Here is a 57,671-nt window from a genome sequence, read left to right on the forward strand (position 1 = left end):
CCCCCCGGGACCGACCCGGTCCCCGCGCCGGCCGACCCGGCACCCGTCGTCGAGGCGGGACGGCCCAGCGGGCGGCTGGGCCTGTTCCGGCGCAACAAGTCCCGGGCCGACGGGGACGGCGCGGGCACCCCGGCGGAGGGCGAGCCGCTGCCGAGGCAGGACGCGGAGTTCGTCGACTGGGTGACCCGGCTGGGCAATCCGGTGGCGGACAACGAGCCGGATCAGGAAGGCGGTCGCCGGTCACTCCGCTCCATCGGCAGCCGCCACAGCGACCGTTAGGAGTTCTTAATACTCCAGCCGCACCCGGTGGAGTTGGAGTATTCGCTCAGACGGCCCCGTGGGACAGACAACGTCTGATCAGTAGACCTGCCGTGGGTGGGACCTGTCCGCCGCTTGATTCACCCCCGGTCGGCTCCCACTACGGATGGGTTCGCGCGCGGACGTCTTCGTGGAGTGGGCATGCGGTGGGCGCCTGGACCACCTCGGCAGTAGCCCTCGCTGACGAGGACGGCACTCAAGTCCGCACCTGCGTGCCCTGCTGAGTAGGGCAGAGGCTGTGCCGCGGACGGCCGGGCCGGCGAACCGGTACCCGGCCATCCGCGTTCTGACCACTGGCGACACTACCGGTCCAGCGGCTCGATCCAGATGTTGCCGTACTGGACCGGATTGCCGTGGTCCTGCAGTCGGATGGCACCCGTCGCCGGGCCCTCGGGCCGGCTGCCGCCAGTCGGGCCGAGGATCTCGACGTCGTCGTGCACCTTGACGCCGTTCCACATTACGGTGACGCGAGGGTTGGCGACCTTCTGCCCGGATGCGTCGTAGCGGGCCTGCCGATAGACGATGTCGTAGGTCTGCCAGGTCTGCGGCGGCAGCGCCGCGTTCACGTCGGGGGCCTTCTGGGTGTAGATGGCCGCGGCGTCGTTCTTCTGCGGCAGGTCGATGCCGAAGGAGTCCAGCACCTGGATCTCGTAGCGGTCCTGCAGGTACACCCCACTGTTGGCGCGCGCCTGGCCGGTTACGTCCGGCGGATACAGCGGCAGGTTGAACTCCACGTGCAGCCGGAAGTCACCGAAGGCCTCCACCGTGCGCAGGTCCCCGTTACGCACCGTCATGGCGCCGTCGGCGACGGACCACGAGGGTTCGCGCCCGTCGGTGTGCTGCCACTCGGTGAGCTCGCCGCCGTTGAACAGCGTGATGCGTTTGCCGTGTGGCCGGACGGCGAGCACGTCCAGGTTCAGGTGCCCGGAGTCCGCTGCCTCCTTGCGGTACTCGACCACGTTGCGACCCTTGTTCAAGCGCGCGGTGGTGGTGACGGTGCCCCACTCTTCCCAGGTCACGGTGGAGGGGAAGACCGTCTGCTCGACCCGTTCACCGTTGACGTAGAGGCTCAGCTGCTTCTCGCCGGAGTACGGGTTCGGGCCGTTGCTGTAGCGCATCGCCAGGTCGTATGTCCCGGCCTCGCGGACATCGACAGAGATCCTGGTCGAGGAGCCGTCCTGGGCGAACCCGGCGGCGAAGCCGGCACCGGAGTAGGCGGCGTGGTCGGTCGCCATGCCGACGCCGGCCGTACGGCCCTCCTCGGCCTCGAAGAAGGTCTGCGGCTGCACCACCCGGCCCGGAATCTCGTTGAGCGTGTACCAGGCCTCAGTGTTCCACAGCTCCTCGCCGTCGGCGGACGAGAATGGACGCGGGGAGCGCACGTGCACCACGCGGTTCTCCTTCAGGCCCGGGATCTTGAGCTTGACGGTGCGGCCGTCGATCGACAGCTCGGCCTTGGCCACCTTGAGCGTCTCCAGCTCGAGCTTCGGACCGCCGTACTGGCTCGTCGCGCCGTAGCGCCACTGCGTCACCTGGTACGCGTCGGCGAGTTCCTGCGCGGTGTCGGCCGACAGCGGCTCGGTGTACTCCAGCTCGAACCCGACACGCGACGCGCGCATCTGTTTGACCTCGAAGACCGAGGTGCCGTTGGGCGTGAGCTTCTGCAGGCCGTAGGAGAGCTTGCCCTCCTGGCCCCAGTTGCCGCCGGCGCCCAGGCCACCGGTGTAGAGCGCGCCGTCGGGGCCGAGGGTGACCTCGTTGACGCCGGCCTCCAGGCCCTGCGTGTGCCGGAACACCGCGCCCTGGTACTGCCCCTCGATCTTCTCGAGGAACACGCGCTGCAGGCCGCCGTAGGTCACGTCGCCGACGACCAGTTGTCCCGCGTACGGCCCCTGCTTCAGCAGCACCGGAGTCGACGGCGAGTTGCCGATCTCGTTCTGCGGGATCCAGACGATGGGACGCGTCACGGCCTTGTCGTCGAACGGACCCGCGGGCGTCGTGTAGTGGTTGTAGAACGCCCCCTGCTGGATCTGGACCAGCTTGGACGCGGGCAGCCAGCCGCCCTGGTTGTCGGTGACGAGGACCTCCCCGCGGGGGCCCCACCCGATTCCGTTGGGAGTGCGCAGCCCTCCTGCGACATAGGTGATCTCGCCGGTCTTGGCGTCCACCTTGATCGAGGTTCCGCGGTTGGGCGCCGGCTGGGGCACGGTGGTGGCGCCGCCCAGGTCGATGGCGACCGAGAGGTTGAGGTAGAAGAACCCGTCCCGGTAGAGCAGGCCGAACGCGAACTCATGGAAGTTGCCGCCCCATGGCCAGGTGGCGACCGTGCGGCGGTCGTCTGCGAGGCCGTCGCCGTCGGTGTCGCGCAGGGCGGTCAGCTCGTGCTTCTGGCTGACGTAGACGGTGCCGTCGACGACCGCGACGCCCTGGGGCTCGCGCAGCCCTTCCGCGAACTTACGGTAGGTCACCTGCTCGGGGCTGGTCTGTCCGGTGACGCCCTCGACAACGTAGATCTCGCCGGTCGCGTTGTCGGTGCCGCCCCAGGTGGACATCATCAGGTCGCCGTCGGGCCGGAACGCCATACCGGTGACCTGCGGCTGGAGCCCTTCGGGGCGCAGGTCGGTGAGGGTGTAGCCCGGGTGCACCCGGTCGAGCGGCAGGCCGTCGCCGGCCGAGTCGGTGGCCCCCTCGCAGTACTTCCATCCCGGGGCGGTGACGCGTACGACGTCGGCGTCGGTGCTCAACGCGGAGTTCGGTACCAGCTCGAAGCTGGTCGCACCCGGGCGGCGCCATTCGAGCCGCAGGACCTGGCCGCCGCCGTTATCGAAGAACTCGATGCGCAATGGGTGCAGGCCGGCGCTGAGGGTGGTCGACCCTTCCTTGGAGGTTTCGCCGTGCAGCCCGTCGTGGTCGACGACACGCTGATCGCCGATCGTCAGCCGTGATCCGTCGTCGCTGGTGAGCCGGAAGGTGTACTCGCCGTCGACGGGCGCGGCGAGGTTGGCGATGACGTGGCTGATGAACCGGTCGGAGAGGCCGAACTCGTCGGTGGTGGTCCAGCTGACCTGCGGCATGAGCTTGTCGACGTTCGGTGTCTGTGCCGGCTTGAGGTCGCACAGCGCCGACAACGGAGCTCCCATGTCGTACGAGCGCAGGGTGACGCCGGGTTCCTGCGGCGGAACATCGGCGGTGATGGGTGCGGCCCCGGCTGGGGTGATGGGGACCGCAGCGAGCAGGGCCGCGGCAGCGGCACCTGCGGCCACGAGACTGACGCGACGGCGACGGCGCCATCGGTTCGGTGCGGGCATGGTTCCTCCCGGTGGGTGGGTCCTGGCCGAGGTAGGAGGCGCTTTCTCCTCCCTGGACGGGCCAGTACGGTCTCGGAACACAAAAGATCGATCGCAGACGCTATCACTTTGGATTGATCAAGCGGAACTTTTAGATTTTTGGATAAAAGTGACCCCTGTTGGCCCATGACCTTGGTGGCATCTGGGCAGCGCGAGCGGGGCATGTGGCGGCGTCGGGGAGCGGAGGCAAGGGCAGCGCGAGCCCGACGAAACGCCGCTACCACGGTGGCGCGGTGACTACCGACCGGCGCGGGGCGCCGACGAAGGACGCCTCACCGGCTGACGGTCGGCACCTTGTCGTAGGTATCCCTCAGGGCCCGGCGACGGAGATCGGAGTGCCGAGTCGGCCCTCGTTCCCGCTGCGATCCAGCCCGGAAACGCAATAGGAGAGGGGACGGTCGGTCGGGGCGGTGCGATCGATCCAGCCGGTTCCTCGGGCGGTGCCGACGAGCCGGGCCTCGTCGCCGTCCACCCGGTAGACGGCGTAGCTGGTGGCGCCGTCGCCGCGCCAGGTCAGCGCCACCCCGCCGGCGTCCGCACGCCGGGCGTCGGTGAGCGTGGGTGCGGCGGGCGGCGCCGCCGGGAGCTGCGCCATCGTGGGCACCAGCGCCGGGCCGCCGTAGTGCGCGCGGCTGTAGCGGCTGACCGCCCCGAGCTTGTCGGCGCGGACCTGCTTGGCACTGAAGTGCACGCTTCCGTGCACGCCGTTTCGGCGGTTGAGGGCCAACTGCCGGTCCAGTTCGGCCGGGTCGCGCCAGGCGCCGCGCTCACCCACCCGGTAGTCGGCCTGACCGATGTAGAGCTGCACCCTGGTGCCCCGCACGGTGTCGACCCACCACGGCAGCAGCTTGGCGTAGTCGGCCTTGGCGAACCCGACGTGCCAGTAGAGCTGCGGCACGACGTAGTCCAGCCACTGTTTCCGCACCCACAGCCGCGTGTCGGCGTAGATGTCGTCGTAGCTCTGCAGGCCGGCGGTCGCGGAGCCGGCGGGATCGGTGCGCTCGTTGCGCCAGATGCCGAACGGGCTGATGCCGAACTTCACCCACGGTTTGATCGCCTTGATCCGCTCGCTCATCTCCCGGACCAGCGTGTTCACGTTGTCCCGGCGCCAGGCGTGCTTGTCCGCGAAGCGCCGGCCGTACCGGGCGAACGTCGCGTCGTCCGGGAAGTCCTGCCCGGCCTCCGGGTAGGGGTAGAAGAAGTCGTCGAAGTGCACCCCGTCGACGTCGTACCGCTGGACCGCCTCCAGCATCGAGTCCTCGACGAACGTGCGCGCCTCCGGGATGCCCGGGTTGAAGTAGAGGCGGCTGCCGGGCCGGTCGGCGCTGGGGTAGGTCACCACCCAGTCGCGGTGGTGCCGTAACGGGTGGGCCGGCGCGAGCTGGTCCAGCCTCGGTCCGGGGCCGCCCACCGTGGCCGGTTGGCCGCCCCGGTAGGGGTTGAACCAGGCGTGGAACTCCAGGTTGCGGGCGTGCGCCTCGGCGACCATGAACTCCATCGGGTCCCAACCCGGGTCGCGGCCGTCGCGGTGCCCGGTCAGCCACTCCGACCACGGTGCGTAGCTGGACGGCCAGAGCGCGTCCCCACTGGGCCGTACGTGCACGACGACCGCGTTGTGGTTGTGCCGCACGGCCAGGTCCAGCCAGCCCCGGAACTCCGCCCGCACTGTCTCGGCCGGCAGCCCGCGCCGGCTCGGCCAGTCGATGTTGTTCACCGTCGTGATCCACATGCCGCGCAGCTCGCGGGGTGCCCGGGCTGGCCGACCGGCGCAGCTGGGCGGACCGCCCGCCGGGCCGGCGTCGGGGGCCGCGCCGAACGCGGCGACGTCCCCGGTCTTTGGTGCGCCGCCGTCGCCGACAACCCGGTGCCGCAGCGACCATCCGCCCACCCCGAGCGCCACAGCGAGCGCGATGACCACAGCGACGAGAGCCTGGGTACGACGACGGTGGGTGGTGGGAGCGGACGGCTCGGCGGCGGGCATTGTCACAGTCTGCCGAGTGTGGCTCACCGGGTGAACCAGGCGGCCCGTTACTTAACGGTCAGCTAAGGCCGGCGCGACGCCAGCTCGCTCCCCCGTTTCGCCCGTCCGGGCACTGTCACGCGGGAACCAGATTCAGCGGCTGGTGGAAAAGCGGTCGCCGAGGGTGATGGTGACGGCGTTCCACGCATCTCGGTGAGCAGGCCGCGCCCTGGCCATCGCCGGCACCCACCCCCTGCCGGACCGCCAACGTCGACGCTGGCAGGAATCCCGAGATGCCATCGCCGCCGAGGTCCGGACGCGCGGCTTCGACCCGACGGCGGCCAGTTACGTCCGCAGCTACGGTTCCCGGGACCTCGACGCGGCCCTGCTCGTCCTGCCGCTGCTCGATACGGACAGCATCGAGTCGCCCCGTGTACGTGGCACCATCGACGCCATTCGCGACAGGCTCTCCGCCGGCGGTGCGCTCCTCTACCGCTACCCGCCGGGACGTGACGGCCTCCCCGGCACCGAGGGCGCGTTCCTGCCCTGCCCATTCTGGCTCGTTCAAGCCCTCGCCCGCACCGGACGCCGCCGCGAGGCGACCGAGCTGTTCCAGACCATGCTCGACTACGCCAGCCCGCTCGGCCTCTACGCCGAAGCGCTGGACCCCGCGACCGGCGCTCACCTCGGCACCTACCCCCAGACCCTGACCCACACCGCGCTCATCCAGGCCACACTCGCCATTCGAGACGCCCCCACCGGTGATCCCGGAGCCTGATCCCGGGCCAGCCCTGGTCGAACCGCTGCGCAGCCGACGGCCGCGGCGCCGGAGAGCGCCGCGGCCGTCGACCGTACCGATCGCTGATCAGCCCGTCGGTAGGACGGCCTGACCCTTGCGGTAGTTCCTGCCGCCGCCGTCGGCGGTGTAGTTGTTCTCGACGTTGCCCGCCGAGTCCACCGAGAACCAGTGGACCTCCGTACCCACCGGGAGGGTCAGGGTCTCCCCGCCCTCGCGGATGCCCGCCGAGCCGTAGAGCACCGAGGAGTACGTGGGTGCGCTGCCGTCGACGGTGTAGAAGACCGCGGCCGGCTCGGTGACGCCGAAGGTCACGTTCACCATCCCCGCCGCCGCGCTCGGGGTGACGGACATGCTGCTCTCCGGCCGGGTGTTGTCCTGGTCGAAGCTCCGCGCCACCCGCATGAGTTCCACCAGGCCGTTGGCGAACTCCATCGTCTCGTCGTGCGCCTCGTCCCACTCCGGTTGGAACTCGGTGCCGACCTCGAAGTTCCAGGCGTAGATGCCGTACTTGTACCAGAGCATGTCGCCGGAGTTGCCCGCCGCCGAGTAGAGCACGTCGGAGATCGGACCGGTGCGCGCCGGGGTGACCGCCAGGTTCCGGTGCTGCTTGATCGAGGTCAGGATCCGCGCCGAGGCGCCCCAGAACGCCGATTCCTGGGCGAGCGTCGGGCGCGGCGCCGAGATCCGGTCGGGCACGGCGTACGCGCCGGGTGACCACATGAAGTAGTTGCCCGACGAGTGCAGGTTCATCGAGAACTTGATGTTCGGTCGGGCGGCCAGCCAGTCGAGGTTCCTGTTCTCCGGTTCGGACAGCTCGCTCGGCCCGGCATACGTGCCGCTGGTGCAGCTCGTGGACGCGCCGGAGTAGCCGTCGAAGAGGCTGTACTCGGTGTAGTTGCGGTTGTTGTCCACGCCCCACGAGTTACGGCCGAGGTAGTCGGCGGCTCCGGTGAGCGGGCAGTGGTTGGTCATGTTCTTGCGCTGGGAGTTGAAGTCGTAGAAGGAGTAGTGGCCACCGTCGGGGTTGACCGACGGCGCGATCCAGATGTCGAGGTTGTTGAGCAGCTGCTTGGTCTGCCCGTCGTGCGCGTAGTTACGCAGCAGCCGCTCGGCGGTCTCGATGGTGACCAGCGGCGGCACCCATTCCCGGGCGTGTTCCTGCGCGTAGGCGAGCACACCCAGCTTCGAGCCGTCGCGGTGTTTGCCGATCCGGATGGCGTACACCGGCTGCGGGTCGCGGGAGACGCTGGCCGGCGCGCTGAGGCCGTCGCTGAGCGACGTCCGCGCTGCCGGCGCGACCACGCCGGTGCCCGCGCTCCCCCGATAGGTGTACGCCCGGACCAGCGGCCCGGCCCCGGCGTTGAGGGCCGCGACGACCTGAGCTGCCGTGCTGGTCACCGCGCCGGCGGCGTCGGTGGCGAGGTTCACCCGGATGGCCTTGCCGGTCACGTTCACCGACAACGCGGCGTTGGCGGCGCCGGGGTTGGCCAGCTCGACGGAGATGTCGTTGCCGCCCTGGTGCCCCCATGCGAGGGAGTCGACGGCGATGCGACTGTCGTTGGCGGTACCGAGCACCGCCTGCGCGTGGCGCCGGTAGCCGTTGGTCCGGTACGGCAGTTCGACGATCTCGGCCAGGTCCGGGAACGCGGCGGCGAGCTGGTGGATCCGTCCGTACAGCTCGGTGGGTGTCAGGTAGCTGGTGACGAAGTCCTTCTGGTACCCGGGGCCTTCCGGGCTGGTGTCCGGAGTGGGTAGCCACTCCCGCACCTTGGCCACGGCGACATCACCGGTGGGGCTGGTGATCCGGACGTAGTCCGGGCGGCTCGTCATCAGCGAGGCGCCGCGATGGTAGAGGTAGACGCCGGCGTCGACGAAGCGGGAGATGGTCTGTGTCCCGCCGGAGCCGATCTCGGTGCCCGGGCCGCTGTCCCGGGCGACGGTGAGGGTGTTGGTGGCCGTCTGGCCCTGCGCCCACTTCGCCTCCACGGAAAGGACCTGGCTGGTCCCCGAGGTGTAATAGTCGGCGCGGATGATCTTGATGTCGGAGACGTCCGCCACCGTTGCCGCCGTGGAGAACTCCCGGTTCTCCGCGACGTGCTCCGCGATGGTCGCCTCCCGTTCGGCGACGCGGGCCCGCGCGTCGCCCGGGCGATGCACGGCGTTGCCCAGGGTGAACCCGGCGGCCGTCAGTGCCGCGGCCTCATTGGGCGTGATCACGGCGTGTGCGACCACGCCGCTGTCCGTCCGTGTGACGTCGTGGTCGAGGTCGACGCCGGTGGCGACGAGTGCGTCGAGCTGCGCGGTGTCGGCGAGCAGCACCTCGACGACGCTTGCCTCCTCGTCAGCGACGCGACCGAGGTCGGCAGGTGGTGGGGCCACCTGCGGCACGATCGCCGCGGCCGGACTGACCAGCAGCACGACGGCTGCCGCAGCGGCTAGCACGGCCGGGACGGGAAGGCGGCGGCGCCACCGTGGACGTAGGGGATCATGCATTGTCATGTCCGCCCTTCTCGGGGTCTTCTCGGCATGGATGACCGAATGACGTGCCGAGGGTCCCGCCCGGGGTACGCGGTTCCGCTCTGGTGGTCGCGTGTGGTCGCTGCCCGGTCAGCAGCGCCCACGACGCGGAGAGAGAAGGTGGTGTCCGGTTGCGGCGGACCGAGACCGCCCGCATCGCCGACCTGCGGGCAGCTAGCGCCGATCTGTGAACGAGAGGCTGTGCCGGTGACGGTCGGTGGACTGATCCAATCCTCAGCGTGCGGAAAGTGATCTGTCAATACCTGGCGGGCCGCCGTTGGTCGAAGCGGCAGGACAGCGACCGTCGGGGCGAGGCTTTCTTCGGACTGGCGCGACCACGAGCCGGAACGCCCTTGGCGCCGAGGCTGCGCTGCTGAGCGCACTCGCACCTGCTCCGGTCGGGCGTCGCTGCCAGCGCCACCGGCGGTTCACGCAAGCCGTCGCCAGTCGGGGCCGGCGGGCCGGTCCGTCGACGTCAGCGCGGCGAGCATGACGTCCTCAACCTGCTGCGGCGTCAACTGCTCACTGTCGTCCGCGCCCGGTAGGTAGGCGCCCCACGAGCGCCCCTCGTTGTCGGTCATCACCACACCCACCGGCTCGCGGCGATCGCTGACCGCGGCGATGGCACCCCACGGACGGCGGATGTGCACCTGCTGCTGAAGATCCGGGTCGAGCTCGCGCAGCCACCGTCGGACCGTCTCCCGATCGTCGAGCGACACCGTCTCGGAGGTGACCCGGAACAGGCGGGGAGTGCTCAACAGCTCCGCGACGTCCTGCTGCGCCGACTCCGCCCGACCGGTCAGCCTCTGTAGCCAGCCCATCTCGTCTCCCGGGGTGTGATCCTGACGGGGCCCGGACGGGCAGCACCGCGAATCCAGGGTGCCCCGCCGCGAGACCTCGCCAAACCCGCCAACCTGCTCAGCCGCCAACGTCCAACCTGTGGTGCCCGTGTCTCATGGCCAGCATCTTTGATCATCGCGGCCGCCGCGCACGTCCGCATCGGCATGATCGAACGTCGTCCGACTGACGACCGGGAGCACCTCGTCAGGGAGCGTGGGGCCCCGTCAGCGGCATGAGCGTGCACCCGATCATGAAGTCCAGTTAGGGGTGGGGCCGGCGGCGCTCCAGACCGTCTGGGAGGGGTGCTCGCTGGTGAGCGCTGAGCGGGTCGCGTGCAACGATGCCAGGAGCCGCAGCCGGTCCGCGTCGGCGCTGCCCGGCTCGGCGGTGAAGACGAGCATGACGGAGCCGGGGTTTCCCGGTAGCGGGTAGGTGTCCCAGTCCAGGACGGTGTCGCCTACTCCGGGAATCCGGAAGGTCTTGGTACCGCTGACCGACTCACGTACGTCGTGCTGGGCCCACAGCCGCCGAAACGGGGCGCTGCGGATGCTCAGCTCACCAACGATCGCGGCGGCGCGTGGGTGGGTGGGGTCGGTGGCGACGGCGGCGCGCATCATGCCGATGTAGTCCAGGGCCTGCCGCTCCCAGTCCGGGCAGCTACGCTCGCCGGTCAGCGTGTCGTCGAACAGCAACAGGAGCATGTTGAGCCGGTCGGCAGGGTAGGCGTCCGGGTCGCCGAGCAGCGCCTGCGCCATCGGGTTCCAGTCGAGCAGGTCGAGATGCCGGCCGAGTATGACCGCAGGAGTGTCCATCACCCGCAGCAGGCGCCGTGTGCCCTCCGGCACCCGCTCCGGATCGCGGTTCACCCGGGCGGGCATCGACCGGCGGGCGGCGTGGGCCAGGGTGAACAGGTGCCGACGTTCCTTGTGGTCGAGGCCGAGCGCGCCGGCAAGCGCGTCCAGGACGTCGTCGGACGGGCGTACCTCCCGGCCCTGTTCGATCCGCTGGTAGTAGTCAGTGCTCAGCCCGGCCAGCAGGGCCAGTTCCTCGCGCCGTAGCCCGGTGACCTTGCGCCGGCCGCCCGGCTCCAGGCCGACGTCGTGCGGACGCAGCCGACTACGCCGAGCGCGTAGGAAGTCGCCGAGCTCACGAGCGTACGGATGAAGGCTGTTCATGCCGCAAGTGTGCAGCGGCCCGGACCGCCGAAGGTAGGTCCCTCAGACCTAGGCAACCGAGAACGACTGAACCCATCGGGATCGCTCCTAACGTCGATGGGCCAGCGCACCGACACCTCCAGGAGCAGCAGATGACCGAATGGACCACCGACCACATCCCCGACCAGCACGGTCGGGTTGCCGTCGTAACCGGCGCGAACTCGGGCCTCGGCCTGGTCACCGCCACCGAACTGGCCAGCCACGGCGCCCACGTCGTGCTCGCCGTTCGCCACACTCCCGCCGGCGAGGAGGCCGCCCGCCGCATCGGTGGCGACCTCGAGGTACGCGAGCTGGACCTGGCCTCCCTCGCCTCCGTGCGAACCTTCGCGGCGAAGCTGGCTGGCGACCACCCGGAGATCGACCTGCTGGTCAACAACGCCGGCGTGGTGCTGCTTGGCCCACGTCGCACCTCCGCCGACGGATTCGAGCTGCACCTCGCCACCAACATGCTGGGCCACTTCGCACTGACCGGCCTGCTGCTCGGCAACCTGGCCGCGGCGCGGGAAGCCCGCGTGGTCAGTCTCAGCTCGATCACCCACAAGAACGCGCACCTGGACTTCAATGACCTGATGTTCGAACACGACTATCGGGCAGCCACCGCCTACGGCCGGTCCAAGCTCGCCACCACGATCTTCGGCATCGAACTGGACCGCCGCCTGCGCGCCGCCGGAACGCCGATCGTCAGCGCCCTGGCCCACCCCGGCCTCACCCGCACCAACCTGACTCCGCGTGCCTGGGAACACCGTGGCCGATTCGGGCGACTGATCGCGTCGGCCGGCCTGCTGGCAACCCAGCCGGTGGCGCAGGGCGCGCTGCCGCAATTGCGCGCTGCGACCGAGCCCGGTGTGCGGGGTGGACAGTTCTTCGGCCCGTCCGGACTCTGGGAGACGCGAGGCAGAGTCACCGAGGCCCGGCTCAGCCAGGAGGCCGCCGACCCGGCCGTCGGCACGCGGCTGTGGGCGGCAGCCGCGGACCTGACCGGCGTCAACTACCCCTGACCTACCACGGCCACCGATGGCCGGCGGCAATCCGCAGCGTCGCGATCAGTTGCCGCACCTGCCTTCGCGCGGCTACCAGCCACGATCACGCGTCGCCCAGCTCGCCCGCGATGCTTCACATCGATCTGCACCACACGTACAGGCGTGGCGTTAGGCGACCCGAGACGCCAGACCAACAACCACGAGCTCGATTCGCCTACTGCCGTTGCAGTATTAATTCTGCCCTCAGGTTGATCGGGGAGGATGAGCGCAAAAGCATCAACTGGAGGAAGCGGGCCGGCGTGCAGATCATGATCGCCGATGACGAGGCGGCCATCCGTGAGTCGCTGGAGCGGGTGCTTCAGGTCGAGGGTTACGGCACTAGCACCGCCGCCAACGGTCTCGCCGTGCTCGACGGGATCGGTGGCGCGGCGCCGGATCTGCTGATCCTCGACGTGATGATGCCCCGCCTCGGCGGGTTGGAGACCTGCCGGCGGTTGCGAGCGGCGGGTCGGGATCTGCCGGTGCTGATGCTGACCGCCCGGGATCAGGTCTCCGACCGGGTCGCGGGGCTGGACGCGGGCGCCGACGACTACCTGCCCAAGCCGTTCGCCACCGAGGAGTTGCTGGCCCGGGTCCGGGCTCTGCTGCGCCGCCGCGCGCCGGGCGACGACGAGTCGCAGATCCTGTCGTTCGCCGACGTCCGGCTCGATCCCGACAGGTTCGAGGCGTGGCGGGGTGGGCGGCCGCTGTATCTGACCCGGACCGAGTTCTCCCTGCTGCAGGTTCTCGTGCGCAACGCGACCCGGGTGTTGACCCGCGACGCGCTGTTCGAGGCGATCTGGGGCTTCGACATGAGCACCACCGCCAACAACCTTCAGGTGTACGTGAGCTATCTGCGCCGCAAGATGGAGGCCGAGGGTGAGCCGCGATTGATTTACACGCTGCGCGGCTTGGGGTACACGCTGCGGGAGACTCCTCCGTGAACAGGCCCGCCGGCCGGGAACCGCGTCGGCTGACCCGATGGTGGCGCCGGCGGTCCCTGCGGACCAGGCTGACGGTGATCGCGGCGACGGCCATCGCGGTCAGCGTGTTCGTGGCCTTCCAGGTGGCCAGCGAGCTGCTGGACTCGGAGCTGCAGGACAACGCCGAGAATCAGCTACGCGCGGACTCCCGCGTCCTGGCGACGACCGTGGAGCACACCGGTCTGGCGCAGGTCCAGCTACCGCCGTATCCCGGATCCGGTCGGCTGGTGCGGGTCATCCTGCCCGACGGTTCGACCCGGACGCCGGCCGGCCAACCCGCGCTGCCCCCCGTCAGCGGGCACGCCGGGCGCGTGGCGCAGGGCGCGTCGGCCGACCTGATGGAGTCGAACGACAGCGACGACGACGGCTACCTCATCTACACGCTGCGGGCGGGCGACGGCGCGGTCCAGGTGGCCCGTAACAGCGACGACAGCCCGATCAACCGATTCGGGTTGGGCATGCTGCTGATCGGACTGCTCTGCGTGGCCGGGGGCGCCCTTGTCGGGCGGACCGTGGCGCGGACCGGGCTGGCACCGATCGACCGGCTGACTGCCGCCGCGGTTCATGTCGCGCAGACCCGGGACCTCGACGCCGACATCCCGGACGAGGGCGGCGGAGAGATCCGGCGGCTGATCCAGTCAATCAACGACATGCTCGCCGCGCTCCGGGACTCCCGGCGGGCCCAGCGGCTGCTCGCCGAGGACGCCGCCCACGAACTCAAGACCCCGCTCACCAGCCTGCGCCTCAACGTTGAGCTGCTGATCCGGCTCGATCGGCGCGGCCCCCTGGACAGCGCACTGCCGGCGGAGAGCCGGACCCGGCTGCTCAACGATCTCGGCGCCCAGGTGGCCGAGTTGAGCACCCTTGCCGCCGAGCTGACCGACCTGGCGCGCGGCGACGTCAGCGACGAGAGCACCGAGCTGCTCAATGTCGCCGACGTGGTGGTGGCCGCCGCGACCCGGGCGCGTTCCCGCGTGCCCGACATCGAGGTCGCGCTCGACGTGACCTCCGTGTGGGTGAGCGGGCGTCCCGCTGCGCTCCAGCGGGCGGTGCTCAACCTCATCGACAACGCCGGCAAGTGGTCCCCCGCTGACCAGCCGGTCCAGGTCCGGCTCCGTGCCGAGGGCGCGTCGGCGGTCCTCGAGGTCGACGACGCCGGGCCGGGCATCGACGCCGCCGACGTACCGCGGGTGTTCGACCGGTTCTACCGTGCCGACAGCGCCCGGGCGCTGCCGGGATCAGGTCTGGGCCTGTCGATCGTGCAGCGGGTCGTCGACGCCCACGCCGGCCGGGTCACCGTCGCCCGGTCCGCACGCGGTGGCGCGCTGCTGCGGATCATCCTTCCGGCCGCCGCCCCGCCCGCTCGGATCACGCGGCTCACCGCGGGGGTGGACACGGTGGCGGGCTGACCCGCTGCGGCACGGCGCCGGGACCGCCACGGCGCGCGGTGCCAGGACCCGCCGCAGCGGGCGGCGCAGGACAAGGGCGGCGGACACGGTGACGGCCGCCGGGCCATGACAAAGATCCGGGACGGGCAAGAGCCCGTCCCGGATCTCGACTGTGTCGCCGCGCTCACCGTTGCGGCGCGGGCCCCTCCACGAGCGGCCGTTGATCGTCCGGCAACTCCACCGGTCGGGACAACCGGCTCGGCCACCACATCCGCCGGCCGATCAGCAGGGTGAGGGCGGGCACCAGGACCGACCGCACCAGCAAGGCGTCGAGCAGCACGCCGAAGGCGACCAGGAACCCGACCTCGATCAGCATCACCAGCGGAAGTGAGGCGAGGACCGCGAACGTGGCCGCTAGGACCAGGCCTGCCGAGGTGATGACGCCACCGGTGGCGGAGAGGGCTTTGAGTATGCCCTCTCTGGTGCCGAGGCGCACGGTCTCCTCCCGTGCCCGGCTGGCCAGGAAAATGTTGTAGTCGATGCCGAGCGCCACCAGGAACAGGAATGCCAGCAGCGGCACCGAATAGTCGACGCCCTTGAACCCGAGGATCGTGTCGAAGACGAACACGCTGCCGCCGAAGGCTGCGGCGAATGAGACGATCACGGTCGCCATCAGGACCAGCGGGGCCACGATCGCTCGGAGCAGTAGCCCGAGGACGATCAGGACGACGGTGAGCACCAGCGGGATCACCAGCTTCTCGTCGCGCATGGTGGTGACCTCGGTGTCGAGGTTCTCCGCGCTCGGCCCGCCGACGATCGCCTCTGCCCCGTTCACCGCGTGCACGGCGGTACGGACCCGCTTGATCGTGTCATACTCCGCGGCGGTGTCCGGCGCGTCGGTCGGGAACACGGAGATGTCGGCCCAGCCTCCGCTGGTCTGCCCCGGGACGGCCAGGGCCACACCGCGAGTGCCCTGGACGATGTCGAGCACCCGCTCCTGGTGCGCCGGCCGCGTGAAGATCGTCATCGGCTGGCCGCCGAGCTCCGGGAAGTGCTGGCGGAGGACGGTGAAGCCGGTGACCGACTCCGGCGCGGACAGGAACTGGTCCTGCTCCCGCAGGGCGCCGGTGTTGCCCGCCAGTCCGATGGCGAGCACGCCGAGGACTCCGAGCGAGCCGAGCGTCGCCACCCACCGGCGGCGACTGATGGCGTTGCCGAGCCGTCCCCACAGCCCCGGCTTCTCCTGGACGGCCGTGTTGAACCGCGGGATGGCCGGCCAGAAGATCCGCCTGCCGAGCACCACGAGCACCGCCGGGAACAGCGTCAGCATGGCCACCAGCGCGCACAGGATGCCGGCCGCGCCGATCGGGCCCAACCCGCTGGTGCTGTTCAGGTCGGCGACGAGCAGGCAGAGCAGGCCAGCGATCACGGTGGCCGCGGACGCGACGATGGCCGGCGCCGCGCCGCGTAGCGCGTGGACCATCGCGACCCGGACGTTCGCGTGGTGGTGCAGTGTCTCCCGGTACCGGGCGATGAGCAACAGCGCGTAGTCCGTGCCGACGCCGAATACCAGGATCGTCAGCAGCGCCGAGTTCTGGTCGTTGATCACGATGCCGAAGCCCTTGACGAGCAGGTAGACGGTCGCCATCGCGGTCAGTGCGGCCGCGCCCACAGCCATGAGCGGGATGAACCACAACACCGGGCTGCGGTAGGTGAGGATCAGCAGGAGCGTGACGACGACGACGGTGGTGAGGAAGACCTGCAGGTCGATGCCGTCGAAGACGGCGTCCATGTCGCCGTCGACCGCGGCGGGTCCGGTCACGTCGAGTTCCAGGCCGGCGGGGCGGTCCTTCGCAGCCTCACGCAGTGGGCCGACGATGGTCTCCGGTGCGCCGTATGTCGTGCTCACGTCGAGGGTGAACATCATCGCCTTGCCGTCGGTCGAGGGTCTCGTCGGTGGGCCCTCCTCGTCCTCGCCGCCCGCCGCCGTCGCCTTCGGCGGGTAACGCTTGGCAAGGGTGTTGTGGTGGCGCTCGACCGACGCGCGGTCGGCGTCGGTCATGCCGCCGGCGCGGTGGTAAACGAAGACGAACGTGTTGTCCTCACCGCCGGGGAGGCTGTCCTCCAGCACCGCCACCTTGGTGGACTCAGCGCTGGCCGGAAGGGTGTCCACGGCTCTGTCGGTGGTTACCGAGCTCAACTTCCCGCTCAGCGGCACCATGACCGCCGCCAGCGCCACCCACAACCCGATCACCAACCATGGCACCCACCGGCCTGCCAAGCGACCGGCCGGCGCTTCCCCGGGCGGCGCTGCCTTGACTGCCATCACTAGCTTCCTCCATACGGGTTAGTTCGCTCATCTGATGCCGAATTCGTACCGAGCGAATCTGAGACGACCGTTAATGCGCCGCTCAGGCCGGGTGGCCGAACCAGGTGCCGAGCGCACGCACCAGCGCGGTGGCGTCCAGATCCTGCGCGGTGGGCAAGGCCCAGGCGACGCAGCCGTCGGGCCGGATCAGCTACGCGTCGACGTCCACCCGGTCCCTGCGGGCGGTGACGGTGTTGACCCGTCCAGTCCACGCGGCCGCGGCGTCGCGGACCTCCGCGCGGTCGGCGAGGCCCAGCAGAATCACACGATCCTCACGCAGCAGGTCCGCGGACCGGATCACCACGGTGGCGGCCTCCGGACCGGGCCGCTCCAGGGTCGACTTCATGTTGGCAGGCGAGTATGCGCAGATGCTCCTGCTGGATTCGTGCCGATCCGTTTGCGCCATGCTGGTTCCCGCCGATCACCCGGGCACCGAGGTCGGCCTCCTTGAGGGTCGGGGACGCGACGATCTTCGGGGGCCCGCCTTTCCAGTAGACAGGTCCGAGCCGGCCGGCCGTACCCGACAGGCCCACCCGCGGAAGACCAGGGTTCGGTGTCGCAGGAAACCTGTCGATTCGAGCGACGGGGATCGACCACAATGCCACCGTGGAACGCGAGCACCTGGTGAAGTTGAGCAAACGGATGTCCAAGGCACTCCGGCACGATCCCGACCGGGCCGGCCTGGTGCTCGACCCGGCCGGTTGGACCCCCGTCGACGCTCTGCTCGCCGCCCTACGGATCGAGCGGGCCGAGCTGGACGCGGTCGTCGCCGGCAACGACAAGCAGCGGTTCGCTGTCGAGCGCGACACCAACGGGGTGCTGCGGATCCGGGCCAACCAGGGCCACTCAGTCCCGGTGGACCTCGGGCTGCCCCCGGTGACCCCACCGGACCGGCTCTATCACGGCACCAGCGCCAGTGCGCTGGAGTCGATCCGGGCCACCGGCCTGCACCGCGGCGGCCGGCACCACGTCCATCTCTCCGCCGACACCGAGACCGCCCACCGGGTCGGCGCCCGACGGGCCGGTCGGGCCGCGATCCTCACCATCGACGCGGCGGCGATGACCGCCGACGGGCACGTGTTCCACCGCAGCGCCAACGGCGTCTGGCTCACCGACGCGGTCCCTGCCAGCTATCTGCTCGACTGAGCCCTGGCCTGGCCCGGGCCGCTGTTCCGGCGGGGTGCGTACGGCCTCGAACGGGATGCGGCACGAGACATCCGGCGCGGCGCTCAACGCGGGTCTCCAGCGCGTCGTCCATCGGGTTTTGCCTGCTCCGGTGGGGTCCAGGGACCGGGTCACCAGATACATACACTTCATCGCGGCCAGCTCGTTCGGGAAGTGGCCGCGGGCTTTGACCGCCCGTCGGGAGCTGGGGTCAACGACTCGATCGCCTTCGTGGAGCAGATGACCTTGCGGATCTCCACGTCGTAGTCGAGGAACGGGATGAGTCCGCCCAGGCGTTGTCCCACAGGCGGATCACCGCCGGATACCGCCCGCCCCACTTCTCCGTCAGGTCGTCGAACGCCGCCCTGGCCGCTTCGGCGCTGACGGCGGTGTAGATCTTGGTCAACTGCCGGAGCAGCCCCTCCGGACCGGTCAGGGACAGCCTTCTGCTTCGATCAAGCGCCTATTGGGAGACGGGGTTGATCGCTCGTCACTTTCAGCCACGTCGGAAAACGCGCCGAGACGCAGCCGCGCTGCTAAGTGGTCGACGAACCAGGCGAAGAAGCTGCTGGTCGGGCCGAGGCCTGCGCGGACCGCGTTGCGCCAATCCGGCTGGTCGAGTACTGCGAGGTAATCCTGCACAATGCGGTCCCGCTGCTCGGCAGTGCAGCCACATCGGTTCGGAGGCTTGGCCACCAGATAGTCAGCGATCATCGCGGCATCCATGTACCGGTTCGCTGTTGGCGGCTGCTGCGGGAGGTGAGCAGCATGCGCGGCCAGCACGACAGCTGCCGGCGGGTAGTGCTCGAGAGTCATACCCATGCCACCACGGTCCGCCATGGTCCTCAGGAGCCAGCCGGTGTGATCGACCAGGTCGTCGTCGGCATCAGTGCTGGTAATCGCTTCGTGCAGGTGCGCCGTGGTCGCCACCTTGCCGGCGAAGTAGCCGTTGAGGTAGTCGCCGTCGCAGGCATGGCGCAGCAGCCATGGCCGGGAACTGGCAGCGCCTTGTCGACAAAGCGCCTCAACGACATAGACCCGGCCCCAGCCAGCGACGCGCTCGCCGAGCCACTGCAGCGCTTCTGCACCTCCACGGCGGCGTTGCAACGCGTCTGCGGCTAACGGCCCGAACTGGTTCGACAGTAAGGCGTTCACCGATGGCCCGGATCCGGGCGTGAGCGCGGTTGACCTTCGGCCTCGGTCATGGCGTTCACGGCCACCGAAGGCACCGTCACGCTACCCCAGTCCGGACAGCATCGATGGAACTCCCCGCGGGTCCGCCATGCGGAGCAGCTGGTACCCGATGCCGGCCGTGCCGAGCAGGAGCGACGGATTCGGCCCACCGCACGGCGTGCCGGATCGCATTGCCGTGATGGGCAGTCGTGCCAGCTCCAGCGCGGCCTGCTGCGCTGCGGCGCGGTCCTCGGGGCGGTCGAGGGTGTGGCCGCCGATCCACAGGGTCTCGATCAGGCCCGCGATCCCATGGCATGGCGTGGCGTCCCAGGCGTCGACGGCGTGGCGCAGTTCCAGATCGGCCCGGGTGGTGACCAGTGCGGCTACGGCCTGTGCATGGAGTTCGTCCCGCCGGTCGGGAAGAAGCCGGCTTGCTCGCAGGCGGGACAGGGCGATGCCGGGTGCTCCGTGGCACCAGGCGACGACGAAGCGTGGGCCGTCGGAGCCAGCTGATTCATCGCGGCGCAGATCGGGCCAGTTGCCCGCCTCCCGGTCGAACAGCCGCTGCTCGTACTCGACGGCGGCCAGCGCGGCGCCGACGAACTCAGTCCGACCGGTCGCGGCGGCGAGCTCGAGGAGGGCGAGGGCCACGCCGGCCGCGCCGTGCGACAGGCCGGTCAGCGGCGAAGCGCCGACCACCGGCGAAAAATCGGTGGGGTAACCCGCTACGGCTGAGGCAAGCTCAGCACCGAGACGGACTGCCGGTTCCCGCCACACATCCTTGCCCAGGGCCGGAGCCAGTGCGAGAAGCGCGAGAATCATGCCGGCGCGCCCGCTGATCAGGTCGTCGCAGTCCGGTGTACGTCGCCGCAGTGCCGCCCGCACGAGGTCGGCCACGCGGACCGGGCCGCTGTCCGCGGATCCAAGCAATCGGCCGGTACGCCAAGCCGCCAGGGCAATTCCGAACATGCCAGAGTACAGGCCCGGGTCCTCGACGGGTGCGGCCTCAACGGCGTAGGCCATGGCGCCGCGCGCAGTGCGGGCGAAGCCGGCGTCTGCGGTGCGGGCGAACAACTCGGCGAGGAACACCGCCACGCCGCTGGTTCCCGCGTACAGGTCGCCGCCGAGCGTCGTCAACTGGGGTACGAAGACGTCGACCTCGCCGTGCGCGCCGGTCACCTCGGCCAGGCCTTGCGCGCCGAGGCTCGACCGGGCGATCCACGTACATCGCGTACCGCTGGAGTTCCACAACGCCTGGTCGCAGAGCGCCCTTCCGATTCGCACCGCCGCGCTCTCGAATATGCTCTGGTGAGATGCATCGGTAGCATTCGCGTGGATCGGGAGCCGAACGCCTTTCCCGGGCGGCCATCTGTAGCTGTCGGCCGAGCCCGCCGAAAGGTGGGGGCGACCAGGGTCCAGTCCGGCGGCGCGGAACGCGTCGGCGACGGCCGCGAGCCTCGCGTCACGACCGTTTCGGCCGGCCAGATGGGCACCCAGCAGGGCGTGCGCCACGATGCGGCACCGGTGCTGGCCGAAGCTCTCCTCCTGCCTGGGGTCCTCGGCCAGCCCGAGTCCGCGGCCCAGTCGCTTCGTGAACATGGGAACGGTCGACCGCAGGACACCTGATAGTTCGCCGTGCACGGCGGCGAGTGCCATTCGTGCCGCGGAGAACCGGGACCTGGGCAGATACAGCACGGCGGCGTCGGCTCGCCGGTAGCCGGCGGGATTCCGCGGTAGCTTGATCTTGAACGGGACGCCCTCGTGGTCCAGGGCCGTCCGGATCGCTGCCAGCAACCGGGGCGCGCAAGCGTCCGTCGCGTGCCAGTACAACCTCAACAGCCCGTCCTGGTCATCGGCCGTTGTCCAGGGTTCGCGACCGACGAGGGCGTGGAAGCCCGGGATGAGCCACTGCCGCTCCGCGGGCGCGAGCACCTCACACGGGCCTCCCATCGCCAGGCCGGAACCTTGGGTGGCCCGGACGCCGGCAGGCTGGGCCCAGAACCGAACGCCGTCACGGACAACGACCATCAGTCCGTCGTCGGCGCCTTCCCAGCGCCATCCGCGTTCCCATGTCCGCCCGCTCGGAACCGCCGCACTAAGGGACGCCTGGAGGGCCCGATCGCCGTTCGTGTCCACCACCAGGCGTCGCGCGCGCCCGTATGGACGGATGTAGCACGTGCGGTAGATCAGACCGGGAAGGCCAGTACCCGTGCCAGAACCGAGCTCGCCCACATCGAAGCGCTCGCCGTGGACGACAACCGTCGACACGTCGATGAGCTCGATCGCCTCGGCCACCGCGACCAAATCGGGGTGTACGCCGTCGACCGTGAGGTCGTCGGGTGCGGCAGTCATGACAGTGCGAAGAACTCGGCCGCGGCCCGCTCGGGGTCGATGAACACGTTCTCAGCGATCTGCAGCAGGACGAGCGCGTCGGCCGTCAACGCGTCTGCCCGTACCGTCGTCTCCATCACCGACTGGACGATTCGGGCCGCGCAGGAGACCACCACTTTATGACGCATGTCCTTCCGCGCGGCCGCGTTCAGCTCGCGCGTCGAGGTGTACGCGTTCCACAGGCCACGGCAGGTCGCCTGTACCATCGGCAAGCCGGCGAGCGCGTCGGCATCGTCCGCGACAGCGTCGCCGATCCGCCTCCGCGGGCAGATCGCCAGCGATACCGCCGCATCGAGGAGTCCGGCGACGTCCCAAGCGGGATCCCCGACCCGGGACATTTCCCAGTCAATGATGCGCAGGTCCACCGCCTGACCGGCGGCCGCGTGGATCATGATGTTGTCGGCTCGGACATCGCCATGGATGATCGCCTCCGGCAGCCACATGTCAGCGAGCCCGGCGATGCCCGATCCGAGCGCCGGTGAGGCCTGGATGACCTCAAGGACCGCCAGGCCTCCTAGACCGATCGACTCGAGGACCTCCGGCCCGGGCCGGTGCAACTCCGACACCGAGTCGATCGACCGCGCGACCGGCAGGCCGTCCGTCGGTAGGGCGTGAACGCGCGCAAGTGCTCGCCCGGCCTGCCGGTAGGCGGCCACCGGGAAGGTCGCGAGCCCGCCGCTGAGGCATACGTCGCGCAGGCTGCGATGCCCCGACAGCAACTCGAGAACAATGATTGCGGCTGATCGGTCGAAATGAATGAGGCGGGGGAGGATGTCGGCCAGCGGCTGCTCTGCTGCTCCGTGCGTAAGGTAGAACTCGCCCTCTGACAAAAGCGTTTCGACGCTCAATGGGGACCGGGCTTCGGGGCGCTTGACGAAGACGCCTGTCCCGTCGGGCAGTTCGATCCGGGTGTGCCGGTTGCGTCGCGCACCGGCACGCACCACAACTCCCGGTCGAACCACGTCGTCCGCTGCGAGTATCCCCTTGTCGAGCAGCAGCGTCACGATGTCGGCATCGCTTCGTGTCTTGTCGATGCTCAGCAGCACTGGAAGATGACGCCGCTGGTCGGCGGCGGACACAGGTGCGGGTTCACGCTGTAGCACCAGTCCGTTCCGTGCCCGCCGTCGCCCTGAGCGTACGGGTCTTCGAAGATGGGGTCACCGAACTCGCGGCTGATCGACACCGCCCGGCTAGCGAAGCGGGCTCGCAACGCGCCGACCACGAACGAGGCATTGCCGGACGTACGGTCGGTTCGCACGAGCCCGACCTGGGCGGACGACCTGACCCAGAGCACACGGGGACTGTCCGCGCCTTCCGGGTCGACCGACTTCGTCTTCACCACGTCCTCGCCGGAGAATTCGTAGAAGTTGTTGAACGACAAGTCGAGATATACGCGTATCTGCCCCACCTTCGCCGAATCGCCGACAAAGCCCACGATCATCGTGAGGTTCTCATCGGCGGTTCTTTCCGCATCGGGATGCGGCGCCAGTGGATGAGGCGTGAGATCAACTTCGGTCTGAGGCTGCCTATCGTCGCTCATATTGCCCCCTTAGCCTCAAGAACAGTATGGCGCGGCAGAAGGTTGAGCAAGCAAAAAGTCTCGCTTCGTCCACAACCCGACACACTGCGGGCGCCTGCTCATCGCCTGATGGGATACCTCCACGGCGAACGACACCCACGAACGCTGACGCCTTCGGGCACGCCGAAGAGGTCACCACAAAGGATGCGCTGGCCGCGGCGTCGCGAGTGGAATCGGTGTCTCAGTTAACGGGACCAGTTACCGGTCCGGCACGCCGGGAATGCGCGACCGGACATCGACGATCAGCAAACCTGTCACTGTGACGATCAGCGACCCGTGACCGGGGGCCACGGCAATGCTGCAAGCAGCGAGCCCTGACCACTTCGGTGTGAAACAGGAGGCCACACCGACTCTGACCTGCGGAACGTGGAGCCGCAGGTAGGGGTGGGTGCAGTTGAGCGCCGTTCGGCGCCGTTGGACGCAGTTCAAGGCCGTTTAGAGCACCCTGCTGCTCCCAGTCCGCTCCCCCTATCCGGGCCCGACGCCAACCGCCGTCGGGCGCTCGCCCTGGCCACCGGTGTCCGGCCCCAGCGATCACGATCCCGCCATGGTCCCCACCTCACCTCGTGTCGGGTGCGTGTCACCTACCCCGGCCCGGAAGCGACCATGCCGGCCACCCGCTCCCAGCCCGGCTGGTCGACTGCCCCGCGATCGCCGCGTCGGCCCTGGTGGCGCCGGCACCAGTCCCCCGCGCACGCGGCGTACGCCCCCGGCAGCGAGATGGTCTCAAGAACGGGCCCGACAACGGGCCGGCAGACAGCACCGCCGCCCTGCGCGCTCAGAGAGCGGTGCCGTCTTCGGCAGAGCCTGAGACCGTCATGACTGCCGGTGTTGGAGCGCGTCGCCGCCGTGGCATGAGGTTTCGGGAGTGCACGACGTCCGGGTGGGTAGGACTACCGGACGACCCGTGCGTACGTGGCACCTGAGGGAAGGAGAGCACATGGCTACCGGAGAAACCGGCTTCGACGACGTGACGTTCGACCTCATCTCCGTGCAGTACCACTCACTCAAAGCGGGGCACGACTACGGGCAATACGTCCGCGACGCCAAGAACGCCGGCCAAGACGAGATTGCGTCGTTCTTCGAGCAGGTCATGGCGGAGGACTCGGCGCGTGCCCACAAGTGCCACGAGTTCCTGGCCCGCCTCGGCGGCACGGACAACACCAGCCCGCAGAACGGCTGAACCACCGGCGTCTCCGCAGGCTCAGATAGCGCCGAGACTGCGGAGACGCCCATTCACGCGGATCGAGTCGGACAGTACGCTGATTGATCCCCAGCTCACGCCCCGGGCGACGGTTGTGCTCGTTGGGCTGCAGCACGCCTATGAGCGCCGTTCGGTGCCGTTAGACGCAGTTCAAGGCCGTTCAGGGCACCCCGCTGCTCGCAACCTGCTCCCCCGAAACCGGGCTGCCGACCGATCGTGCGCTGCCGGCCCAGTGCTTTGGCTGGCACCAGCACTGGCTCCCGCAGCCGCATCGGTCGACGGGGAGCACGCCCACGATCGCCGAGCCTTGTCAGCGGCAGATCCGGATACTCGCTAGGTGCAATATTTCAAGACGGACGGCGGTTTATTGCTCCGCCTGGGTGACTCAGACCGGGCCACCCGGAGCATCGGACAACGCGAACCAGCGACCCGCAACCACCTCACGTAGGTGACCCTCGCGGGCAAGGTCGATACACGCCTCGACGATGTCCTCATTGTTGTAGCCGTCATCGGCGGCTTGGTCGAGGAACCAGCGAATGCGCCAGGCGTCGAACGCGTCGACCGCGCGCCCGAGGACGGGATCGATGACAAGGTCGACATCGGCTTCCCTGCCGTCGGAGCTGACCATGCGGCACCCCGCGCCGTGGAGGGTGTACTCGATCCCGCTGCGGGTGACGCCCTCCCGGGGCAGTTCCCGGCGCGAGCGAGCCGCTGCCAGAAGATCCGCGATGTCCGCGATGGAAGGCAAGTCGGCAAGTAGCCGACCACGTACATCGCGCAAAGCCGGCCGCGACCCGAGCGCTCGACGCCACTTTCGACGTACAGCTCGCGGCGATCAAGGGTGGACCACGTGCCATGACATCGACTACCACGGTCGATCCCGCGCCCGGTCCGCTGTTTAGCTCGTGTGAACACGCTGCTGGCGCGGCCTGCCGCACCGGTCGACCTCAGGGCGTGTCGGCGCGCGCCCCCTCGCGCCGACTCGCTGTCCGCCGCCGACGACCCAGGACAACCGCCCGCACGCCCACGCCCACGCCCACGCCCACGCCCACGCCCAAAAATAGCGTTCACCGCCACACCATTGCAACGGGCGGCGCAGCCATCGTTGCATTAGATCTGAGCGCCTGCAACGATAAGTTGCTCCTGAGCTGGTGTCACATAACCCAACGCAACGACTGTGTCGCCAGGATTCTAAACGCAACGTAGCGTTTCTTCTGTCAGAAAAGATCGCGCAGGAGGAGAGCCCGATGCAGAAGTTCGACACCCCCACCCCGATCTCGGCAACCCTCGACATCCCCGCGGGGCGGATTCAGTTCATCGCCGCCGAGCGGGCCGACACCGCGGCGACATCTGTGATCCGGCGCTGGTCGACGAGGTGGTGCGCGGCCGTGACGTAATCGTCCACTTCGCCCGGAGAAGGCGGTGCCGCTCTTCGTCACCAACCTGCTCGACGGGGACACGGTGCCGCTCTACGGCGACGGCGGCAACGTGCGGGACTGGCTGCACGTGCACGACCACTGCCGGGGCATCGCCCTGGCCCAGGAGAAGGGCCGGGCCGGCGAGGTCTACCACCTCGGCGGCGGCACCGAGCTGACCAACCGCGAACTCACCGACCGGCTGTTGGAGGGCTGCGGTGCTGGCTGGGACCGGGTCGCGCCGGTCACGGACCGCAAGGGCCACGACCGCCGCTACTCGCTGGACATCGGCAAGGCGAGGGCCGAGCTGGGCTACGCCCCGACCTTGACCTCGACCGGGGGCTGGCCGAGACCGTGCGCTGGTACCGCGACAATCGGGCCTGGTGGGAGCCACTGAAGGCGGCGAACCGCGAGTGACCCGACTGCTGGTGACCGGCGCCGGCGGGATCCTCGGGCGGGACCTGCTGGCCGTGCTGCGTGCCCGGCCCGACTTGGCGGTCACCGCCGCCAAGTCGGGCCGACCTCGACATCACCGACGCCGCGGCGACCTGTGGCGCCGTCTCCGCGCACGACGTCGTGCTCAACGCCGCTGCCCGGACCGACGTGGACGGAGCTGAGGCGCGCGAGCAGGCCGCGGCGGCGGTCAATGGGACGGCTGTCGCGCAGCTGGCCCGGGCCTGCGCCACGACCGGCGCGTGGCTCCTCCATGTCTCCACCGACCACGTCTTTCCGGCGACGCGGCGCAGCCGTATCCGGAGGACGCCGCGACCGGGCCCGTCAACGCGTACCGCGGCGCATGAGGCTTACGGCAACAGCAGCGCCTTCCGCGTCCACCAACCAAGATCGTCTTATCCTCACCGGGTGGCGTCGAGGGCTTCCGTGATCTTGCGGATCATGTCGGTTTCGACGGGGGTGGGCCTGGCATGGCCGGTGGCGGCCTCGATTGCGGTGAGGACCGTGCTGCGGAAGTTGTTGGCTTCTGCGGGAGCTTGGCTCTTGAGCAGGGCCATCGCCGCTGTCAGCGCCGGCAGCACGCGGTCGGCGATCTCGGCTACGGATCTGCCGCTGGCGTCGTTTCCCTTGGGGTAGTCGGCGAGCACGTGCCCGACAGGGCCGGTTGCCGACGTGAGGGCGATACTGCCGTTGGCAGCGATCTTGGAAGGCGAGCCGCTGGCAGCGGACAGCAGCGTGATGGCGCCGTACGCTGCGGTGCGCAGGGTGGTCTTGTCCTGACCGGTCAGGGTGATGGACATAATGTTCTGCTCCTTGGTGATGTGGGTTGGTGTCGATGACGTCGCGGATCCGGTACGCCGGCCGACATTTGCCGACCGGCCGGATGCGGGCCGGTTTTCAGTCGTCGATCGCCTGGTAGAGGGTGGTCCAGAAGTCGTGGATCAGCCGGGCTGGATCGGGGACGGACAGGCCGACCTGGGTGAGCAGGATTCCGGTGAGCTGGTTACGCGGGTCGGCGTAGGTCGAGGTGCCGGCGCCGCCGTCCCAGCCGAACTGGCCGATGGGCGCGTAGTCGCCGCGGTAGGTGCGTGTCGCCATTCCGAAGCCCCAGCCGCCGTGCTGCCCCTGGCCGAACGAAACGTGGACGTTGTTGGTGGCCAAGGCGGTGCGGGCGGCGGTCTGCTCCGGGGTGAGGCGGTTGGTGGTCATCAGCTCGACGGCGGCCCGGGACAGGATCCGCTCGGACCCGTGCATGCCGTGGTTGAGCAGCATCTGGAAGTAGGCGTGATAGTCGTCGACGGTGGAGGAGAGGCCTCCGCCGCCGCCCTGGAACGCCGGCGGTTGGCTGTGCCGTCCGCCCTCGGCCGGGTCCCACACGTGGAACTGTCCGGTCTGCGGGTCGGGGGCGTACAGCGGCGGCAGCCGGTCGATCTTCTCGGCGGGCACATGGAACCCGGTGTCGGTCATGCCCAGCGGATCGAAGACGCGTTCGCGTAGGAACGTCTCGAACGATTGGCCGGTGACCCGGGAGACGAGCACGCCGAGCAGGTCGTTGCTGATGTGGTACTGCCACTGCTCGCCGGGCTGGCGCATCAGCGGAAGCGTGCCGAGCCGGCGCAGCCACTCGTCTGGCTCGGGCATCGGGGTCGGCAGGTCAGGCGTGAGCCCCTGCTCGAAGACCGCGCCCATGATCGGAGTGCCCAGCGCCGTCATGTCCATCCCGAGCCCGAACGTGGAGGTCAGCAGGTCCCTGACGGTGATCGGCCGCCGGGCCGGCACGGTGTCGTCCAGCGGCCCGTCGATCCGCTTGAGCACCTGCCGGTCGGCCAGCTCCGGCAGCCACTGCTGGACCAGGTCGTCGAGCCGCAGCCGGCATTCGTCGAGCAGGATCATCGCCGCCGCGACCGATACCGGCTTGGATGTCGAGGCCATCCGGAAGATCGTGTCCCGGCGCATCGGCGGCCCGCCATCGTGGCGCATCGTCCCGAGCGTCTCGACATGCGTTCGCCCGCCCCGGCTGACCAGGGCGACCAGCCCGGGAATCTTCCCAGACTCCACGTGCCGGGCCAGCACGTCATGCAACCTGCGCAGCCCTGTCTCGGAGAAGCCACTGCCACCCTGTCCCATCATCAAACTCCCTTTGCCGACCACTGCTCGATCTACAAGATCCCTCCGTACAGCGTCCGCTGTGACCGGCCTGGTGATCAACGGCAACCTCGGCAACACTCTGTTTAGCCAGGGTTGATAATCGGCGGGTGGAGCTGCGCGACATCGAAATCTTCCTAACCTTGGCCGAAGAGCTGCATTTCGGGCGCACCGCCGACCGGCTGCGCCTGACCACCGCCCGGGTCAGCCAGTCGATCAAGAAGCAGGAGCGGATCATTGGGGCGCCGCTGTTCGACCGCACCACCCGCGCCGTCGCGCTCACCCAGCTCGGCGATCGGTACCGTCACAACCTGAGCGCCGGCTACCGACAGATCACCGAGGCGATCCAGGACGCCGTCGCCCACGGCGGTGGCATCGCGGGTCCGCTCACCCTGGGCGGGATGGGACCACAAACCCTTGCCGTCAGCAGGATCATCGAGGTGTTCCAGGCACGCCATCCAGCCGTCGAGATTCACTACCGGGAGATCCAGCCGACCGCGCCCTTCCAGCAGCTGCGATCCGGTCAGGTCGACATCGCGCTGCTGTGGCTGCCCGTCCGCGAACCGGACCTCACCGTCGGTCCAGTGACCCACGTCTCGCAGGCGATGTTGATGATCGGCGCCAGCCACCAACTCGCCGGCCGGACGTCGGTCGCCATCGAGGATCTCGGCGACTGCACCGTGCTGACCAGCGCCGAGGAACTGCCCGCCTACATGGAAGAGGCCATCAATCCATTCCACACCCCTACGGGCCGCCCGATCCGCCGCGGCCCCAGGGTGTCCAGCTGGCACGAGGAGCTGTCCGTCGTCGCAACGGGCAAAGCCGTCACCATCGTCGCCGCCGAGGCCGCACATTTCTACCCATGGCCCAACATCACCTATCTGCCCATCGAAGACGGACGCCTCATCCAATGGGCCCCGGTCTGGCGCACCGCAACCGAGACGGAGCACATTCGAGCATTCAGACGAGCTGCACAAAAAGTCGAATCCCTTGATCGGGGCTGTCTCGCTAACGGCACCTCTCTTGTCAACCCGCCGGTAGCAGAGAGGTCTCCGCATCTTTGATCAAGGTGCGGTAGACGACGTCGGCCAGGCGCCGTTTCAAGCAGCGCATGGCTTCCTTGTGGGTTTTGCCTGCGGTTCGTTTGCGCTGGTAGTAGTCCCGGCCCGGGGTTGCTCGTTTGATCTGGGCCATGGCCATGACATGCAGGGCGTAGTTCAGTTGCCGGTCGCCGGCGCGCGATAGGCGGTGCCGTTGGATGTCACCGGGAGACACTTCTATCGGCGCGACCCCGCAGTACGAGGCGAACGCGGACTCCGACCGGAACCTGTTGACGACTCCGGAGCGGGCGAGGATCTTCGCGGCGGTGACGTCGCCGCAGCCTGGCCCGGGTGTACGAACTCAGGCCGATCGCTCCAAGCCTTATCCACCTCGCCGCAACCGAAACCTGCCACCGGCGACTCCACAAAGACCACCAACTGGGCCGTTATCTGCGGAAACTGATCACGCAGAGTACAAGCGCCGGTTTCGCTCGGATGCTCCTCAACCTCCGTAACGCGTTCACGGGGGTGGGGGTCTCCTCTCGTGCCTGCTGCTTCCCGGCGAAGCATTCCGCGAGCCTCCTACGGGAACTGCTTCTCCTCGCGGCCGATGTCTTCGATCGGGCCGAGGATCGTCCAGCCGGGCCCGAGGGGGCGGGTGGAGCGGAAGCCATGGGCGTCCGCGTAGTCCTCGGCCTCCTCCGCGGTGTCCTCGGGGGCGCGCATGATCGTGTAGCGCGGGGGGTCCTCATGGTAGAAGCGGTAGAACGTGCGGCCCTCGTCCTTGGGCTGGTAGAGGATCACGCTGACGCCCCCGAGGGCGTCGTACACCTCCTGGTCGCGCGGGGGCGTCGTCGTGCACGTGTCGGAGGGGCGGCCGGGCTCGCGGACGCAGGTCCTGTACCGGCTCCAGTCGATGCGTTCGGCGCGGGGGTGTTCCGCGATCACCTTCCGCATCCGGGCGTCGGCCCGGGCGAAGGCGTCCTCGCGGCGGTCGTACTCCTGCTGCAGCCGGTTGAAGCGCTGCTCGTCGAAGCCGCTGCCGAAGTGGGCCTCCAGGCCCGCGAAGACGGCGACCCGCCAGGCCAGGTACCCGGCCGTCACGACGAGCAGCGTGACGACCAGGACCCGGCCCGGCGAGCGCCTGTGGGGCATCAGGTCGGCGAGGTCAGAACGTGCCGCTGATGGGGATCTCGATGTCCGCCTGCGCGATCGGCGTGGGGTACTCCCCGTCGAACCGGTCATAGTGCTGGAGCGTAAACCAGTCGATGAAGCCGTACTCCGTGAGCTGTTCCGCGCAAGCGGGTGATCGCTGGGCGTGGTCAGGTGGTATGGGCGTGGTCAAAGTGGAGCAGGACCAAAGCGGCAGCGACGATGACTCCGATCCGCCATGGGTCGACGCTGATGTTGCGCAGGGCCTTGAACGTTCCCACCCAGAAAGTGACCGGCACCCCGCAGGCCTTGAAGATCAACCCGGCGACCAACGCGACGGCTGCCCGATCACGGCCGCGGGGGCGCGTTGGTCAGCCTGCTGATGAGCTCGGCGTAGCCGGTGCTGACGGTGAGTCCGGGCAGGCATGGACGCAAAGAGGTAGTCCAGGCGTGCCGCGTCAGCGCACCCACGCAGCGGCCGAGCCTCGGTCCGCCCTCGCACGCCGAGTCGGGATCGTCAGACAGCCTCGAAACGCCACGTCACTTCGACGCGCGGCACCCGTCGCGTGTGCCTGACTGGCGTCTGCCGCCGCTGGGGGTGCCGGTGAGTCGACGTTCGCTAGTTGGATCAAAATTATGGCGGTGAACCTGTAATGTCCGCCGCCTCCTCCGACAGGTACCGGTGACCGTACCGATTTGTGGAGGTGCCGTGCGAGATCCCACAGCGAGGTTGACCGACCTGTTCCACCGCCATGCCGATGATGTGCATGCCTACGCGCGGTGGAGGGTCGCCGACGCCGACGCCGATGACGTGGTGGGCGAGGTGTTCCTGGTGGCCTGGCGTTCGTTGGACCGGGTGCGCCCCGGCCAGGAGCGGGCATGGCTGTTCGGCGTCGCTCGAACCGTGGTTCTGGCGCGCCGACGGCAGAACGCGGCTCGTGTCGCACTGACGGATCGATTGAGCAACCTGCGTGAGCTGAGGACGGTCGAGGGCCCTTCCGAGAAGGTGGCCCTGCGCGATCGGGTTCGGCAGGCGCTGGACCGGCTCGGCGACGCGGATCGTGAGGTGCTGGTGACCGTTGGTTGGTTCGATCTGAGTCCAGCCGAGGCCGCGAAGGTGCTGGGCGTCTCGCGTCCGACGTACGCGGTTCGGCTGCATCGGGCCCGTCGCCGCTTCCGTGCCGTGTTCGACGAGATCGGGGCCGCGCAGGGCCCATCCCCCGCGCCGGCCACCACCGGCCCACGCACTGTGAGCACTCCTGGAGGAACCCGATGAAGGACATCGACGACCTGGTGCGACGAGCTCGGCCGGCGGTGGACACCGGATGGGCGCGCGGGGCGGAGGGCCAGCGGGTACTCACCCATGTGCTGACCGGTACTCCCGCCACGTCAGCGAACGACCGCAGCCGCCGGCGGCGATGGCGGCTTCGGCCGGTGCTGTCCGCCGCCGGTGGTGTCGCGGTTCTGGCCGGCACGGCCGCGGCGGCAGTCGTGGCCCTCGCCCCTGAGCCGCCGCCGACGTGGACCGTGCCGGGCGGCACGGTCGCCTGCGCAAACGAGCGCAGCGCCGAGGCCGACCTGGCCTTCCAGCACTGGACGGCGGGAACCGACCCCGCCGACACCTGCCGCCAGTACTGGATCGACACGACCGGCACGGCGCCCGAGAAGCTGTTCCCCTGCGTGTACCGCAAGGGAGGCGCCGGTGGCGGCGTCGTCGTCATCCCGGGCGACGGGTACGGCGGCGCGGCGCAGGCCTGCGCGACGATCAACATGTTCGTCGCGCCAGCGAATCTCGTGCCAGGGCCGACGGACACCAACGTTTCGCCGCCACGGCCGGTCGACGGGGCCACGCCGGCGGGCACCTCCTCGATGGCGCCGTCCGCCGCAGCACCGACGACGGCGGGTGGCCGGTGACCGCCGGGCGTCGTGCGGGGGCGGTGTTGGCTGTGCTGACCGGGCTCGCCGTGAGCGGCGGTGAGCTGCTGGTCGGTCCGGCGCCTGCCGTGGCGGTGGAACCGACCGCTGCTACGTCGACCGCCGCGACCTCGGGCAGTGGCCGGCCCTTCGCCGGCATCCGCCTGCTTGACACGAGCGAAGGCCGAGCGCAGCCCCCAGTGTCGAAGCGATCTGGCACGACGACGCGGCCCGTCACGCTGCAGGGCACCGATCGTCTGGGCCGGCCGGCGGTGGACGGGCAAAGTTTCTACACCATCGTCGAGTTGGAGACCGGTGCGCAGGTCGCCTGGGGCCGATTGGGTGAGGGCGCCGCGGTCGACCTGCCGACAGGCCGGTACGGCGTGCGCGCCATTGTCGTCACGCCCGGCTCGGTCACGGCACCGGCGTCACGCACGCTCGTGCTGATACCTGAGGTGGTGCTGGGCACGCCGTCTCAGGCCGCGACGATGGTCGTCGCGCTGGACGCACGCCTCGCCGTGCCCGTGGCCGTGACGCTGGACGAGCCGCGCGCCGTGCAGGTCAGCGCCATGGTCAGCATCCTGCAGAGGACCGGTTCCGGCCGGTTGGTACGCCACGAGATGGGCGGCGAACGCTTTGACCCGGGCCGGTTTTTCGTGACCCCGTCCGTAGCTCGGGCCGATCTGAGCACGTACGTGCAGACGGCGTGGATCCGGCCCGACCGTCCGGACGTGTACAACGCGGTGCACAGTACGGCCGGGAGGGTGCCCGCTGTGCTGCGCTACCGGGTACCGGTGGCGGCCATGGCGGCCGTGCGCACCGTGTACGCCGCGCAGGGTGTCGACGCCTGCGGTGGCACCTACCTCGGCGCGATCCTGCAGGGCCGGCCGAGTTCGGTCTCCTACGGCACTCGGTTCGCGCTGCCCGCCGAACGGATCGAGTACTACCTGCCGAACCCGGACGTCTCCTGGTACACCGAGTTCGGCCAGACCGACCGCGACTGCACGTTCGAGCAGACCGGCTACCAGACCGGCCCGGCACGCACCTACCATCAGGCTGGTACGACCCGAGCGGCCTGGAACACCGCCCCGATCACCCCAGCAACGCACAACCAGGCCGGCGAGCCCTCCGCCATTCGTAACGGTGACACAGTCAGCGTCCGGCTGCCGTTGTACGCCGACTCGCAGCGGGGACACGTCGACTTCGGCGGCCCGTACGACGGGGTGACCGGTGATGTCGCCCTGTCCGCCGACGGGGTAAGGCTCTGTGGTTCGGACACCCTTGAGGCTTTCGACTGCACAGTTCCGCCGTCACCGGGCACCTACCGGCTGACCGCGATCGCGAACCGCACCGTGCCATGGTCGGTATTGAGCCCCAAGACCGAAACGATGTGGACGTTCCACTCGGCCACCACCGGCGCACCGGCGCCGCTACCCCTCACCAGGGTCCGCTATGACCTGCGGCTTGACGAACTCAACCGCGCGACCGCAGGCGCGCCTGCCAACATCTCCTTCCACACCAGCCCGCCCGTGACCCGCGCTTCAATCGCGATCTCGGTCGACGGCGGCAAACGGTGGCAGCCGGTCCCGACCTACTGGGCCGGAGACCGCTGGCGGGCAACCTATCGTCAACCAGCCGCAGGCGCGGTCTCACTGCGCTACGAGGCCTCGGACACCGCCGGCAACATGGTCAGCCAGATCATCGGTGACGCCTACCTGACCGTGTAGCAGAAGGGACCCACCATCCCTGAAGTAGATCGACGACCGGGGCGGCCGTGCAGCATCGCGCGACCGCCCCGGTTGTCCGATGTGGCCTCTCGAACAGGATCCCGCACAGCACCTTGCGGTCGTCGAGGGGCTTGCGGCCCGGGAACCGGTGCCGGCGAGGCGCTCGAGGTGGCAGCAACGGTTCGACTTCGGCCCAGAGGTCGTCCGAGACGATCCACGGCGGTTGCTCACCCCTCCTCACGTTCAGACAGAACGACCCTCACGTCCCAGGGTTACGCCCAACATCATTTCGTTAGGAGCTCTTAGGCGGACAGCCGACAGCCGACACCAGCCAGGCGGGGAGCAGCGCAAAGAGCGACCAAGGCAGTCATGGTGCTACCGCTTCGGAGGGAATTCGCTACTCCACGTCCCCCAAAAAGGTGACACCGTCGGCTCAGGCGCCACCGCAATTGTGGTGGTGACCCGCTCTCCAGTGCTCGACCAGATCAGCGAAGTTGTCCGGGAGACGCCCCAAGCTGCCGGCCGTTGGCGTCGACAGCGACGACAACCAGCAGGTCATTGGGAGGGTCAACACCGAGAACGATCATTGACTGTTCGCCTCCGAGATGACGTGGTGGGCGGTGCTGGACCAGGCCGGCGGACATGCCTCAATCGGGAACAGACCACGCTCCAATCAGGAAGCCCCGTCGGTACGACACTGTTTCTTTGCGGTGCCTGATGTGGACGACCAAGACGAGACTTGCCATCATCACCGTGTGCAGATCGCGCAAAGTTCACCTGGAAAGTCGTCCCGAGCAGCCTTCGGCTGCGGGCTTGCTGCTGGGGCCGGCCTGCACACACTGTTGATAGTCGTCGTCGGCTTGATCCCCCGCGGAAGCGACGATCTGGCGATGTGGTCGTTCTCGTTCCTCTTCGCCAGCGCGATTCCGGTGTCGGTCGTCGCACTGGTAGGGCTGCTACTGGCTCCCAACTGCTCCAGCGTTGGCTGGGCCGGCAGGGGAGCGGTTGTCGGCGTCGTCACGTCGCCGCTGTTGTGGCTGCTCGGTGTGTCACTGCTGTGGGGTAGCTGATGTCGTCGTATGGCGATGCGACGACCTGGCGACCCGGCCCGGCACCTCGGCAGTGCCCGACCCGCGTTTGTGATGCTGGGGCCCACCGCAGATATGTTCACAGCGGTGGACTTGAAGCCGAAGAGCGCCCACCGGGCGAAAGCTGACGGGCGGCCTCACGCGCCGCCTCGGCGAAGGCGCGGATCAGTGCCGTGGCGTGAGCGGTGCGCCAAATCAGCCTCCAGTCCAACGGCTCGGGGTCGCGGAACGGTGCGTACATACGGCACATCGAGGCGCTAACGTCAGCGACTACGGCATCAGAATGCCCTGGAACACGTCCTGCATGGCCACCTGCCGTACCCGGCCGTGATCGCCGACCTCGAAGTGCGGCGTCCGCCGACGCCGGTCGTCGGATTCTCCGACCGGCCGCACCGGCGCACGGCCCCTCGGCCTACCGGGGCACCGTGCGCCGGTGGGGCGCCCGCAGGAGCAACACCGCTTGGGGCCGATGATCCGCTCGAGGGCTTAGCTGCGCCTCGGCCACTACCAATTCGCCGTCGGTGCCCGCCGGCAACAACGTCGTCGAAGGCGTTTGCTGAGCTAATCCAAGCGATCTGGCCTCGGCTCCCACCAGGGTCAACGCGTTCATCGATCCGGTAATGCAACAGGACGCGCCCTGGATGCTGGTGATCCCACGGGATCGCCGTTGTCAAGATTTGCGCAAGCTTGATCGCGATCCTCCAGTTGCCGATTCCTGCGGTGGCAGCATCCGCCGTACCAGAATGCCGGAGCGTCTGCCTTCGGCCCCGGGTCGGAATGAAGACGCTGGACGTTCGCCAGCCGATCGTTAACCGGCCGTCGTCAGGTCGCCCGGCGCGGCCGCAGCCGGCCGCCTCGACGGTACCGGCACCGGCCGGCCGGTCGTCGATCACAGGGAGCGAGATGAGGAAAGCCGCTCCCACACAACCTCAGGGAGAGATCATGCGAAAGCGCGCAAGGGTAGGCACCGTCGCGGCGTTGGCCACCGTGCTGGTCGGGGTGACGTCCACCGCCGCCTACGCCGACACCATAGATTCAGCCTGCCAGCCGTCGTGGGACGGCTCCGGCCGGGATTGCTTTGTCAACTACTATCACGCCGGTGTCTCCGACTTGGTAGGCCACGGCTCGTTCTCCGCGCACGGAGAGAGGCTGGTTGCGAGAGACAAGTACGCGGACGGCCGGGGCGTCTACGTGGGCGCTACGTGGTGGGCGGGCAGCACTCAGCACGCGGACGGCTTCTGGTTGACCAGTGGTGCGGGCGCCTATCGCGAGCTGGACCTGAGCATTGCCGAGGGAACGAGCGTGACTCTCACGGTGTGCCAGACCGACAACGGGAACCTGATCAACTGCCGTACCCAGACGGCAATCGCCTAGTCTAGTACGACAGCAGCCGGGGGCGCCGGCGCCCCCGGCTGGGTCACGACCCCCAGCGGTCGGTCGCGGCGAGGATCGCGGCGCTCACCGGCACTCGGGTCAGGAAGGCGCGGCGGTGCTCGGGGTCGGCCATCGTCTCGGCCTTGGCCAGCAGGATATCCCGGGCCCGGGCGAGCGCCCGCTGCGCGTCGGCGTCCCGGCCGGCACGCCGCAGCACGTCGTGGTGCACCAGGTGGACCTCCTCGCTGCGCAGCGCCGGCAGCGCCCCCACCTTCTCCAACCGGATCGCCGCCTGCTCGGCCAGTGTGACGGCGCCCGGCAGGTCACCGAGTTCGAGCCGCACCTGGGCGTGCAGGATCAGCGCGTTGAGTTCGCTGCGCAGGAAGCCGGTCCGACGCGCGTCCTCCTCGTTCTCCACGAGCAGCCGGTCCGCAGCCGCCGGGGCCCGCCGCTCGTAGCCTGGGTGGATGAGCAGCTCGGCGAGGTAGTTGCGCAGGATCGGGCGGACGCTCGCGTGCTGGGTCTGGCGGAGGTGCCGCCACCCCTCGTTGATCGGGCCGGCCGCCTCGGCCGGCCGGCCGCTCTCCAACTCCAGCTTTCCGAGCAGCCCGAGGTTGTAGCCGAGGTGAGTGCTGGCGTCCGGTTCCCGGGGCGTACGGTCGATCGCCCGGCCGAGCACCTCCCGCCCCTCCGCGAAGCGGCCCGCGGCCACCAGGAGCTGTCCGAGGTAGTTGGACATCATAAGGAACTGGTCGAGGATGCCGGCGGTCTCCAGGTCGGCGAGCGCCCGGCGCAGCCAGCTCTCGCCCTCGTCGAAGTTCCCCGCGTCGAAGTGGCCGACCCCGAGGAAGCCAGCAATCCGCCCCGATCGCACCAGCACCCCGATGTCGCGACTGTCCAGCCCGTCGACCAGCGCGTGCGCCTCGGTGAGCAGCTCCAGCGTGCGGAGCAGGTCCCTGCCGGCCATATGGTGGCCGAGTTCGGCGATGGCGTCGACCTGTGCCAGCGGGTCGCCGCTCTCCCGGGCGTACCGGACCGACTCCTCCAGCACGGAGATCGCCTCGGGCAGGCTGTTCGTGGCGATCAGGTACGCGCCCTGCGCGTGCCGGGCCATCGACTTCAGCAGCGGGTCGCCGCTGTCGTCCGCGGTGGCCAGCACCGCCGCCACCAACTCGGCGGTCGGCCGCTGCGGCGACCCCTCGGCGCCCCACCAGCGCTGGGTGGCCGAGAGCAGCACGTGCAGCGCTCGGACCCGGGGCTCCGGTCGCCGTACCGGTTCGGCGTCGAGCAGGTCGAGCGCCTGTTCGCACAACGTGACGGCATCCCGGTCCCGACCGTGGAAGTAGGCGAGCTGGGCCGCGCCCACGAGTTCCTCCGGTCCACTCATTCCGCACCCGCTCTCGTCAATCGTTCCGCCTCGGCGCTGAGCCATGCCGCCGGGCAAAGGTCCGGGTTCGCACCGACATGCCGGGTCGCCTCGGCCAGCCGCGCGGACGCCTCGGGTACGTCGCCGGCCAGCATCGCGGCGGCGGCGAGCGCGAGCGCGGCGGCGGCCGGCTCTTCGGCGCTACCGGCCCGTTCGAACGCGCGCCGGCTGAGCTGTGCCTCGCCGGTGGCCTCCTGGAGTCGCCCCGTCGACCAGTAGACCCAGGCGAGGTTGTACCGACAGAAGCCCTCGACCCTCGGCTGCTCGGAGGTGAAGGCGTCGGCCAGGCCAAGCTGGAAAGTGTCGGTCGCCGTCCCGGTGTCACCGAGCCCGAGCTGCGCGAGGCCCAGCACGTTGCGGGCGTACCCGATCGCCTCGGTGACCCGAGTGCGCTCGTACGCGCCGATGGCGGCGACCGCCTCGTCCCGGGCCTCCGCCCACCGTCGCCCGACGAGGTAGGCGGCGCTCTTCGCGTCCCGCGCCCGCGCCACCAGCAGGTCGTCGTTGTGTGCCTCACCGAGCTCACGCAGCCGCTCGGCGGTGCGCAGCCCGTCGCCCATGTTGCCCAGGTAGCTGTGGGCGAGGCTGACGTTGATCAGAGAGTGGCTCTCGTTGTGGTAGTTGCCGAGCCGGTGCGCCAGGTCGGCGGCGGCCAGCCCGCTGGTGATCGCCTCCTGGAGCCGACCCGCAGGCCGGTACGCGCCGGCGAGCAGGCGCAGCGCGTTCTCCACCTTCCGCTCGTCCCCGTCGGCCCGGGCCAGTTCCTCGGCGCGCTCCAGCAACGGCACCGCGGCGGCCACCGGGCCACCGATCGTGCGGGCGAAACCGAAGCCGAGCAGGTGCGCCAGGATGGTGTCGTCGTCGGTAAGGTGGCCGTCGACCTCGGCGTGCATCTCGATCACGGCGGCCGTCGATCCGCGCCAGACCATGAACTCGCCGATCTGCTCCAGCAACCGCGCTGCCAGGCCGTAGTCGTACGCCTTGACCCAGTGGTGAAACGCCCAGCGGTACGCCGACAGGTCGTCGACGACCTCCCACCGCGACTCGTCCGGTGCCTCGTGCAGGTAATACTGCGCGACACGCCGTTCCAGCGACCGCCGGCCGAGCACGCCGGACTCCGGCAGGCCGGCGTAGGCCAGGTCGGCGTCGAGCGGGTGCAGCACGAACGTGCGGGACCGCCGGTCCAGCGTCGCCATGTGGGTACGCGCCAACGTGGCGAGGGCCGGAGCGGCGTCGACAGCCGGCGCGATCGGCCGGAGCACCCAGGCGACCGCCTCCACCGACGCCGGCCGGTGGAAGACCGCGAGCACGTCCAGCACGATCCTGGCCCGCTCGTCGAGGCGGTGGTAGCGGTCCTGGGCCAGGCCGGCCACGATGTCGCCGCGGCTGCCGAACGAAGTAAGCATCTCGCCCAGCGACGGCATGGTCAGGTAGTCGTCGCTCATCGCGGCGAAGACCAGTTCCAGCGCGCGGGGGATGCCGTACACCTTGCGGGCCATCTCGGCGAGTTCGGCACCGCTGGCGTGGCCCAGCGCCGTCGTTCCGGAGCGGTCGAGGTCGCGCAGCAGCTCGACCGCCTCCTCGGTGGGGAGCCCCTGGTCCAGCCGGAGGCGGGCCTCGTAGCGGCGGACCGCCGCGGGCAGGGCGGGCGGCACCTGGCTGGTGATCAGCAGGCGCGGCGGGCGCGGTGCCCGGAAGACCAGGTCGAGCAGGAGCCGTAGGTCCTCGTCCGTCAGCTCCCCCTCGTCCGTGAGGTGGTCCTCCAGGTTGTCGACGACGATCAGGCAGCGCAGCGGGGCCAGCTCGGTGAAGAGTTCGAGTACCTTGTCGGCCGCCGAACGGCCGCTGGACCAGACCTGGAGCAGGCGCTCCTCCTCGGCAGGACCGAGCAGGTGGGCGGCGTCGAGGAAGATCCGCTCCAGACTGATCCCGGAGGTGCGGGAGCTGACGTTGACGATGCCGCCGGGACGATGTCCGTCGACGGCCGTCATCAGCCGCTCGGCGGCCTTGGCGGCGAGGGCGCTCTTGCCGATGCCGCGCCGGCCGACGACAGTCACGACGCGGGTGTCGGGCCGCACCAGCGCCTCGACGATGTGCTCGAGCTCGTCGACCCGGTTGCGGAAGGTCTCCAGCCCGTAGGCCACCGGCACACCGACCACTTTGGTCTCGGTCGCGCGCATCGGCACCGTCCAGGGATGGATGATGGAACCAACCTGCGGTCCGGAGCACCGGACCGTCACCGTCCCTTCCCGACGATAACCGAGCACCGCCACCGGGGGAATGAGGCACATGCTGGTCAGGTTCTGGCGGCTCGCCCGCGACCCCAACACCACCCTGCCGATCCTGGCGACACTGGTCGGCGCCGGGATGGTGGTGGCCGGTTGGCTGATCGCAGGCCGGTCCTACGTGCCCGGCCTGCTCCAGCAGTTCGGCTCGGCACTGGTGATGCTGATGCCGCTGCTGTTTCTCGGCCGAATGTTGGAGGCGCGGATGCGTCGTACCGAGGAGCAGACCCGATCGATCTCCAGCGACCTGGCGCAGGTGCGCACCGAGGTCTCGGCCACGGCCGCGATGATCGACGCGTTGAGCGCGACCAGCCGGGACGACATCGAGCGACTCGGCGAGCGCCGGGACGAGGCGTTCGCCGCCGCCGACCGGTCGCCGACCCAGCGCGCCGTGGCCCGGGTACTTGCCGAGGCCGACTCCGTCTCGGCGATCGCGCCGCGCGGGGTACGGGTGAAGGTGCGGGCGTCCGGCGCGCGGCTGCGGGTCCGGGCGCCCCGATCCCCGGGCGAGGCGGCCAGCCTGCCGGTGGGGCTGGAACGGGCCGACGGTCAACCGATCGACACGCTCGACTGGCGTGCTGGCGAGAACGAGGCGGACCTGGCCGGCCGCATCGCGGCGGCCCTCGTGGTGGATGCCGACGCGTTGCTCGGCGGGTGGGCCGGCGCCCTGGTGGACACGCTGCGGACGGCGGTCGCCGCACAGACCGGCCGGCTGCCGGTGGAACTGGGGCCGGTCGTCGAGATGCCCAACGACCAGTGGGTCATCTCCACCGACGGGCTGCACTGCATGGAGCGGCCGTATCACATCCCGCTGGCGCGCCTGCTCGACCGCCGGGAGGACTGGCCCCGGCACATGCGGACCAAGAGTTGGGTGGCGCACGGCAAGTTCGTCGAGGCGTACGACCTGGCACTGGCACTCGTGAACAACGGACGGCATTGACTGCCTGTGCGGGCATGGCCCTCGGGACGGTCAGTAACGGCCGAGGTTCTGGCTGGGCGCCATGACGATGCGTGGAGATGCGTCCGGATGCAGCCACGCCAGTACCTGGAGCAGGTCGGACTGTGCCAACGAGACACAGCCGGCGGTACCGCTGCTCCCCATGACGTGTAGGAAGATGCCGCTGCCGCGGGCCGGGGTGGCTGCCCTCGCCGGGATGTTGTAGTTGATGACCGCGAAGTAGTTGTACTGCGGCACGGTCTGCCACAGCGCCTCGCTGTACCCGCCCGGGTTCGTGCCATGCACGAAGCTGTTGTACGTGGACGAGCTGGGATTCTCATCCCAGTAGTCGTTCGCCACAAGCTGGTGGTAGCTGTACTTGACGCCAGGGTTGGCGTGCACGCCGTACATGGTGGAGCCGATGCCATAGACGCCTGTGGGCGTCGTGGGGACGCCCTCCACATGGCTGTCGCTGAACCCCTTGGTGCCGATCCGCGCGCTCATCATCCGAAACTTCGGCCGCCACACGCCGTTCACCTTTTCGAACGTCTCGAGGGACGCGGCGCTCGTACCGTAGCCGCTGCTGTGGACGACGATGAGCTGGCGGGTGCTGTCCGGGATGGTGTGTAGCCGGGAGGCGATGTTGCTCTCCGCGGCCTGCGTCGCGGCCTTGCTCGTCGGGACGTGCGACGGCGACCGGCTGGGAGATGCCTTCGTGGACCGGGTCGCCGAAGGCGACGGGGACCGACTGGCCGAAGGCGATGAGGAGGGACTTGCGTCGTCAGTCGGTCCAGGAGCGCCGGTCACCGAGGTATCGACCGGAGCCTGCCCGGCGTCCACCGTGCCGTTCCGGCCGGGAGTTGCGCAGGACGTGAGTCCGAGCCCGCCGAGCAGCGCCACCGCGATGACACCGAACACTGCCCGCTTGAACGGCGTTCGCATTCCTACTCCTCCAATGGTTCTTGATGTCCACCAGTCGTCTACCCGGAAGGCGACCGCGACTCCGGGGACTCTGCGCGTAGTTGGTCTGGGTGTCGCAGGTGCGACCCTCGCGAACGGCAAGGGCCGTGCTGGAGATCAACTGACTCCACCCATCCGGCGTCGTCGGTCTGGCCGGCGTTACATATGAGGGGCGGCGCTCGCCGGATCGAGAGCATCGTCGGCGACGGGGAACGACTCGGGCGAGCTCCGGCCGCCATCGTTGATGTCAACTAGTGATGTCAGCCGCTCCTGTTGGCTCCCTGCCCGCTCCTGGTAGAACCGCCGGATGGATCAGCTGACCGACCCGCTGGCCGGACTCGACGACCTCCCGTGGGAGTCGCTGCACCACGCGTATGGCCCTGCCGTCGACGTACCGGACCAGTTGCGAGCGTTGCGCTCGCCGGAAGTGGCGGTCCAGGGCTGTGCGTTGTCCGAGCTGTTCGGCAACGTCTACCACCAGGGAATACGCTGGGGGCAAGCTGTCACGTGGTGCCGGTCGCCGACGACCCGGACACCCCCGGACCGGGCAGCGGTGGCCGCCCTGCTCCGTTCGGTAGTGCTCGGCGACCGGCGCGACGACGAGCTGCCGTTCGACCCGGCGGCACTTCGCCGCCGCCGAGGGGATCACCGACGAACAGGCGGCGCTGGTAGAGCGGCATCTGGAGGCCGAAGACCTGTTTGAGCACGAGGAGGCTGCGGAGCCGGCTGGCAACGCGGCGGTCCACTGGGAGGCCGACGTGTCACGGGCCGCGATGAGCGCCACTTCGGCGATGAACACCAAGCCGGCGCAGAGTGCGCCGCCGAGGTCGTGCGGGGGTCGAGCGGGCCACAGCCACGGCGTGGTCAGCGCCGGTCCCTGCCGATGCGTGTACAGCGCGTAGAGGACGATCATGAGGTAGGCGGTAGGGGCCGGCCCACGCCTGGGCGCCGCCGAGAAGGGCAGCACACAGCAAGCCGCGGACCAGCCCGACACCACCGGGGCGCTGTCACCCGCCGTCGGCGGCAGCCGGTAGGCCATGCCCCGTTCCGTCTGGATGGCCCACCAGCCGAACGGCTAGTCGTTGGCCTCGGGCGTCGGCGAGCGGACGTAGACGGAGCAGGCCGAGTGAGGGATCGCCGGCGCCGAGGCGCTCACCTACCTGCGATGGGAGGGCCAGTCTCGATGCCGTTTGGATTCGGCGAAAGCTGTCTCAGGCGCGGATTTCCGGGCTGTAGTTGTGGTACCGGGTCTCGCCGTTCCTGGAAGCCCAGACATGGACCCGAACGACAACGCCCTCGGCGATGGAATAGTTGCAAGCGGTGGCGCCGTTGCCACTGTTGCCCTGGCTCGTGTCGTCGAAGCAGTCACTGCTGTGGTTGACCCAGTGCATGACGCCCTGGGAGTCGGGTTCCAGCTTCTGGATCTGCCCACGAGTGCCCCAGCCGTCGGCCTGCATGTCGCGGACCTGGAGCACCTCGCCGTACTGGTAGAACGTGGCGCACCCACCATTGATCGGGTCGCCTGATGCCGCCCAGCAGGCCCACACGTATCCGTCGTTCCCGTCCGCCGCAGAGGCGGTGCCCGGTGTCAGGGCAAGAAGGAGTGGAGCGGCCATCGACGCCGCGAGCGCGATTTTGGTCATGGTTTTCTTCATCGTGGTCCCCTCGCATGTGGGCCGCTGCGCGACGAAGGAATCATCACGTCGGGCGGCACCGTCAGGTGGTGATCGTGGGTCAGCTTCACACCGTCAGACGAGCATGTAAGCCCACGGGCCGCGGTCGACGAGACTTCCGCTGTTGCACCTCGTGTGCCTCCTTGAATCCACTCGTGCATGAAGGCCAGTTCTGGAGTCCGGTGCCGAAGGCGGAGACCCTGCGGCATTCCGGTGCGACGAATGCTGCCACTTCGGAGATCGACGATTGGGAGATCGCGCGCGAGCTTGAGCGAATCTTGACTGGCGCTCCACCCGGGCTCACCGCGACGCGAGGCGGTTCCGTTGGCCGACGAGTCTGGAAGCTGCTTGGACCCGGGTACCGACGACGGACCTCACCCGGTGGGCAGGCGATAACCAACTCCTCGTACCGTCTCAATCATCTCGGGCCGACCCAATTTGGCGCGTAGCGCCGCCACATGGACCGCCAGGGTGTGGGGGCCCGCCCAGGTGCTCTGCCACACGTCCAACATGATGCGCTCGCGGCTGAGCGTGACACCGGGCTGACGGACGAGCGAGGCCAGGATGTCGAACTCCTTGCGGGTTAACGCTATCGGCCGCCCGTCCACGTGAACCGTGCGTGCGGAAAGGCCGATCCGTACCCCGTGGAGGTCCACGACGTCACCGGACGACGGGGTGTGCCGTGTTCGTCGCCGTAGCAGCGCCTCGATACGTGCCTGCAGCTCAACCATCGAGAACGGCTTGACGACGTAGTCGTCGGCGCCCACCCGCAACCCGGTGACCCGGTCGCGTTCCTCGCCCCGCGCGGTGACCGCGATGATGCCCAGCTCGGCACTGCGTCCTCGCAGGGTGCGGCACACCTCGATGCCGTCGCCGTCCGGCAGGTTGAGGTCCAGCAGCACCAGGTCGCACGGGGCCGCCACGAGCGCGGCGGCCGCAGTGGCCGCATGTTCCACCTGATAGCCGCGCCGTCGCAGCATCGAACTCATGGCCGCGGAGATTCGCAGGTCGTCCTCCACGAGCAAGATCCGCATCGTTCCCTGCCTATCCCAGGTGTGGCGCTCTCCCACTACCGGTGAAAGCCGGGCGCCCGCTTGGGCAGGACAGCCGGCGGTCGCGGAGAAACACCTCGTCATGTGCGAACGACGGCGGCCGTTGCAGTGCGAACTACACCCGACGGCGCTGAGCCGGCACATATTTCTCGTTGAAGCGGCGGGGTCGGGTGGGTGGGCACTGAGACCGCGAAGTCTCAGGCCCACCCGTCGGGCACCGGGGAAGGCCCGACCAGTCAGGTCTCGGCCATGCGCACGTGATCCCCGTGCTCGTCCGAACGACATGCTGCTCGGCCGATGCCCCCGGGTCGAGGCGGATCGTTCGAACTTGACGAAGTCTTGACGTCCTCAGCGCTTACCCGAGCAGTGCCGCCTCCGCGGCGCCGATCTCTCGAAACAGAGCGTGGGCCTCCCGCGATCGGGCGCGGGCCAGCGACGCGCGGCCCAGGGCCTCGTAGGCGCAAGCGACGGTGACCAGCGTGCGAGCGTAGGCCATTCGCTGCCCGGCCCGCCGTTGGATACGCAGCGCGCGGCGGCCCTCGGCCAGGCACCCCGCCAAATCGCCGAGACCCAGGTACGCGGCGGCAAGGCGGCTACGGGCCTGACCCGCCACCAGCCGGTACCCGCCGGCACGGGCGGCCGCCACCGCATGGGTCGCGTGCTCGCGGGCGCTGTCGAACTCCTTGCGGGCCGCGCACAGCTCGGAGAGCAGCATCAGCGCCTCCACCCGGGCGCGCTCATTGCCGGCGCGGTCCACGACGGCCAGCACCGGTTCCAGGCGGTGACCCGACTCCGACGGCCGGTCCTGCCGCAGCAGCACCTCGGCGAGCGCGATCCGGATGAACGCCTCCAACCGGCTGTCCCGCAGGTCGAGAACGATGTCCAGGCCAGCGTTCAGCACGTCCTCGGCCTGCGCGTAGCGCCCAGCGTCGCCGTGCACCCGGCCGAGCGCTGTCAGCGCGGCGGCCTCCTCGTGCCGGGCGCCGATCGTCCGGCAGATCCGCACCGCCTCTTCCGCCGCGGCCCGCGCCCCGTCGAGCCGGCCCAGCTCTCGGCCCACCAGCGCGAGGTTCTCACTGGCTATGGCGGCGCCCATGTGCTGGCCGGTCTCCCGCAGCAACGCGATCGCCAGCTCGCCGTACCGCGCGGCTGCGGCCAGGTCGCCCACTTCCTCGCAGGCAGCCGCCAGGTTGGTCAGCGTGCCGGCCTCGGCCCGGCGGTCGCCGACCTCCCGGTCGATCGCGAGGGCTCGCTCGAACCGACCGATCGCGGCCCGAGGCCGACCCAACTGCGCCAGCGCGATGCCGATGCTGCAGTGGGCGGCCGAAGCGCCGACCCGCCAATCGGCGCGGTCGGCGAGCGCCGCGACAGCCTCGTACTCGACGCGGGCGGCACGCAGATCGCCGGTACGCCAGCTCAGCAGTCCCAGACTCTGCCGCATCACGGCCTCGCCGCGCAGGTCGCCGTCACGACGGGCCGCCTCCAACCCGGCCCGGGCGATCGACCGCCACTGCGCCAGCGGTGTGCGCATCCGGAGAAAGTCGTACATGGCGTGGGCGAGCTGCCACGCCGGCCGATAGTGGCCGTCCGCGACCGCGTGCTCCAGCGCCCCGACCAGATTCGCGGATTCGGCTTCGAGCCATTCACGGGCCCGCGTCTGGTCGTCGAAGTCGAGCACCGGTACGCCGGGCGGCGGTGGGTCCTGCGGCAGCCGTAGCCGCGACGGGCCGTTCAGCGCGGCCGTGGCCCGGGCAACGGCGTGCAGGTAGAAGTGCAGCAGCCGGCGTACGGCGGCGGCTCTGTCAGCCGGGGCGTCGTGTTCGGCGGCGAGCTGTGCTCCGTACTCGAGCAGCAGGTCGTGACTGACGATTCGGGCCGTCCCGGTGATGCGAATCAGGTGCAGCCGGGTCAGCGCGTCAACGAGTGACTCGACGTCCTCGTGGGGCAGGCCAGCCAGGGCGGCAGCCGCGGGCATGGCGAGCCCGGCCGGCGCCGGCACCAGCCCCAGCAGCCGGAACAACCGGCCCGCCGGCGCCGGCAGCGCCTGGTACGACAGTTCGAAGGCGCCACGGACGGCGGAGCTGTCGTCGTCGTCGACGCGCAGCTGCGCGACCCGGCCCCGCGCGATCAGCTCGTCGACGTGGCCGCGCACGCTCAGATGCGCCCGGTCGGCCAGACGGGCACCGGCGATGCGCAGGGCCAAGGGCAGGTGCCCGCAGATTTCGGCCAGCTGCTGAGCCGCAGCGGGGTCGGCCTCGATACGGTCGGCCCCGGCGGTGCGGGCCAGCAGCTCCACCGCGTCGGCGGCGGGCAGGACGTCGAGGGTGAGCCGGGCGGCACCATCACGCGCGATCAGGCCGCTGAGCCGGTCCCGGCTGGTCACCATGGTCAGGCAACCCGGACCGCCCGGGACGAGCGGCCGGACCTGGCCGGCATCGGCCACGTTGTCCAGCACGAGCAAAACCCGCCGGCCGGCGAGCGCCGAACGGTACAGCGCCACCTGCGCATCCGCCTCGGCCGGGATCCGATCGGATGCCACGCCCAGCGCGCCCAACAGCAGCGGCAGCGCCTCGGCGGGCGACCGACGTGGGCCCGGATGAAACCCGCGCATGTCCACGAACAGCTGCCCGTCTGGAAAACGGTGCTGGACCAGGTGTGCCCAGTGCACAGCCAGACTGGTCTTACCCGCCCCGGCAGGGCCACACACGACGGCGACTCGCGGTGCCCCCGCTTCCAGCAATCGGTGCAGAACCGTCAGTTCTCGCTGGCGGCCGACGAAGCCGGGTGCGGCCGCTGGCAGTTGCCGCGGCACCTCCCCCGCTGGTTCCCGCGGCCGGTACCTCGCGGATCCCGGGCTCGGCTCCACGCCGGCGAGCACCGCGCGGTGCGCCTGCTGCAGTTCCTCGCCCGGCTCGATGCCCAGCTCACCGGCCAACCGCTCGCGAACCCGGCGGAACAGTGCCAGCGCGTCGACCCGACGGCCGCACCGGTGCAGCGCGACGAGCAGTGCCAGGGCGAGACGCTCCCGGGCCGGGTTGTCCGCCACCACGTCAGCAAGCCCGTCGACGATGTCGCCGAATCGGCCGAGTTCGAGGTCGAGATCGGCACGCAGCTCAAGCGCGGCGAATCGCTCCTCGTTGAGCTGTGGGGCAACGAGCTCGTCCAGCCAGGGCCCGCCGACATCGGCCAGTGCGGGCCCGCGCCAAAGGCGCAGGGCACGGTCGACCAACTCACGAGCCTCCTCCGGCTCGCACGTCCGCGCCGTCCGCAGCAGATCACGGAACTCGTGCAGGTCCACCGCGGACCGGTCGGCGACCAGGCGATAACCCTGACCCGCCACGACCAGCTTCGCCGTGCGTCTCGGCGCATCAACCGCGTTGAGCAGGGTCCGTAGTCGTGAGACACACCCCTGCACGGCGTTGCGGGCGGAAGCCGGCGGTGCCGTACCCCACAGCGCCGTCACGAGGCGATCGATCGAAACGATGTTTCCGCACTCCAACGCCAGCACGGCGAGCACAGTGCGATGCTGGGCGGCCGACGGACCCAGCCGCCGCACGCCGTGCCACACGCCGACCGGCCCCAGCAGTCGAAACTGCAGTCCGTCCTCGACTTGGTCCACGTCAGGTCCGATCCGTTGGAACCACGACGCTCGAGATGATCTCACAGGAGGCATGTATCAGCGAAGGGTCCCGGCCACCAGGTCAGCGGCCAGGTCGAGCCGACCCCGGTTACGGTCTCCGCGGCTTCGTGCACTGCATGTTGGCCGGTTAGGAGTTCATGGACCGGTCAGTCGGGATCGGCTTTGAGTTGGGTTGTGGAGTTCAGCGAACGCCATCCGGTCGCCCGGCGAGGCGTGCTGCCGATGGTTCGGCGGGGAATCAGACGAGCAGCCAAGCCAGGGCCCCCGAAGCTGATCTCAATGCCCTCGCGCACGACTGAGCTGCGAGATCGTTATGGCCTCTCGGTAATAGTGCCGGCAACCTGTGCTGGCACACGGACTGCTGCACCGGCGTAAGGGCTGGATCTGGAACAACTACACAGAGGTGGCCGAATGAACCAGCCTGGCGGCAGCGGCCGACGCCCGCCTTGTGATCCTGCCGCGCCGCGGCCACATCGGCACCATCGCCGAGACCGCGACGCTCGGTTACGCCACCCCTGGGCTGATGCTGCTCGCCGTCTGCTACGGGCTCGGCGCCACCGCCACCGCGGTCAACTCCGACATGACAAGGGCATCATCAACCGGTTCAAAGTCATGCATGTCTCCCACCGCGCGGTGCTGACCGGTCACGTCATCGCCAGCGTGCTGACCAACCTGGTCGCGATCGCGGCCCTTATCGCGGTGGCCTTCCTGCTCGGCTTCCGTCCGGCCGCGAGCCCTCTCGACGGGCTCGCCGCGATCGGCGTCATCGTGCTGCTGGCCTTCGCCACCGCCTGGCTCACGGTCGCCCTGGGACTATCCGCGAAATCCCCGGAAACCGCAGGCCTGGCCTCCGTACCACTCGTCATGCTGCCGTTCTTCAGCAGCGCGATCGTGCCGGCCGACAAGATGGGGCCGGGCCTGCGAGAGTTCGCGCAGTACCAACCCTTCACATCGATCGTCGAAACCCTGCGCGGATTCCTCGACGGCGCACCAGCCGCCGCCGACGTGATCCCCGCCCTCGCCTGGTGCGTCGGCATCGCCCTCGTCGGCTACCTGTGGGCGCGCTCCACGTTCACGAAGCGAGCGTGACCGCCGCCACCTGACTCCAACCCACCCGAGTGCCCTCCAGCGCCGCCTCCGCGAACACCATTTCGCCGAGACGGCGCCGCACTGTCCGCTCGATCCGCGCCACGTCCGGATGGGAAAGATCCGCGAGTCCCCGCACTCCGGCGCTCGCCCCGAGCAACCGCGCGGCCTGCTCGTACTCGTCGTGGCGCAGTGCCAGGTCCGCGACCCCGACGAGCACCTGGGCGATCAGGGGTCTGTGCCCCGTCTCGGCCGCCGTGCGGAACGCCCCGATGCGGTGTTCGCGAGCCCGGCGGAGTGCGATACCCCGAACAGCGGGCCGATCTGCCGCATGGTCAGGTTGGTACGCCAGTAGGTGGCCACCAGCAGCACCCGATCGGCGAGGTCCAGGGCCCACTGCCGGCCCGGCCGGCCGTCGGCGACACCGTCACCGCCACGCTCGGCGACCAGCCGGACCAGCTTGCGGAACTGGGCGGGCTGCAGCCCGGTGAACGGGAAGATCCACTCAGACTGGGCTGCCGTGATCACCTGCACCCGAGGATCCTGACCGATCGTCCTGACTAGACAGATACCGGGGTTACGCGACGTCCCCTAGTGCGCTCTGCCACGCTCACGCGGCGCTTGCCCGGTCTCGTACTGCTGCCTACGGTTCCGCAAACCCTGGCCGCGGACGTCAAGAAATCCTCTAGGTTTCCCCGGGAGTATGGACGCTTGTGATCATTGTCGATAGCTTCGTTAAACGCGTTCAGCGCTTTTCGGCAGAGGGGAAACGACCGTATGAAACGGAGAGGACTACTTCGGGCGGGCGCGGCGTCGGCCGCGGCCATTGCGACGCTCGCATTGTCCGGCCCGGCGCAGGCTGCCGGTGACACGTGGACGTATTGGCCCAGTCATATCGGCGACGTTTGCACTACCGGCGGAGTCACACTCGGTCCTTGCTACGGTTCGGCATCGTTCGTGCGCGACGGGGATCACCTGTACGTGTGGGACAACAAGGCCGACGGGCACTCCGTGGTCGCGCTCTACAGCCGGTCGGACACCGGGAACCAAAGCAACGCAACATGGAACCACTACGGTGCCGGCACCCGCCTCGATCACAACATGGACATCCCCGAGGGCGGCTACATCATTTACCGGGTTTGCCTGGGTGAATATGCGGACCAGATTGTGTTGGATTGGACGTGCAGCCCGTTGAAGAAAGAGTCTGCGGCGTAAATGAGGGGAACGAAGATGACGCGGAAAATAGTTATCCGGACGGCGGCGGCGGTCGCCGCCGCCGCGACAATCGCGATCGCCAGCCCAGCGCAGGCCGCCGACACATGGACGACCACCGGTTCCCACCTCGGGGACGTTTGCACGTTTCCGATGACGACCGGTTGTGACGGTTCGGCATCGTTCGTGCACGACGGCGAGCACCTGTACGTGTGGGACAACGTCGCCGACGGACACTCGGTCGTTGCCGAGTATTGGCGCGAGGACGTCGGGATCGGTCAGCGGAACCTCGCGTGGAACCACTACGGTACGGGGACTCGACTGGACCACAACATGAACATGGCGGAGGGCGTCGGGATCCGGTACAGGGTCTGCCTCGGCGAGTACGCCACTGGCAAAGTGTGGGCATGCGGCGATATGAAGGTCGAGTACGCGTGACTCGAGGCACCGACAACGGCACGCCTTTCTCAACTCGGCCGGCAAACGCTTGACCCGCCGGCCCGCGCCGGCCGGATCTCGTTCCTCGATGGTGGGATCCGGGCGGCGCGGCAGGCGGACCGAGTGAGCGCGGCGATCCCCAAGCGGGTCGTCGGTTTTATGGAGTCACGCCTGTTCCGGCGGATACGTAGAGGAACTGGGCATCCTGTGATCATTACTGATCTTCTGGTATCAGGGTCTGCGGCATGTTCGGTCTTTGTAGCTTGTAGAGGGTCAGCCGATCAGGCAGGGCCCGGAGTAGTCCGCGAATGTCCTGTTTAATTTGACCTTGTTCTGGGGGCCCGCCCAGCACGTGTCCCATAACCTTCCCCGGCAATGGCGATGCGCCCGAGCTTCTGCAAGACGTTGACGACTATTGAACAAGAGGAAGTGAGTGCATGCGCATCGGTCGACTCTGGCTGACCCTCGGCGCGGCCGTCGCCCTGACGTTGACCTGGGCCCCGACGGCCTCGGCGGTCAGCTGGGACAACGTCAAGCCGTACATCAATTCTGGAATCAGCACTTCCGACCTGCAGAAGCTCGTCTGGAGCCCGAAATCGGCGACCGAGTTGGCGGCGGTCGACGACGCATACCGGACCGGCCTGCTGTCGGCGGACGGCGCGCCCGGCTTGGCGCAGGTGTACAGCCACACGAACCAGCAGATGTATTACAAGACGAACAGCGCCTGCAGTACCGCGAAGACCGTGATTGCCGACGCGGACGCGCAGTATTCGGTGGCGGCCTGGTGCTTCACCGGTGCCGACGAGACCTCCAACGCCTGGCTGCCGCAGGCCATCACCACGTCCCAGGATGCGGAGCAGAGCAGCGGCTATTCGGCGGGCGGCGACGAGGTCCTGGGGCTCTGGCGGCAGGCGGCTACCTCGAGCAACCGGGTGCGCTGCCCGGGCGTCGCCGACAACTCGGCTTCGTCGGTGGGATTGCGCGCCACGTTCATCGAGCGGCCCTACACGACAGGCGAGCACAGCGCGTACCGGCACGTGATGCTGACCGTCCCAACAACCGACGGTAGCGTCATCGCGCCGGTGTGCAACGTGCACGGTGGTGGCGCGGTGTGGTACGGCCCGTACCTGTTTGTGTCGCGCTATTCCACGGGCTTCATGGTGTTCGACACCCGGCGCGTCTACAAAATCCCGTACGAGAACACCTGCGGCGCCAACGGCGCGACGCCCGGGGTCAACGACGTGGGCCTGATCGACGGCCGCGTCTGCGCCGCTGGATACCGGTACGTGATGGTGCAGATCGGATCGTTCAACACTACGCCCTCCGGCTGCTCGAGCACGCCGAACAGCCTCACCAGCAGCCTGTGCTTTTCCTCGATGTCGCTGCAATGGTCGGACAATTCGCTGGTGACAGCGGAGTACCGAAACACCAGCGACATGACCGCGTCCGGCGTGGCTGTGCGCCTGGTCAATTGGCCGACGGCGGCTCTGATCGACCGGATGACCACCGGCTCGACCACGGCGGTGACGGCGAGTCGGCTCGCCGTCACAAACTTCCAGGGTGTGCAGGGGGTCGTGCAGCGGCCCAACGCGACGTCCGGCCGGTCGGAGTTCTTCATCGCTCGTACGGTCACCGGTAGCCATGATAGTGAACTGTGGTACGAACAGGATGGTGACGGGATCTGCGCCGCCAAGGGCGTGTTTGTCGAGGACACCGAGTCGATCAGCTATTGGGTCGATTCAGCCGGGAGCGCTCACCTGTGGACGTTGACCGAGTACGGCGGGCGTCGAATGCTGGTGAGGGTGTACACCAAGGAGTACAACGACCCGCCAAGCGTCTGCCCGACGCAGTGACCGTCGGCGGGCCCGGCGGAGTCCGGCAACGATGTCGCCTCCATGGCTCACCTGAACCTGGTCAAGATCCATCCCTGGCGGGACGGAAACGGCTGGATGTCGCGCTGCCTGCACACCCGCGCACTCACCCGCGGCGGCGTCTTCGCCCCGGAGTTCTCCTCCATTGAAGAGTGGCTCGGCGTCGGCCGGAACACGTACGCCTACTACGACGCGCTCGGTGAGATCGGCGGCCAACCCTGGCAGCCCGACAACGACACCAGCAAGTGGATCCGATTCTGCCTGAGCGCTCACCACCAACAGGCCCAACTGGTCCGGCAACGCCTCGACCAAGCCGCGCATCTCTGGGAACTGCTCGACACCTGGGTCCGGCGCAACGGGCTACCCGAGCGGGTCGTCAGCGCCCTACACCTCGCCGCTTACCGGGGGCCGAGTACGCCGCACCCTCTATCAACGCGACGAGAACCTCACCGACGACCAAGCAACCGCGACCTTCGCGCCCTCGTCCGGGCGGACATGCTCGAACAACACGGCGAAACACGAGGCAGGTTCTACCTCACCTCGCCGACGCTGATGCGAGTCCCACGCCCCATACAGCAACGAGTACGGCTCCCGCCGGTACAACGGCCGCACATCCCCCGCCGACGCCGCCCGCACTCCCGCCCCACATCACTGGAATCGAAGCCCACCCCACCCACCTCGCTGTCCCGCAGATACGCATCCGCATACCGATGCGGAAAGTCCAACGACGTCAGACGAACCCTCTCCTGCTTCATCACCAACTCGAACAACGGCAGATCAACGCGACCAGCATCCCGCGCTGCAAGCAGGGCCTGCTCCACCCGATTCGCCTGCGACGGAACCTGATCCACCACCACCGTGCAGTCTCCACACCGTCAACCAACCGCCGCTCGAACACGTACGGCCGCGGCAACCGCCCCTCCCGCTGCGCAGCCCGCACCTCTACCTCAGCGACCGGAAACGTGGGCGGAGCGACCCGACCCCCGGGCCCACCCACCGGCTGATACACAGCCCGGAAAGCAACCCCCGCATCCTCACGATCATCCGCCACCGCCAACAACAAACGATCAACCAAACTCGCCATTCCCACTCCCTCTCCTCGCCCGGCAATGCACTGAGGAAGGAGTAACAGACGAGTACGACAGAAACGTCCACCACTAGGAGAGCGGGCCAAGAAGCGAATGAATTTCGGAAAGTTGCCTCACCGAATCCGAGCCTAGCCGCGCTAAGCAGGTCTACCTATCGCCTGGGTGGTCCCGCCCCGACCCGGCGTTCCGGAAACAATGACAGCGGGCGACAGACACGCACAGCAGGATGTTGCATGGCGTCGGCGGCGCACAGCCCGCGGGCGGTCACTACCGCAATGGAGATCGGCCGAGTACGGCCGGTGCTGCTCGGCGACGTCGGGCACATTCACGATCATGACGGCCTTGTCGCAATGGAGACCGGCCGGGTACGGCCGGTGCTGCCGGCTGCCAGGCGGAAGACCCGCTCCCAGGACTCGCCGTCGCAATGGAGACCGGCCGGGTACGGCCGGTGCTGCCATCCCCCGGAGTCGTAGGCCCAGTGCACGTGGTCGTCGCAATGGAGACCGGCCGCGTACGGCCGGTGCTCCTGCGCGGGCTTCGCTGGCTGCGCGTTTCCAGCTGGATGTCGCAATGGAGACCGGCCGAGTACGGCCGGTGCTGCCCTTGATGAGCTGCGCAGATGCCAGCACGGCAAGAGGCGGGTAGATCGTTCACTGGTTGATATCGCCGCTCCACCAGCCCACCTCGTGGTCTGGCATCTGCTGTATCGGTTCGGGCCTGAGCGCGGGTATGCCTGGCACGACCGGCCGGGCGTACCCGCCTGCTCGCGTCAGGCTAGAGGATGAGGCTCGCCCGTGAGAGCCGCCAAGGCGACGGCAACCTCGTGGAGGCTCGCGCGAACATACGTGGTGGTGGTGCCGGCGTCGCTGCCACCACCGGAATGCCCCGCGTACTCGCGGGCCACAGCGTAGCCAAAATTCCGCTCAACCCACGTCAGCGTCGTGTGTCGCAGCCAGTGCGTACTGATTTGCTGGACATACACCCACTGCAGATGCTCGCCGATCCGCACCCACAAGTGGTCGTAGCGGCGGTACGTGATGGGCTGCCCGTTGCGGTACCGCAGCAATTGACCTGCCCCCGTCGCGTGCCGATCCTCGGCATGCGACCGCAGGTGCCTCATGAGGGTTGGCGACACCGGCCGCCACCGCACCGTGTCGCCCTTCTCCCGCAGGAGGATTAGGCACTGTTCCGGGTCCAGGTCGACCGGCCGAGGTGCCAGCGCGCCACCCCGGCGACATGCCGTCTCGGTGTGTAGCCGGAGCAGGAGGCTGTCCAATGCCGGATCATCACCTGTACTGGCGACGACGGCATTGATCTCTGCCAAGCGTGTGTCGGCTACTGCTCGCCTCGTGCTGGGCAGGCGCCGTGGCTTGGCTACCTTGAAAGCGGGGTTATCCGCCGCAGCGATGTGTCCGTCAGCGACCGCCCGCCGGTAGAGGCACCGCAGCGCGGCGATCAGGTGCTCTGCGGCACTTCGCCCACCTCGTGCGTTTCGCCGAGCTACCACGTGCGTCTTTACGTACTCCGCAAGCTGCTCGATCTCCGACGGGGTGGGTTCATTGAGTCGCCTCTGCCCCCACTGTTCCAAGACCCGCTTCCAATACGATCCGTAGGCACGCCGAGTTCCATCGCTGACCGCCGCCGACACGATTGGTACGTAATCTGCGAACGTCGGCGCCTGGGGACGCTTCGTCGCCGCCTGAATGAGGTCAGCGGGCGAGATGCCCATCCTCGCGAGCAACAACCGAGCGGCATCCAGTTCGGCCTGGCTCGCCGTGTCACTCATGCTGTTCACCGCCGAGAGCAGCAGCGTGTATCTGAGCGACCACCGCGTCCAAGGCCGCGGGTGGATGCACGACAAGCACGCCACCATCGGGGTCCGCCGCCAGCAGCAACCGGTCGCCCGGCTTGAGGCCGCACCATTTTCAGACGGCTGCCGGCAGATGTAGATGACCTTGACCCGTCAGGGTAAAGACGCCCTGCGAATCCAGACGGACGACGATGAGCCTGGCGCTCTCGTGAATATGAAGGCGGGTACCGCAGCCCCATCCGAGAGCGCGGACGATCATACGATCAGCGATCCGGCCACTGACATCGATGGCAGCCAGGCCGTAGACCGACGAGCCTGCCCGGGGTGTGGGGAGGTCAGGCAGGGGCAATGGGGGGCGCCGCAGCGCCGCGCCTAGCCGCCGGTCCGTCCCCTGGCTCTGCGCGGGAGGCATCAACGGCGGGATCAGAGGGGCCACGGTCACATCAGCCACGGCGATCACCGCCGCCGAGCGTCGCATCCGTCGAGGCTGTCGCGGATGTGCGACCCGCGTGGTCAAGCGAGCTTGACCACGAGTACGTCAAGTACAGCAGGGATGCTTCAAATCTGTGTCCGAGGGACGACACGACCCATTGCCCCACCGCCGTTGACGCTCAGCGCAGCTCTGAGGCTCGCGCAAGTCTAGCTGTGGTGGTGGTGACCTCTTCGGCTCCGCCGAAGAGGTCACCACAGAGGATGCGCTGGTCACGGGATCGCGAGTGGGATCGGTGTCTCAGCTAACGGGACCAGCTACTGGTCCGGCACGGCGGGATGTGCGCTCGAACATCGATGTACAGCAGACCTGTCTGGGTGACGATCAGCCACCCGTGATCGGGTGGGCGAGCAACGCGGGGAGCAGGGGGCCCTGACCACTTCGGTATCCACTGGGAGGTCACACCGCACCGCTTGACCGCATCCCCGCCCGTCAGAGCCATCGTTTCTGTCCTGCGTCGGTGAGCACTTCGGGCGCGGTGACCTCTTCGCCAACCTGCACCCAATCTGCTCCCAGTTGCAAGGCCGGGCCGCCTGGCAGCTCCTTATCGCCTTGACCTGCGCATACTCCCCTGCCAGGGAACATAGAGGACTGTCGACTGCCGCCCGAAACCGCTGAGCACTCCGCGGTGAAACAGGACGCCGCACCGACTCAGACCTGCGGCAACGTGGAGCCGCAGGCGAGGGTGGGTGCAGTTGAGCGCCGTTCGATGCCGTTGGACGCAGTTCAAGGCCGTTCAGGGCACACCGCTGCTCCCAACCTGCTCCCCCAGACCGGGCTCGCACCGGGCCGCCGACCGATCGTAAGTTGCCAGCCCAGCTGTTGGCACCAGCGAGGCTACCTGATCGTCGAGGCGACCAGCCGCCGTCGTACCGCAGTGGACAGGTTGATATCGATAGCGCCGGCCTGGATCGGCCACCCGAGCGACGGCGGTCCCCGCCCACTGCTCCTGCTTCGCCAAACGCACAAGTCGAACGGACCGTACCCCTGCGCGATGTCCTGTCCGGGCCCTTGTCCGGGACGGCCGCACCCCCGCTGGTGACCCGTCGCGTATCTGTCCCGGACAGGAAGGCGCGATTGCCGGTCAGCACCCACGGATATCTGATGGGTGTCAGCGAGGCAGTCACAAGG

General features: G+C 69.0%; 41 protein-coding genes, 9 pseudogenes and 1 CRISPR repeat array. Of the genes and pseudogenes, 23 read left to right on the forward strand and 27 right to left on the reverse strand.

Translation table 11 applies throughout. The annotated features are described in order from the left end of the window. Nucleotides 1-279 (forward strand): annotated as a pseudogene (locus PSH25_RS03390) (hypothetical protein); the annotation flags it as partial. Nucleotides 280-620: 341 nt separating this feature from the next. Here PSH25_RS03390 and PSH25_RS03395 read toward each other — a convergent pair. Both PSH25_RS03395 and PSH25_RS03400 read right to left on the reverse strand, forming a co-directional pair. Beyond that, entirely contained in the window at nt 621-3,581 is a 2,961-nt protein-coding gene (locus PSH25_RS03395; protein WP_238657603.1) for a 3-keto-alpha-glucoside-1,2-lyase-like domain-containing protein, read from the reverse strand. A gap of 394 nt (nt 3,582-3,975) precedes the next feature. Beyond that, the gene (locus tag PSH25_RS03400; RefSeq protein WP_238657604.1) at nt 3,976-5,646 is read right to left on the reverse strand and encodes a glycoside hydrolase family 10-like protein; all 1,671 of its coding nucleotides are present in this window, start codon (nt 5,644-5,646) and stop codon (nt 3,976-3,978) included. Between the two features lie 232 nt (nt 5,647-5,878). Between PSH25_RS03400 and PSH25_RS34120 the strand changes: the two genes are divergently transcribed. Next, a complete protein-coding gene (locus PSH25_RS34120; RefSeq protein WP_372492707.1) occupies nt 5,879-6,403 on the forward strand; it encodes a glycoside hydrolase family 15 protein in 525 nt (174 codons plus the stop codon). A gap of 87 nt (nt 6,404-6,490) precedes the next feature. Here the strand turns inward: PSH25_RS34120 and PSH25_RS03410 are convergent, their stop codons facing one another. The 3 genes from PSH25_RS03410 to PSH25_RS03420 form a co-directional block, all read right to left on the reverse strand. Then, nucleotides 6,491-8,866, reverse strand: a complete 2,376-nt coding sequence (locus tag PSH25_RS03410) for a M14 family metallopeptidase (RefSeq protein ID WP_238657606.1) — start codon at nt 8,864-8,866, stop codon at nt 6,491-6,493. 503 nt (nt 8,867-9,369) lie between these two features. Continuing rightward, complete coding sequence (locus PSH25_RS03415; RefSeq protein WP_238657607.1) at nt 9,370-9,762, reverse strand: hypothetical protein; 393 nt, start codon at nt 9,760-9,762, stop codon at nt 9,370-9,372. A 267-nt stretch (nt 9,763-10,029) separates the two neighbouring features. Further along, nucleotides 10,030-10,956 (reverse strand): helix-turn-helix transcriptional regulator, encoded by a 927-nt coding sequence (locus tag PSH25_RS03420; RefSeq protein ID WP_238657608.1) that lies wholly within the window; start codon nt 10,954-10,956, stop codon nt 10,030-10,032. 131 nt (nt 10,957-11,087) lie between these two features. Between PSH25_RS03420 and PSH25_RS03425 the strand changes: the two genes are divergently transcribed. The 3 genes from PSH25_RS03425 to PSH25_RS03435 all read left to right on the forward strand — a co-directional run bounded on the left by PSH25_RS03425 (nt 11,088) and on the right by PSH25_RS03435 (nt 14,406). Then, nucleotides 11,088-11,993: an oxidoreductase gene (locus PSH25_RS03425; protein WP_238657609.1), complete on the forward strand. Its 906-nt coding sequence runs from the start codon at nt 11,088-11,090 to the stop codon at nt 11,991-11,993. A gap of 290 nt (nt 11,994-12,283) precedes the next feature. Further along, on the forward strand, nt 12,284-12,958 hold the full coding sequence (locus PSH25_RS03430) for a response regulator transcription factor (RefSeq protein WP_238657652.1): 675 nt from the start codon (nt 12,284-12,286) through the stop codon (nt 12,956-12,958). After that, entirely contained in the window at nt 12,955-14,406 is a 1,452-nt protein-coding gene (locus tag PSH25_RS03435) for a HAMP domain-containing sensor histidine kinase (RefSeq protein ID WP_238657610.1), read from the forward strand. Before PSH25_RS03430 ends, PSH25_RS03435 begins: the two co-directional genes overlap by 4 nt. A 163-nt stretch (nt 14,407-14,569) precedes the next feature. Here the strand turns inward: PSH25_RS03435 and PSH25_RS03440 are convergent, their stop codons facing one another. Continuing rightward, entirely contained in the window at nt 14,570-16,639 is a 2,070-nt protein-coding gene (locus tag PSH25_RS03440; RefSeq protein ID WP_238657653.1) for an MMPL family transporter, read from the reverse strand. Nucleotides 16,640-16,796: 157 nt separating this feature from the next. Further along, nucleotides 16,797-17,159: pseudogene (locus PSH25_RS34125) on the reverse strand (aromatic-ring hydroxylase C-terminal domain-containing protein). Nucleotides 17,160-17,359: 200 nt separating this feature from the next. Between PSH25_RS34125 and PSH25_RS03450 the strand changes: the two are divergent. Beyond that, nucleotides 17,360-17,899, forward strand: coding sequence for an RNA 2'-phosphotransferase (locus PSH25_RS03450; protein WP_238657612.1), 540 nt, complete (start codon nt 17,360-17,362; stop codon nt 17,897-17,899). 78 nt (nt 17,900-17,977) lie between these two features. Here the strand turns inward: PSH25_RS03450 and PSH25_RS03455 are convergent. From PSH25_RS03455 to PSH25_RS03475, 5 genes and pseudogenes are all read right to left on the reverse strand, one after another. After that, nucleotides 17,978-18,320: pseudogene (locus PSH25_RS03455) on the reverse strand (transposase); the annotation flags it as partial. A gap of 29 nt (nt 18,321-18,349) precedes the next feature. Then, nucleotides 18,350-19,072 (reverse strand): hypothetical protein, encoded by a 723-nt coding sequence (locus PSH25_RS03460; RefSeq protein ID WP_238657613.1) that lies wholly within the window; start codon nt 19,070-19,072, stop codon nt 18,350-18,352. Between the two features lie 81 nt (nt 19,073-19,153). Further along, on the reverse strand, nt 19,154-21,442 hold the full coding sequence (locus PSH25_RS03465) for a lanthionine synthetase LanC family protein (RefSeq protein ID WP_238657614.1): 2,289 nt from the start codon (nt 21,440-21,442) through the stop codon (nt 19,154-19,156). Then, the gene (locus PSH25_RS03470) at nt 21,439-22,527 is read right to left on the reverse strand and encodes a phosphotransferase (RefSeq protein ID WP_238657615.1); all 1,089 of its coding nucleotides are present in this window, start codon (nt 22,525-22,527) and stop codon (nt 21,439-21,441) included. The genes PSH25_RS03465 and PSH25_RS03470 overlap by 4 nt, the downstream gene beginning before the upstream one ends. Then, nucleotides 22,518-23,021: a hypothetical protein gene (locus tag PSH25_RS03475; protein ID WP_238657616.1), complete on the reverse strand. Its 504-nt coding sequence runs from the start codon at nt 23,019-23,021 to the stop codon at nt 22,518-22,520. The genes PSH25_RS03470 and PSH25_RS03475 overlap by 10 nt, the downstream gene beginning before the upstream one ends. Before the next feature lie 979 nt (nt 23,022-24,000). Between PSH25_RS03475 and PSH25_RS03480 the strand changes: the two genes are divergently transcribed. After that, nucleotides 24,001-24,243 (forward strand): acyl carrier protein, encoded by a 243-nt coding sequence (locus tag PSH25_RS03480; protein WP_112583061.1) that lies wholly within the window; start codon nt 24,001-24,003, stop codon nt 24,241-24,243. Between the two features lie 406 nt (nt 24,244-24,649). Here PSH25_RS03480 and PSH25_RS03485 read toward each other — a convergent pair whose 3' ends face one another. After that, nucleotides 24,650-25,012 carry a DUF6896 domain-containing protein gene (locus PSH25_RS03485; RefSeq protein WP_238657617.1) on the reverse strand — a complete coding sequence of 121 codons (363 nt, stop codon included), beginning with the start codon at nt 25,010-25,012 and terminating at the stop codon, nt 24,650-24,652. A 499-nt stretch (nt 25,013-25,511) separates the two neighbouring features. On the opposite strand from PSH25_RS03485, the gene PSH25_RS03490 reads away from it, so the two are divergent. The 3 genes and pseudogenes from PSH25_RS03490 to PSH25_RS33870 all read left to right on the forward strand — a co-directional run. Further along, complete coding sequence (locus PSH25_RS03490; RefSeq protein ID WP_238657618.1) at nt 25,512-25,661, forward strand: hypothetical protein; 150 nt, start codon at nt 25,512-25,514, stop codon at nt 25,659-25,661. A 13-nt stretch (nt 25,662-25,674) separates the two neighbouring features. Continuing rightward, nucleotides 25,675-26,096 (forward strand): annotated as a pseudogene (locus PSH25_RS03495) (GDP-mannose 4,6-dehydratase); the annotation flags it as partial. A 60-nt stretch (nt 26,097-26,156) separates the two neighbouring features. Beyond that, nucleotides 26,157-26,402, forward strand: a pseudogene (locus PSH25_RS33870) (sugar nucleotide-binding protein); the annotation flags it as partial. Nucleotides 26,403-26,533: 131 nt separating this feature from the next. On the opposite strand, the gene PSH25_RS03505 reads toward PSH25_RS33870, so the two are convergent. Next, nucleotides 26,534-26,932: a hypothetical protein gene (locus tag PSH25_RS03505; RefSeq protein ID WP_238657619.1), complete on the reverse strand. Its 399-nt coding sequence runs from the start codon at nt 26,930-26,932 to the stop codon at nt 26,534-26,536. Between the two features lie 97 nt (nt 26,933-27,029). Further along, nucleotides 27,030-28,262 carry a serine hydrolase domain-containing protein gene (locus PSH25_RS03510; protein ID WP_238657620.1) on the reverse strand — a complete coding sequence of 411 codons (1,233 nt, stop codon included), beginning with the start codon at nt 28,260-28,262 and terminating at the stop codon, nt 27,030-27,032. A gap of 125 nt (nt 28,263-28,387) precedes the next feature. Here PSH25_RS03510 and PSH25_RS03515 point away from each other — a divergent pair, with 125 nt between their 5' ends. Next, nucleotides 28,388-29,341 (forward strand): LysR family transcriptional regulator, encoded by a 954-nt coding sequence (locus PSH25_RS03515; protein ID WP_238657621.1) that lies wholly within the window; start codon nt 28,388-28,390, stop codon nt 29,339-29,341. Here the strand turns inward: PSH25_RS03515 and PSH25_RS03520 are convergent. Together PSH25_RS03520 and PSH25_RS03525 are read right to left on the reverse strand one after the other, a co-directional pair. Next, nucleotides 29,304-29,651: pseudogene (locus PSH25_RS03520) on the reverse strand (transposase); the annotation flags it as partial. The gene PSH25_RS03515 and the pseudogene PSH25_RS03520 sit on opposite strands and share 38 nt — an antisense overlap. A gap of 248 nt (nt 29,652-29,899) precedes the next feature. After that, nucleotides 29,900-30,421, reverse strand: a complete 522-nt coding sequence (locus PSH25_RS03525; RefSeq protein WP_238657622.1) for a hypothetical protein — start codon at nt 30,419-30,421, stop codon at nt 29,900-29,902. A gap of 757 nt (nt 30,422-31,178) precedes the next feature. Between PSH25_RS03525 and PSH25_RS03535 the strand changes: the two genes are divergently transcribed. The 5 genes from PSH25_RS03535 (at nt 31,179) to PSH25_RS03555 (ending at nt 36,572) form a co-directional block, all read left to right on the forward strand. Then, nucleotides 31,179-31,745 (forward strand): RNA polymerase sigma factor, encoded by a 567-nt coding sequence (locus PSH25_RS03535; RefSeq protein WP_238657623.1) that lies wholly within the window; start codon nt 31,179-31,181, stop codon nt 31,743-31,745. Beyond that, nucleotides 31,742-32,383: a hypothetical protein gene (locus PSH25_RS03540; protein WP_238657624.1), complete on the forward strand. Its 642-nt coding sequence runs from the start codon at nt 31,742-31,744 to the stop codon at nt 32,381-32,383. The genes PSH25_RS03535 and PSH25_RS03540 overlap by 4 nt, the downstream gene beginning before the upstream one ends. Before the next feature lie 272 nt (nt 32,384-32,655). After that, on the forward strand, nt 32,656-34,110 hold the full coding sequence (locus PSH25_RS03545; RefSeq protein ID WP_238657625.1) for a hypothetical protein: 1,455 nt from the start codon (nt 32,656-32,658) through the stop codon (nt 34,108-34,110). Nucleotides 34,111-34,865: 755 nt separating this feature from the next. Beyond that, nucleotides 34,866-35,180, forward strand: a complete 315-nt coding sequence (locus PSH25_RS03550) for a hypothetical protein (protein ID WP_238657626.1) — start codon at nt 34,866-34,868, stop codon at nt 35,178-35,180. Between the two features lie 996 nt (nt 35,181-36,176). Continuing rightward, entirely contained in the window at nt 36,177-36,572 is a 396-nt protein-coding gene (locus tag PSH25_RS03555; RefSeq protein WP_238657627.1) for a hypothetical protein, read from the forward strand. 43 nt (nt 36,573-36,615) lie between these two features. On the opposite strand, the gene PSH25_RS03560 is transcribed toward PSH25_RS03555, so the two are convergent. Next, entirely contained in the window at nt 36,616-37,959 is a 1,344-nt protein-coding gene (locus PSH25_RS03560) for a hypothetical protein (RefSeq protein ID WP_238657628.1), read from the reverse strand. Then, nucleotides 37,956-40,178, reverse strand: coding sequence for an AAA family ATPase (locus PSH25_RS03565; RefSeq protein WP_238657629.1), 2,223 nt, complete (start codon nt 40,176-40,178; stop codon nt 37,956-37,958). Before PSH25_RS03565 ends, PSH25_RS03560 begins: the two co-directional genes overlap by 4 nt. Nucleotides 40,179-40,287: 109 nt before the next feature. On the opposite strand from PSH25_RS03565, the gene PSH25_RS03570 reads away from it, so the two are divergent. After that, entirely contained in the window at nt 40,288-41,223 is a 936-nt protein-coding gene (locus PSH25_RS03570) for a hypothetical protein (protein ID WP_238657630.1), read from the forward strand. Nucleotides 41,224-41,253: 30 nt separating this feature from the next. Here the strand turns inward: PSH25_RS03570 and PSH25_RS03575 are convergent, their stop codons facing one another. From PSH25_RS03575 to PSH25_RS03590, 4 genes are all read right to left on the reverse strand, one after another. Continuing rightward, nucleotides 41,254-42,162, reverse strand: a complete 909-nt coding sequence (locus PSH25_RS03575) for a L,D-transpeptidase family protein (protein WP_238657631.1) — start codon at nt 42,160-42,162, stop codon at nt 41,254-41,256. A 1,229-nt stretch (nt 42,163-43,391) separates the two neighbouring features. Then, a complete protein-coding gene (locus PSH25_RS03580) occupies nt 43,392-43,835 on the reverse strand; it encodes a hypothetical protein (protein WP_238657632.1) in 444 nt (147 codons plus the stop codon). A 392-nt stretch (nt 43,836-44,227) separates the two neighbouring features. After that, nucleotides 44,228-44,887, reverse strand: a complete 660-nt coding sequence (locus PSH25_RS03585) for a response regulator transcription factor (protein ID WP_238657633.1) — start codon at nt 44,885-44,887, stop codon at nt 44,228-44,230. Between the two features lie 373 nt (nt 44,888-45,260). Beyond that, nucleotides 45,261-48,524 (reverse strand): AfsR/SARP family transcriptional regulator, encoded by a 3,264-nt coding sequence (locus PSH25_RS03590; RefSeq protein ID WP_238657634.1) that lies wholly within the window; start codon nt 48,522-48,524, stop codon nt 45,261-45,263. Nucleotides 48,525-49,050: 526 nt separating this feature from the next. On the opposite strand from PSH25_RS03590, the pseudogene PSH25_RS03595 reads away from it, so the two are divergent. After that, nucleotides 49,051-49,634: pseudogene (locus PSH25_RS03595) on the forward strand (ABC transporter permease); the annotation flags it as partial. On the opposite strand, the gene PSH25_RS03600 reads toward PSH25_RS03595, so the two are convergent. After that, a complete protein-coding gene (locus PSH25_RS03600; protein ID WP_238657635.1) occupies nt 49,618-49,851 on the reverse strand; it encodes a hypothetical protein in 234 nt (77 codons plus the stop codon). The pseudogene PSH25_RS03595 and the gene PSH25_RS03600 sit on opposite strands and share 17 nt — an antisense overlap. Before the next feature lie 71 nt (nt 49,852-49,922). Continuing rightward, nucleotides 49,923-50,165 (reverse strand): annotated as a pseudogene (locus tag PSH25_RS03605) (helix-turn-helix domain-containing protein); the annotation flags it as partial. 423 nt (nt 50,166-50,588) lie between these two features. Here PSH25_RS03605 and PSH25_RS03610 point away from each other — a divergent pair. The 4 genes and pseudogenes from PSH25_RS03610 to PSH25_RS33545 form a co-directional block, all read left to right on the forward strand. Beyond that, nucleotides 50,589-50,846, forward strand: a complete 258-nt coding sequence (locus PSH25_RS03610) for a hypothetical protein (RefSeq protein WP_238657636.1) — start codon at nt 50,589-50,591, stop codon at nt 50,844-50,846. Then, the gene (locus PSH25_RS03615; RefSeq protein ID WP_238657637.1) at nt 50,847-51,281 is read left to right on the forward strand and encodes a hypothetical protein; all 435 of its coding nucleotides are present in this window, start codon (nt 50,847-50,849) and stop codon (nt 51,279-51,281) included. 437 nt (nt 51,282-51,718) lie between these two features. Next, nucleotides 51,719-53,134, forward strand: a complete 1,416-nt coding sequence (locus tag PSH25_RS03620; protein ID WP_238657638.1) for a hypothetical protein — start codon at nt 51,719-51,721, stop codon at nt 53,132-53,134. Nucleotides 53,135-53,176: 42 nt separating this feature from the next. After that, nucleotides 53,177-53,239: pseudogene (locus PSH25_RS33545) on the forward strand (Fic family protein); the annotation flags it as partial. A gap of 443 nt (nt 53,240-53,682) precedes the next feature. Here the strand turns inward: PSH25_RS33545 and PSH25_RS03630 are convergent. After that, a complete protein-coding gene (locus PSH25_RS03630) occupies nt 53,683-54,009 on the reverse strand; it encodes a type I-G CRISPR-associated protein Cas7 (protein ID WP_308193613.1) in 327 nt (108 codons plus the stop codon). Nucleotides 54,010-54,509: 500 nt separating this feature from the next. Continuing rightward, a CRISPR array of direct repeats spans nt 54,510-54,842; the repeat unit is 38 nt; unit sequence GTCGCAATGGAGACCGGCCGGGTACGGCCGGTGCTGCC. 167 nt (nt 54,843-55,009) lie between these two features. Beyond that, entirely contained in the window at nt 55,010-56,026 is a 1,017-nt protein-coding gene (locus PSH25_RS03635; protein ID WP_238657639.1) for a tyrosine-type recombinase/integrase, read from the reverse strand. Between PSH25_RS03635 and PSH25_RS03640 the strand changes: the two genes are divergently transcribed. Beyond that, entirely contained in the window at nt 56,025-56,189 is a 165-nt protein-coding gene (locus PSH25_RS03640; RefSeq protein ID WP_238657640.1) for a hypothetical protein, read from the forward strand. The two genes, PSH25_RS03635 and PSH25_RS03640, sit on opposite strands and share 2 nt — an antisense overlap. The last annotated feature ends 1,482 nt before the right edge of the window (nt 56,190-57,671 follow it).

Source organism: Micromonospora foliorum, assembly GCF_022229015.1.
Classification (GTDB): Bacteria; Actinomycetota; Actinomycetes; order Mycobacteriales; family Micromonosporaceae; genus Micromonospora; species Micromonospora foliorum.

Coding starts and splice junctions, on each gene's coding strand:
- PSH25_RS03615 (WP_238657637.1), top strand. CDS start 50,847: ATGAGGGGAACGAAGATGACGCGGAAAATAGTTATCCGGACGGCGGCG.
- PSH25_RS03465 (WP_238657614.1), bottom strand. CDS start 21,442: ATGACTGCCGCACCCGACGACCTCACGGTCGACGGCGTACACCCCGAT.
- PSH25_RS03475 (WP_238657616.1), bottom strand. CDS start 23,021: ATGAGCGACGATAGGCAGCCTCAGACCGAAGTTGATCTCACGCCTCAT.
- PSH25_RS03425 (WP_238657609.1), top strand. CDS start 11,088: ATGACCGAATGGACCACCGACCACATCCCCGACCAGCACGGTCGGGTT.
- PSH25_RS03640 (WP_238657640.1), top strand. CDS start 56,025: ATGCTGTTCACCGCCGAGAGCAGCAGCGTGTATCTGAGCGACCACCGC.
- PSH25_RS03575 (WP_238657631.1), bottom strand. CDS start 42,162: ATGCGAACGCCGTTCAAGCGGGCAGTGTTCGGTGTCATCGCGGTGGCG.
- PSH25_RS03430 (WP_238657652.1), top strand. CDS start 12,284: ATGATCGCCGATGACGAGGCGGCCATCCGTGAGTCGCTGGAGCGGGTG.
- PSH25_RS03490 (WP_238657618.1), top strand. CDS start 25,512: ATGCAGAAGTTCGACACCCCCACCCCGATCTCGGCAACCCTCGACATC.
- PSH25_RS03560 (WP_238657628.1), bottom strand. CDS start 37,959: ATGAGTGGACCGGAGGAACTCGTGGGCGCGGCCCAGCTCGCCTACTTC.
- PSH25_RS03505 (WP_238657619.1), bottom strand. CDS start 26,932: ATGTCCATCACCCTGACCGGTCAGGACAAGACCACCCTGCGCACCGCA.
- PSH25_RS03510 (WP_238657620.1), bottom strand. CDS start 28,262: ATGATGGGACAGGGTGGCAGTGGCTTCTCCGAGACAGGGCTGCGCAGG.
- PSH25_RS03620 (WP_238657638.1), top strand. CDS start 51,719: ATGCGCATCGGTCGACTCTGGCTGACCCTCGGCGCGGCCGTCGCCCTG.
- PSH25_RS03580 (WP_238657632.1), bottom strand. CDS start 43,835: ATGAAGAAAACCATGACCAAAATCGCGCTCGCGGCGTCGATGGCCGCT.
- PSH25_RS03635 (WP_238657639.1), bottom strand. CDS start 56,026: ATGAGTGACACGGCGAGCCAGGCCGAACTGGATGCCGCTCGGTTGTTG.
- PSH25_RS03420 (WP_238657608.1), bottom strand. CDS start 10,956: ATGAACAGCCTTCATCCGTACGCTCGTGAGCTCGGCGACTTCCTACGC.
- PSH25_RS03400 (WP_238657604.1), bottom strand. CDS start 5,646: ATGCCCGCCGCCGAGCCGTCCGCTCCCACCACCCACCGTCGTCGTACC.
- PSH25_RS03540 (WP_238657624.1), top strand. CDS start 31,742: ATGAAGGACATCGACGACCTGGTGCGACGAGCTCGGCCGGCGGTGGAC.
- PSH25_RS03570 (WP_238657630.1), top strand. CDS start 40,288: ATGCTGGTCAGGTTCTGGCGGCTCGCCCGCGACCCCAACACCACCCTG.
- PSH25_RS03415 (WP_238657607.1), bottom strand. CDS start 9,762: ATGGGCTGGCTACAGAGGCTGACCGGTCGGGCGGAGTCGGCGCAGCAG.
- PSH25_RS03585 (WP_238657633.1), bottom strand. CDS start 44,887: ATGCGGATCTTGCTCGTGGAGGACGACCTGCGAATCTCCGCGGCCATG.
- PSH25_RS03565 (WP_238657629.1), bottom strand. CDS start 40,178: ATGCGCGCGACCGAGACCAAAGTGGTCGGTGTGCCGGTGGCCTACGGG.
- PSH25_RS03480 (WP_112583061.1), top strand. CDS start 24,001: ATGGCTACCGGAGAAACCGGCTTCGACGACGTGACGTTCGACCTCATC.